General features: G+C 58.7%; 51 protein-coding genes and 1 pseudogene (1 of these 52 running past the window's edge). 24 read left to right on the top strand and 28 right to left on the bottom strand.

What is annotated here, in order from left to right; genetic code table 11:
• Positions 1-1,358 carry the 3' portion of a pyrroloquinoline quinone-dependent dehydrogenase gene (locus JS46_RS21440; protein WP_369799195.1) on the top strand. The gene continues 697 nt to the left of window position 1, outside the view, so only the last 1,358 of its 2,055 coding nucleotides appear in the window; its start codon lies off the left edge, out of view; the stop codon is at positions 1,356-1,358.
• A 78-nt stretch (positions 1,359-1,436) separates the two neighbouring features.
• Here JS46_RS21440 and JS46_RS21435 read toward each other — a convergent pair whose 3' ends face one another.
• The 3 genes from JS46_RS21435 to budA are packed head-to-tail and all read right to left on the bottom strand — an operon-like array spanning position 1,437 to position 4,710.
• Complete coding sequence (locus JS46_RS21435) at positions 1,437-2,210, bottom strand: (S)-acetoin forming diacetyl reductase (RefSeq protein WP_033755672.1); 774 nt, start codon at positions 2,208-2,210, stop codon at positions 1,437-1,439.
• 23 nt (positions 2,211-2,233) lie between these two features.
• Positions 2,234-3,913, bottom strand: coding sequence for an acetolactate synthase AlsS (alsS, locus tag JS46_RS21430; protein WP_033755671.1), 1,680 nt, complete (start codon positions 3,911-3,913; stop codon positions 2,234-2,236).
• Between the two features lie 14 nt (positions 3,914-3,927).
• Positions 3,928-4,710 carry an acetolactate decarboxylase gene (budA, locus tag JS46_RS21425; RefSeq protein ID WP_033755670.1) on the bottom strand — a complete coding sequence of 261 codons (783 nt, stop codon included), beginning with the start codon at positions 4,708-4,710 and terminating at the stop codon, positions 3,928-3,930.
• A 104-nt stretch (positions 4,711-4,814) separates the two neighbouring features.
• Here budA and JS46_RS21420 point away from each other — a divergent pair, with 104 nt between their 5' ends.
• Entirely contained in the window at positions 4,815-5,738 is a 924-nt protein-coding gene (locus JS46_RS21420; RefSeq protein WP_033755669.1) for a LysR family transcriptional regulator, read from the top strand.
• Positions 5,739-5,741: 3 nt separating this feature from the next.
• Here the strand turns inward: JS46_RS21420 and JS46_RS21415 are convergent, their stop codons facing one another.
• The gene (locus JS46_RS21415; protein WP_033755667.1) at positions 5,742-6,605 is read right to left on the bottom strand and encodes an SDR family oxidoreductase; all 864 of its coding nucleotides are present in this window, start codon (positions 6,603-6,605) and stop codon (positions 5,742-5,744) included.
• 108 nt (positions 6,606-6,713) lie between these two features.
• Here JS46_RS21415 and JS46_RS21410 point away from each other — a divergent pair, with 108 nt between their 5' ends.
• Positions 6,714-7,589, top strand: a complete 876-nt coding sequence (locus tag JS46_RS21410) for a LysR family transcriptional regulator (RefSeq protein WP_033755664.1) — start codon at positions 6,714-6,716, stop codon at positions 7,587-7,589.
• Between the two features lie 37 nt (positions 7,590-7,626).
• Here JS46_RS21410 and JS46_RS21405 read toward each other — a convergent pair whose 3' ends face one another.
• Together JS46_RS21405 and JS46_RS21400 are read right to left on the bottom strand one after the other, a co-directional pair.
• A complete protein-coding gene (locus JS46_RS21405; RefSeq protein WP_152560726.1) occupies positions 7,627-8,364 on the bottom strand; it encodes a carboxymuconolactone decarboxylase family protein in 738 nt (245 codons plus the stop codon).
• 22 nt (positions 8,365-8,386) lie between these two features.
• Entirely contained in the window at positions 8,387-8,872 is a 486-nt protein-coding gene (locus tag JS46_RS21400; RefSeq protein WP_033755661.1) for a cupin domain-containing protein, read from the bottom strand.
• A gap of 134 nt (positions 8,873-9,006) precedes the next feature.
• Here JS46_RS21400 and JS46_RS21395 point away from each other — a divergent pair, with 134 nt between their 5' ends.
• Positions 9,007-9,903 (top strand): LysR family transcriptional regulator, encoded by an 897-nt coding sequence (locus JS46_RS21395; RefSeq protein WP_033755660.1) that lies wholly within the window; start codon positions 9,007-9,009, stop codon positions 9,901-9,903.
• Between the two features lie 249 nt (positions 9,904-10,152).
• Here the strand turns inward: JS46_RS21395 and JS46_RS21390 are convergent, their stop codons facing one another.
• Together JS46_RS21390 and oxlT are read right to left on the bottom strand one after the other, a co-directional pair.
• On the bottom strand, positions 10,153-11,184 hold the full coding sequence (locus tag JS46_RS21390) for a tyrosine-type recombinase/integrase (RefSeq protein WP_033755658.1): 1,032 nt from the start codon (positions 11,182-11,184) through the stop codon (positions 10,153-10,155).
• Positions 11,185-11,602: 418 nt separating this feature from the next.
• The gene (gene oxlT / locus JS46_RS21385) at positions 11,603-12,886 is read right to left on the bottom strand and encodes an oxalate/formate MFS antiporter (protein WP_033755656.1); all 1,284 of its coding nucleotides are present in this window, start codon (positions 12,884-12,886) and stop codon (positions 11,603-11,605) included.
• Between the two features lie 443 nt (positions 12,887-13,329).
• On the opposite strand from oxlT, the gene JS46_RS21380 reads away from it, so the two are divergent.
• Entirely contained in the window at positions 13,330-14,415 is a 1,086-nt protein-coding gene (locus tag JS46_RS21380; RefSeq protein ID WP_033755654.1) for an aldo/keto reductase, read from the top strand.
• 151 nt (positions 14,416-14,566) lie between these two features.
• Here JS46_RS21380 and malG read toward each other — a convergent pair whose 3' ends face one another.
• From malG to malE, 3 genes are read right to left on the bottom strand one after another with little or no spacing between them, the layout of a single operon-like run.
• Positions 14,567-15,457 carry a maltose ABC transporter permease MalG gene (gene malG, locus JS46_RS21375; RefSeq protein WP_033755652.1) on the bottom strand — a complete coding sequence of 297 codons (891 nt, stop codon included), beginning with the start codon at positions 15,455-15,457 and terminating at the stop codon, positions 14,567-14,569.
• 9 nt (positions 15,458-15,466) lie between these two features.
• Positions 15,467-16,999 (bottom strand): maltose ABC transporter permease MalF, encoded by a 1,533-nt coding sequence (gene malF / locus JS46_RS21370; RefSeq protein ID WP_033755650.1) that lies wholly within the window; start codon positions 16,997-16,999, stop codon positions 15,467-15,469.
• Positions 17,000-17,058: 59 nt separating this feature from the next.
• Positions 17,059-18,249: a maltose/maltodextrin ABC transporter substrate-binding protein MalE gene (gene malE / locus JS46_RS21365; RefSeq protein ID WP_033755649.1), complete on the bottom strand. Its 1,191-nt coding sequence runs from the start codon at positions 18,247-18,249 to the stop codon at positions 17,059-17,061.
• 362 nt (positions 18,250-18,611) lie between these two features.
• On the opposite strand from malE, the gene malK reads away from it, so the two are divergent.
• The 5 genes from malK (at position 18,612) to JS46_RS21340 (ending at position 22,884) form a co-directional block, all read left to right on the top strand.
• Complete coding sequence (malK, locus tag JS46_RS21360; RefSeq protein ID WP_033755647.1) at positions 18,612-19,721, top strand: maltose/maltodextrin ABC transporter ATP-binding protein MalK; 1,110 nt, start codon at positions 18,612-18,614, stop codon at positions 19,719-19,721.
• Between the two features lie 41 nt (positions 19,722-19,762).
• Entirely contained in the window at positions 19,763-21,064 is a 1,302-nt protein-coding gene (locus tag JS46_RS21355) for a maltoporin (protein ID WP_033755645.1), read from the top strand.
• A 118-nt stretch (positions 21,065-21,182) separates the two neighbouring features.
• Positions 21,183-22,097, top strand: coding sequence for a maltose operon protein MalM (gene malM, locus JS46_RS21350; protein ID WP_033755643.1), 915 nt, complete (start codon positions 21,183-21,185; stop codon positions 22,095-22,097).
• 143 nt (positions 22,098-22,240) lie between these two features.
• Entirely contained in the window at positions 22,241-22,471 is a 231-nt protein-coding gene (vapB, locus tag JS46_RS21345; RefSeq protein WP_033755641.1) for a type II toxin-antitoxin system VapB family antitoxin, read from the top strand.
• A complete protein-coding gene (locus JS46_RS21340) occupies positions 22,468-22,884 on the top strand; it encodes a type II toxin-antitoxin system VapC family toxin (protein ID WP_033755640.1) in 417 nt (138 codons plus the stop codon). The genes vapB and JS46_RS21340 overlap by 4 nt, the downstream gene beginning before the upstream one ends.
• Positions 22,885-22,955: 71 nt before the next feature.
• Here JS46_RS21340 and malQ read toward each other — a convergent pair whose 3' ends face one another.
• Positions 22,956-25,025 (bottom strand): 4-alpha-glucanotransferase, encoded by a 2,070-nt coding sequence (gene malQ / locus JS46_RS21335; RefSeq protein WP_033755639.1) that lies wholly within the window; start codon positions 25,023-25,025, stop codon positions 22,956-22,958.
• A gap of 8 nt (positions 25,026-25,033) precedes the next feature.
• Entirely contained in the window at positions 25,034-27,436 is a 2,403-nt protein-coding gene (malP, locus tag JS46_RS21330; protein WP_033755637.1) for a maltodextrin phosphorylase, read from the bottom strand.
• 281 nt (positions 27,437-27,717) lie between these two features.
• Here malP and malT point away from each other — a divergent pair, with 281 nt between their 5' ends.
• Positions 27,718-30,420 (top strand): HTH-type transcriptional regulator MalT, encoded by a 2,703-nt coding sequence (malT, locus tag JS46_RS21325; RefSeq protein WP_033755635.1) that lies wholly within the window; start codon positions 27,718-27,720, stop codon positions 30,418-30,420.
• Positions 30,421-30,593: 173 nt separating this feature from the next.
• On the opposite strand, the gene JS46_RS21320 is transcribed toward malT, so the two are convergent.
• The gene (locus JS46_RS21320) at positions 30,594-32,024 is read right to left on the bottom strand and encodes a cytosine permease (protein ID WP_033755633.1); all 1,431 of its coding nucleotides are present in this window, start codon (positions 32,022-32,024) and stop codon (positions 30,594-30,596) included.
• A gap of 310 nt (positions 32,025-32,334) precedes the next feature.
• Here JS46_RS21320 and rluF point away from each other — a divergent pair, with 310 nt between their 5' ends.
• The 3 genes from rluF to JS46_RS21305 all read left to right on the top strand — a co-directional run bounded on the left by rluF (position 32,335) and on the right by JS46_RS21305 (position 35,005).
• Positions 32,335-33,210, top strand: coding sequence for a 23S rRNA pseudouridine(2604) synthase RluF (gene rluF / locus JS46_RS21315; RefSeq protein ID WP_033755631.1), 876 nt, complete (start codon positions 32,335-32,337; stop codon positions 33,208-33,210).
• A gap of 409 nt (positions 33,211-33,619) precedes the next feature.
• On the top strand, positions 33,620-34,225 hold the full coding sequence (locus tag JS46_RS21310) for a TetR/AcrR family transcriptional regulator (protein ID WP_033755629.1): 606 nt from the start codon (positions 33,620-33,622) through the stop codon (positions 34,223-34,225).
• A 99-nt stretch (positions 34,226-34,324) separates the two neighbouring features.
• Entirely contained in the window at positions 34,325-35,005 is a 681-nt protein-coding gene (locus tag JS46_RS21305; protein WP_033755628.1) for a type 1 glutamine amidotransferase domain-containing protein, read from the top strand.
• An 85-nt stretch (positions 35,006-35,090) separates the two neighbouring features.
• Here the strand turns inward: JS46_RS21305 and JS46_RS21300 are convergent, their stop codons facing one another.
• Positions 35,091-35,840: a DeoR/GlpR family DNA-binding transcription regulator gene (locus JS46_RS21300; protein WP_033755627.1), complete on the bottom strand. Its 750-nt coding sequence runs from the start codon at positions 35,838-35,840 to the stop codon at positions 35,091-35,093.
• A gap of 81 nt (positions 35,841-35,921) precedes the next feature.
• Between JS46_RS21300 and JS46_RS21295 the strand changes: the two genes are divergently transcribed.
• Together JS46_RS21295 and JS46_RS21290 are read left to right on the top strand one after the other, a co-directional pair.
• Positions 35,922-36,512, top strand: a complete 591-nt coding sequence (locus JS46_RS21295) for an NUDIX domain-containing protein (RefSeq protein ID WP_033755625.1) — start codon at positions 35,922-35,924, stop codon at positions 36,510-36,512.
• Entirely contained in the window at positions 36,509-36,868 is a 360-nt protein-coding gene (locus JS46_RS21290) for an NUDIX hydrolase (RefSeq protein WP_033755623.1), read from the top strand. The genes JS46_RS21295 and JS46_RS21290 overlap by 4 nt, the downstream gene beginning before the upstream one ends.
• Positions 36,869-36,941: 73 nt before the next feature.
• On the opposite strand, the gene JS46_RS21285 is transcribed toward JS46_RS21290, so the two are convergent.
• A complete protein-coding gene (locus JS46_RS21285) occupies positions 36,942-37,868 on the bottom strand; it encodes an Rpn family recombination-promoting nuclease/putative transposase (RefSeq protein WP_033755621.1) in 927 nt (308 codons plus the stop codon).
• A gap of 183 nt (positions 37,869-38,051) precedes the next feature.
• Between JS46_RS21285 and JS46_RS21280 the strand changes: the two genes are divergently transcribed.
• The 4 genes and pseudogenes from JS46_RS21280 (at position 38,052) to JS46_RS21265 (ending at position 41,132) form a co-directional block, all read left to right on the top strand.
• A complete protein-coding gene (locus JS46_RS21280; protein WP_033755619.1) occupies positions 38,052-38,615 on the top strand; it encodes a peroxiredoxin in 564 nt (187 codons plus the stop codon).
• Positions 38,616-38,638: 23 nt separating this feature from the next.
• Positions 38,639-39,877 (top strand): annotated as a pseudogene (locus tag JS46_RS22990) (protein-disulfide reductase DsbD family protein).
• 60 nt (positions 39,878-39,937) lie between these two features.
• A complete protein-coding gene (locus tag JS46_RS21270; RefSeq protein ID WP_033755618.1) occupies positions 39,938-40,492 on the top strand; it encodes a sigma-70 family RNA polymerase sigma factor in 555 nt (184 codons plus the stop codon).
• Entirely contained in the window at positions 40,479-41,132 is a 654-nt protein-coding gene (locus tag JS46_RS21265) for a DUF1109 domain-containing protein (RefSeq protein WP_033755617.1), read from the top strand. The genes JS46_RS21270 and JS46_RS21265 overlap by 14 nt, the downstream gene beginning before the upstream one ends.
• A gap of 23 nt (positions 41,133-41,155) precedes the next feature.
• Here JS46_RS21265 and JS46_RS21260 read toward each other — a convergent pair whose 3' ends face one another.
• Positions 41,156-42,307, bottom strand: a complete 1,152-nt coding sequence (locus tag JS46_RS21260; protein ID WP_033755616.1) for a glycosyltransferase — start codon at positions 42,305-42,307, stop codon at positions 41,156-41,158.
• Positions 42,308-42,750: 443 nt separating this feature from the next.
• Here JS46_RS21260 and JS46_RS21255 point away from each other — a divergent pair, with 443 nt between their 5' ends.
• The 3 genes from JS46_RS21255 (at position 42,751) to JS46_RS21250 (ending at position 44,528) form a co-directional block, all read left to right on the top strand.
• Complete coding sequence (locus tag JS46_RS21255; protein WP_033755614.1) at positions 42,751-43,971, top strand: MFS transporter; 1,221 nt, start codon at positions 42,751-42,753, stop codon at positions 43,969-43,971.
• Complete coding sequence (locus JS46_RS23665; protein WP_071997469.1) at positions 43,971-44,141, top strand: DUF2256 domain-containing protein; 171 nt, start codon at positions 43,971-43,973, stop codon at positions 44,139-44,141. Before JS46_RS21255 ends, JS46_RS23665 begins: the two co-directional genes overlap by 1 nt.
• 162 nt (positions 44,142-44,303) lie before the next feature.
• Complete coding sequence (locus JS46_RS21250; RefSeq protein ID WP_033755612.1) at positions 44,304-44,528, top strand: hypothetical protein; 225 nt, start codon at positions 44,304-44,306, stop codon at positions 44,526-44,528.
• Positions 44,529-44,760: 232 nt separating this feature from the next.
• Here JS46_RS21250 and JS46_RS21245 read toward each other — a convergent pair whose 3' ends face one another.
• From JS46_RS21245 to JS46_RS21195, 11 genes are all read right to left on the bottom strand, one after another.
• The gene (locus tag JS46_RS21245) at positions 44,761-45,771 is read right to left on the bottom strand and encodes a substrate-binding domain-containing protein (protein ID WP_033755610.1); all 1,011 of its coding nucleotides are present in this window, start codon (positions 45,769-45,771) and stop codon (positions 44,761-44,763) included.
• A gap of 29 nt (positions 45,772-45,800) precedes the next feature.
• Positions 45,801-47,210 (bottom strand): sucrose-6-phosphate hydrolase, encoded by a 1,410-nt coding sequence (locus JS46_RS21240; protein ID WP_033755608.1) that lies wholly within the window; start codon positions 47,208-47,210, stop codon positions 45,801-45,803.
• Complete coding sequence (locus JS46_RS21235) at positions 47,210-48,580, bottom strand: sucrose-specific PTS transporter subunit IIBC (RefSeq protein WP_033755606.1); 1,371 nt, start codon at positions 48,578-48,580, stop codon at positions 47,210-47,212. The genes JS46_RS21240 and JS46_RS21235 overlap by 1 nt, the downstream gene beginning before the upstream one ends.
• Before the next feature lie 66 nt (positions 48,581-48,646).
• A complete protein-coding gene (locus JS46_RS21230) occupies positions 48,647-50,173 on the bottom strand; it encodes a carbohydrate porin (RefSeq protein WP_033755604.1) in 1,527 nt (508 codons plus the stop codon).
• Between the two features lie 158 nt (positions 50,174-50,331).
• Positions 50,332-51,258 (bottom strand): aminoimidazole riboside kinase, encoded by a 927-nt coding sequence (locus JS46_RS21225; RefSeq protein ID WP_033755602.1) that lies wholly within the window; start codon positions 51,256-51,258, stop codon positions 50,332-50,334.
• Positions 51,259-51,528: 270 nt separating this feature from the next.
• A complete protein-coding gene (locus JS46_RS21220; RefSeq protein ID WP_033755601.1) occupies positions 51,529-52,266 on the bottom strand; it encodes an anti-sigma factor in 738 nt (245 codons plus the stop codon).
• Positions 52,263-52,772, bottom strand: coding sequence for an RNA polymerase sigma factor (locus tag JS46_RS21215; protein WP_227741457.1), 510 nt, complete (start codon positions 52,770-52,772; stop codon positions 52,263-52,265). Before JS46_RS21215 ends, JS46_RS21220 begins: the two co-directional genes overlap by 4 nt.
• Before the next feature lie 9 nt (positions 52,773-52,781).
• On the bottom strand, positions 52,782-53,321 hold the full coding sequence (locus tag JS46_RS21210) for a cytochrome b (RefSeq protein ID WP_033755600.1): 540 nt from the start codon (positions 53,319-53,321) through the stop codon (positions 52,782-52,784).
• Entirely contained in the window at positions 53,318-54,376 is a 1,059-nt protein-coding gene (locus JS46_RS21205) for a catalase family peroxidase (RefSeq protein ID WP_033755598.1), read from the bottom strand. The genes JS46_RS21210 and JS46_RS21205 overlap by 4 nt, the downstream gene beginning before the upstream one ends.
• 138 nt (positions 54,377-54,514) lie before the next feature.
• The gene (locus JS46_RS21200) at positions 54,515-55,531 is read right to left on the bottom strand and encodes a substrate-binding domain-containing protein (protein WP_033755596.1); all 1,017 of its coding nucleotides are present in this window, start codon (positions 55,529-55,531) and stop codon (positions 54,515-54,517) included.
• Between the two features lie 74 nt (positions 55,532-55,605).
• Positions 55,606-57,105 (bottom strand): PTS transporter subunit EIIC, encoded by a 1,500-nt coding sequence (locus tag JS46_RS21195; RefSeq protein ID WP_033755594.1) that lies wholly within the window; start codon positions 57,103-57,105, stop codon positions 55,606-55,608.
• 495 nt (positions 57,106-57,600) lie between these two features.
• Between JS46_RS21195 and JS46_RS23660 the strand changes: the two genes are divergently transcribed.
• On the top strand, positions 57,601-57,671 hold a 71-nt coding region (locus tag JS46_RS23660; protein ID WP_001568368.1), incomplete at its 3' end, for an IS1 family transposase.

The following is a 57,671-nucleotide window of genomic DNA, read 5'->3' as shown; positions in this document are numbered from 1 at the left end:
ATGCGAAATTTCCGCTGTCGCTGCTGCAGCCGCCCACCGTGGTCGGCAACCATCTGATCGTCGGCTGGGCGGGTAAAGACTGGGCCTATGCCGAAGCGCCTCCGGGTACCGTCTTCTCCATCAATGCCGAAACCGGTCAGCGCGAGTGGACCTTTGACGCCATTCCCGCCGACATCAGAAAGCGCACCGGCACCGCCAACGTCTGGACCCATATGTCCGCCGACGAGGCTAACGGGCTAGTCTATCTGCCGGTCTCTTCGCCTTCGCCTAACTACTGGGGCGGCAACCGCGTCGACGCCATTCCGCTCGGCACCTCAACCACCGCGCTTGATGTGAACACCGGCAAAGTCGTCTGGTCGCGCCAGTGGGTGCATCATGACGTCTGGGATTACGACATCAACTCCGCGCCGACGCTGATGGACATCACGGTCAACGGCAAACCGATCCCGGCGCTTATCCAGGCCACTAAACAGGGCTTCCTGTTCGTCGTGAACCGCCTGACCGGCGAAGATGTCTGGCCGATCGAGGAGCGTCCGGTTCCGCAGGGCGACGGCTCCGTTCAGGGCGAGAAACTTTCGCCTACTCAGCCGTTCCCGACCAAACCGGCGCCTTTGCTCGATCAGTCTAAAAAACCGGAAATCTGGAAGCTGGCCGATATCGTCGGCGCCGGGCAGTGCTCGCGTCTCTGGGATAAGCTGACCTATGAAGGCATGTATACGCCGCCAACCACCAAAGGCGAGGGGGCATTAACCTATCCTGACAGCGCCGGCGGCGTGCAGTGGGGCGGTGTCGCCTTCGATCCGCAGAATCAGATTGCGGTGGTGAACACCTCGCACATCGTGCAGTACGTCAAGCTCTACAGCCGTGAAGAGTACAATAAGGCGGATAAAGACTCCGGTAATGAGAGCGGATTCGCGCCGCAGGAGGGCGCGCCTTACGGGATGCGCCTGAACGTGGCGAATAACTGGCTCGGCATGCCGTGCTGGCAGCCGCCGTTTGGCGAGATCGTGGCGCTGGATATGCACACCGGCGACGTGAAATGGCGACGTCCGGTTGGCGCGTCTCAGCAGTACGGGTTCTTTATGCCGGAAAGCTGGGGCTCGCCCACTATCGGCGGCCCGGCGGTCACCGCAGGCGGCGTCATCTTTATCGGCGCCTCGATGGACGCGAAAGTCCGCGCTTACTCGCTGGCGAGCGGAGAGGAGCTTTGGTCCGATCAGGTTGAAGCGCCAGCCGTGGCAAACCCCTCGGTGTATGAATACAAAGGACGCCAGTATGTCGCCTTTGTCGCCGGCGGCAACACCATACTGAAAGATCAGGTCGGCGACCAGGTCGTGGTCTACGCGCTGCCTAAATAACCCTGCTGATAAGTTCTGAATCGAGAGCAAAGCGATTTGCTCTCGTTCAGAACGTAAAGAAGGCAGGCGACGCGGACGTTAGTTAAACACCATACCGCCGTCGATTAATAAGGACTGCCCGGTCATATAGTCGGAGTCGGGACCCGCCAGGAAAGAGACGCAGGCGGCGACATCTTCCGGCTCGGACAGTCTCCCCAGCGTAATGCGTTTAGCAAATTCCCGCGTGCCGTATCCCGCCGGCTCTCCCGCCGCCTCCGATATCTGCTTGTCGATCGCTTCCCACATCGGCGTTTTTACAATGCCGGGACAGAACGCGTTGACCGTAATGCCCGCAGCAGCCAAATCTTTAGCCGCCGTTTGCGTCAGCCCGCGCACCGCGAACTTGCTGGAGCTATACACGGCCAGCTCTGGGTTGCCGACGTGGCCCGCCTGAGAACAGGCGTTGATAATTTTCCCGCCGTGGCTTTCCGCGGCGAAGGCCTGGATTGCCGCCTGCATGCCCCAGATAACGCCCTTCACGTTGACGTTATACACCTTATCGATCACCTCTTCGGTGATATCGGCGATCGGCGTAGAGGGCGCGACGCCGGCATTGTTCACAATGACGTCGAAGCCGCCCAGCGCGCGTCTCGCCTCCTCGACCGCCGCAAAGACGCGATCGCGCCGGGCGACATCGACCTGCAGCGCAACCGCCTTGCCGCCGGCGCGGGTAATCGTCCCCGCAACCTGCTGCGCGGTGTCGGCATTATAATCGGCGACCGCCACGGCAAAGCCGTCTTTCGCCAGGCGTAATGCGATCGCCGCGCCGATGCCCTGACCGGCGCCGGTAACAAAAGCCACTTTATTTTTCATAACGCTATCCTTTTAAGGTTAGATCAGAGCAGCTGGCTGAGATGAAGCTGTCCCATCAGCAGCGGGTTGTCGCTGTAGTCGACGGGAAGGGCAACCACAGCCGGCCCGTTCACATCCATCGCTTTGCGCAGCGTCGGCTCCAGCTCTGCCGCGCTGTTTACCGCAAACCCGGCCGCGCCGAAGGCTTCGGCATAGGCTTTAAAGTCGACCGGGCCGAAGTTGACGCCGGAGAGGCGCTGGTACTTTTTCTCCTCCTGGATGGCGACCATGTTGTAGGCGTTATCGACCCAGATAATGTGCAGAATGTTGGCCTTCAGCCTGACGGCGGTTTCCAGCTCCATGCTCGACTGCAAAAATCCGCCGTCGCCTGAGACCGACACCACTTTGCGCGACGGATCCACCAGCCAGGCGCCGATAGCCCACGGCAGCGCGACGCCCATCGTCTGCTGCCCGTTGGAAATCATGATTTGACGCGCGCGGAAGCTGTAAAGATAACGGGCGATCCAGATATGAAAGCTGCCCATGTCGACGGTCAGGCTGACGTCGTTGTTGATGATGTCCTGCATGGCGCGCACGATGCGCAGCGGATGCAGCGCGAACTGATCCAGGCTGGCGCCCTGCATCGCCAGCAGCTGCCGTTGCTGGCGGCGATCCTCCAGCACGGCGGCGGCCGCCTCGCTGAGCTGCAGCGGCGAGGCGATGCGCGCGGCGATTTTACGCACGGTCTGGGCGATATCACCCACCAGCTCGGCGTCAGGCAGGTAGAGATTGTCAGCCTCCGCCGGCAGCACATCGATATGCACCAGCATCGCTTTTCCGCTGTTCCACATCGCGGGCTCATACTCAACCGGGCTGTAGCCGATGGTGATGATCAAATCGGCCTGCTGCAGCAGACGATCGCCCGCCTGGTTGTTAAACAGGCCGATACGTCCGGCGAAGCGCGAAAAGTGCTCCTGACGCACCGCGCCGGCCGCCTGATAGGTGCTGGTGACGGGAATGCGGCTTTTGCTCAGCAGCTCGTGGATCGCCTCGCTGTTCTCTGGCTGGCTCGCCATCAGGCCCAGCAGGATCACCGGATTTTTGGCCCGGGCGATTTCGCGGCTGACCGCCTCGACCAGCGAATCGGGCGCGGCGCCCAGCGTGACGCGTCCCTTGTGCTGCAGCGGCGTGCCTGACACCGGCTGGTCGACGATATCCTGCGGCAGGCTGATAAAGGCGCCGCCGCCGCGGCCGTTCTCAGCATGGCGAAAAGCGTTGGACACGCATTCGGCCAGCGCAGAGGCGTCGGTAACCTCGACGGCGAATTTCGTCACCGGACGAAACATCGACACGGTATCCATGCTCTGATGAACCTGCTTGGCGCTGTCGGAACGCTTTACCGCGCCGCCAATCGCCACCACCGGATCGCCTTCGCTGGTGGCGGTAGCCATGCCGGTCACGAGGTTCGAGCAGCCCGGCCCCGAGGTGACCAGCGCCACGCCGGCGCTGCCGGTCAGCCTGCCGACCGCGGCCGCCATAAAGGCGGCATTCGCCTCATGCCTCACCGGGATCAGCTGAATAGGGGAATCCACCAGTGAATCGAACACCTTGTCGATTTTGGCGCCGGGAATGCCGAACACATGGTTGACGCCCTGCGCTTCAAGCTGCGCCACCACGAGATCGGCGCCGCTGTTCCAGAGCACGTTGGTTTTTAGCGTTTTCATCATCACCTCAGTTGTTAGCTTTCGACAGCCCGAATGGCTTCATCCAGATCCTGCGGGTTCAGATCCGCCTGCAGAAAATCGCGGTCCTGCGGCAGATCGATCACCAGCTGGCTGATGGCGCCGAACGTCAGCTCTCCTCTCTCCAGCACATAATCGAGGATGTGGCCGCCGCCCTGGCGATCGCCGGTAATAAAGTGCTCGTGGTAGCCTGCGACGTTGATGCCCTGCATATACTGCGGCGTGCGGAAGCCAATCAGTTCGCCCTCCGCCTCGCGAAAGTCGAAGGTGGGCTGATTGCCGAGCACTTCAGGCATGGTGCGATAGGGACGACACTGGCAGGGCACGGTGCGCGTCTGTACGGCATGAAAGCGGCCACTGATGCGCAGCGCGCAGAACTGGTTATCTGAGGTGATTTTGCTGTCGATAACGCGGTGCACATCGTCACGCGTGGCGGTTTCAGCGAAGCGGTGCTGGTATTCAGGTTTGAAAAATGTCATTACCGCAAAAGGCGTTTTCTGATCGGGCCTGGCAGGACGGGCGCTGCCGTCGGAGCGGAGCTGATACACCTCGCTGTCAAAAGCGATCAGCTCGCCGTCGAGCTGATTAAAAGTGCCCAGACCAAAATCGCCTTTGCGCAGCAGATCCGCAACCGTGGTCGATCCGTCGTAAACCCCGTTAAGAAGCGCGCTCATCAGCGAGGTCTGATAGATAACTTTTTCTGGTGATTTTTCCGCAAGTTTGCCAAGGGTTTCCTTGAGCTGATCCTCACATGAACAATCAGATACAATATTACACATATGGTGCCTCACAAACCCATAGTTAAGCCGTGTTAATATCATGTTGGGCCAGTTGGCTCGCAGAATCCAATAGCGAAACCTGTTAACTTTGAGACGTTTTTGATATGGAACTTCGGCATCTACGTTATTTCGTTGCTGTGGCCGAGACGCTGCACTTTACCCGCGCAGCGGAAATGCTGGGCATTTCTCAGCCGCCGCTAAGTCAGCAAATCCAGCGTCTGGAACATGAGATTGGCACGCCGTTGCTGAAGCGCTTAACGCGTGGGGTCGAGCTGACCGAGGCGGGCAGCGCGTTTCTGCCTGATGCAATACAGATTGTGCAACAGGCCGATAATGCGCTGGAGAAGGCGCGCGGCGTGGCGCGAGGCATCAGCGGGCAGATGTCGCTGGGCTTCGCCAGTTCGGTGGCGTTTGGTCAGCCGGTATTCGATTTGATCCGGCGTTTCAAGGCGCGCTATCCCGCCATCACCCTGACCACGCGGGAGGAGAACATGGCGCTGCTGATGCAGGATTTACAGGAAGGACTGCTCGACGCGGCGTTTATTCGCCTGCCCTGCGAAAGCAGCAAAGCCTTTAATCTGAAGGTGATCGCCACCGAGAGAATGCTCGTCGCCTTGCCCGCTGGCCACGCGCTTGGCCATCAGCGAAGCGTGGCGCTGTCGCAGCTGGCGGACGAAACGCTGATTATCTTCCCGCGCGACGTCTCCCCAAGCCTGTATGAACTTATCGTCAGCACCTGTCTGCGCGCGGGCTTTTCCACGGCGCGATTTCAGCAGGCGCCGCAGATCGCCTCCTCTCTCGGCATGGTGGGCGCCAACTGCGGCATCGCGCTGGTGCCGGCCTCTATGTGCTGCGTCAATAACCCGCAGATTGTGTTTTGCGAGATCGAGAACAACACGCTTTATACGGATATCGCCTTTGCCTGGCGACGCAGCAGCACGGCCAGAACGGTATCGCACCTGCTCAGGCTGATTAACGATGCTGAGCAGGCCGCGTCGGGCGAGCCCTCTCCGCCCGACGGCGAGTGATCTTCAGCCCGCCAGCGCCGCCGCGAAGTCGCGGTACGAATGCAGCGGACGGCCCAGCAGCGCCACCAGCCGCTCACGATCGCCAGTCTGCGGGATCATGCCGTCGCTGACGTAGCGCTCGGCCATCAGACGCATTTCATAGGCCATCCATCTCGGCATAAATCCCGCCATGTTCGCTTCAAACGCGGCAGGATCGTCGCCGCCGTAGTTAACCGGTCGCCCGAGCGCCTCAGCCCATACCGCAGCGGCCTGAGGTCCGGTAAGGGTATCGGGTCCGACGATATTGATGGTTTCGACCGGCAGTTTGCCGGGAGCCCGGTCGCGTCGTATCAGTTCGATAGCGGCCACCTCGGCAATATCGCGCACATCGACCATCGCCAGCCCGACGTTTCCGATCGGCATCGGATAAACGCCGTGGTTGAAGATGACCTCTTTAACCATCGCGTCGTTATCGATGTAATAGGTCGGCCGCAGGATGGTGGCGCTAAAATTCATCGCCGCGAGCATCTGCTCCGCGCCGTACTTAACGGCAAAATGGGGAACGTTTACCGCTTTATCCGCCTCGAACACCGAAAGATAGACGATCCGTTCAACGCCGCATTCGCGGGCGACGTTCAGGGTAATGATGGCCTGCGTAAACTCATCGGCCGTGACGGCGTTCAGCAGGAAAAGCGTGCTAACGCCTGAGAAGGCGGCGCGCAGGGCGTCGAGATCGAGCAGCTCGCCTTTAACCGCCTCGACGCCTGGCCCAAAGCCGGCAGCGTCAGGGTTACGCGTCAGTACGCGAACAGCAGCGCCGCGGCTGATAAGCTGGGCGACGACATGGCGGCCGACACGGCCGGTGGCGCCGGTAACAAGAATAGTCATGATGTTTACTCCGTGATGTCAGGTGGGTGTAAACAGAGATTAGGGTGTTTTGTTTAATGGCGGAAGACGCTATTCTCGAGACTCTTTGTTCCATAAATGAGACAGCGTATGGATCTTAACGCCTTAACAGATTTTCACCTTATCGCCGCCTCGGGCGGGTTCGGCGCCGCCAGCCGCGCCAGCGGGCGTTCAAAGGCAACACTGTCGCGGCGGCTGGCCGATCTTGAAGAAACGCTTGGCGTCCGCCTTATTGAGCGCGGCAACCGTCGGCTTGAAATTACCGAGGCAGGTAAACTTCTGCTGGCCAGAACGGCCGGGGCCATGCGCGAAATCAGCGAAGCTGTCGTTATGACGCAGGAGGGCGCGACCCGTCCCAGAGGATGCCTGCGTATTGCAGCACCGCTGCTGTTTTCACAGGTGGCGCTGGGCCAGCTCACAGCCCGATTCCGCACGCGTTATCCCGACGTCCGGATTGAGTCCGTGGCAGAGGACAGGCTCAGCAATCTGGTTGAGGAGCACTTCGACGTGGCAATTCGCATTAATCCCCCACCGGACAGCGCGCTGGTGGGCAGATGCTTTGCCAGAGACAAGCTCATGCTGGTCGCCGCTCCCGGGTTTGAGATGCCGCTCAGCGATGGCGGCCGCCCGCTCCCGGTTGCTGCGGTCGTAATGCCCACGCACCGGGAAGGCGAAATCTGGTCGCTGGATAACGGGCGACGCTGCCTGGTCCCGCAGCCGGTGGCGCAGTTCTCTTCCCTGCTGGCCGTGCGTGACGCCGTAACGGCAGGCGCCGGCGCGGCGATGCTGCCCCAGTCGATTGTCAGTAATCTGCTGGAAAAAGGCGCGCTGATCGCATGGGGAGAGGCTAACGAGACGACAGAGCTGTGGGTGCTGCACACCTCTCGCCGCCTGCAGAGCCCAAAAGTCAGCGCCTTCGTGGCATTCATCTGCGAGCAATATCCCGGCGGCTGGTTTACAGCCTGAACCCGCGGGTTTAACCGGCGGGTTCAGGTGCATGCCGTTATTGTGCGCTGCCCGACTCCAGCGCACGCTGCAGCCGTTGCGCCGTGTTTTGCTCGCCCCGGCTCTCAAACAGCGGCACCAGTTCGGCCAGCTGCGCATCCGTCAGCCCTACGTTCCGGCTGATATTCAGGTGCGCTTTTAGCTGGGACTCCACGCCGGTCATGGCTGCCAGCGCGCCTACGGTCGCCAGCTCCCGGCGTTTCCAGTCGAGGTTGTCGCGGCTGAAAATATCGCCGAAAAGATGAACCTTCAGATAGCTATCAATGGCTGGCGCGAAATCGAAAAGCGCGCCTTTGACCGGGCCGCCAGCGAGCGTGGTCTGGTTCTGCGTGCCGACCGCCAGCATCTCTTCAGGCTTCGGCAGCGGCCCTGGCGTGTTGCCCTCCGCATCGTTTTTACCCTGCTCACGACGCGCCTCAACGACTTTCATCAGCTCAGCCAGCGCATTCAGGCTACGGGGAAAACCGGCGTAGGCGTAAAGCTGGACCAGGATCTCACGACAGTCGCTGATGGTGAGACCGGCATCCAGCCCCTGGTGCAGCGCAGCGTTCAGTGCGGGTATGTCGCCCGTCGCAGCGCTGGCGGCAATCGCCACCGTCTGCTTCTGCGGCGCGGTAAGAGGATGTTGCTGCTGGGTCAGCATGGTTCTGTTCCTTATCGAAGTGGGACTGGAAGCTTCTTCGGCAGCGCCGCTGGAGCAAAACAGCGCGACGCAGAGCGCCAGCAGGCTCCCCATGCGCCGCCGAATCGTTATGCCGTCAAGATTTATCATGAAACGCATACTGCTCGTCGCTGACGTGCTCCATCCAGTCAACCGCTATGCCTTCCTGCGCCTCGGCAATGGCGATATGCGACATGCTGTTCTGCGGCGCAGCGCCATGCCAGTGCTTCACGCCCGCCGGGATCCAGACGATATCGCCAGGCCTGATCTCGCGCGCCGGACCGTCCCATTCCTGAACAAGGCCGAGCCCTGAGGTGACAATAAGCGTCTGGCCGAGGGGATGGGTATGCCACGCCGTACGGGCGGAAGGCTCAAACGTCACGGTCGCGCCGCCCACGCGCGCCGGATCGCCTCCCTGAAACGGCGAGTCAATGCGCACCGTTCCGGTGAAATAGTCTGGCGATCCCGGTACCGAGGGTTTTTCTCCACTTTGCATGATGGTAATCACAGGTGTCTTCTCCTTTGAGTAAGCAGCTGAACAGGCCAGTGCGAGGGACATCGCAGCAGCGGCAAGGGTCTTCATACGGCTCCGGTTCTCAGTACAGGGAGCAACGTCAGGCGCCAGCCCCGCTGGTGGATAGTGAGTTCAGTGTAGGCTCCGTAAGATTGTTTGATAAGATGGTCAAATGTGAATGCGTATGTGCAGAATATTCAACAATGGTCCCTGAAAATCTCAACGACCTGCGCGCCTTTCTTCATGTGGCGCGTGAGAAAAACTTCACCCGAGCGGCCGCGCAGCTCGGCATGTCGCGCTCTGGATTGAGCCATGCGATTACGGCGCTGGAGGCGCGCCTTGGCGTCAGACTGCTGACGCGCACCACGCGCAGCGTCTCCCTTACCGAAGCTGGCGCGCGGCTCTATAACATGCTGCTGCCGATGCTGCGCGAACTCGACAGCGAACTTGCCTCGCTTCGCGCGCTGGGTAAAAAACCGGCAGGCACCGTGCGCATAACCGCGCACGATCACGCCATCGAGTCCGTGCTCTGGCCGCGACTGCGGCCGCTGCTGAAGCGCTATCCCGAGATGCAGATCGAATTAAGCGTGGACTATGCGCTGACCGATATCGTGGCGCAGCAGTTTGATGCCGGGGTGCGGGTCGGCAACGTGGTCGATAAGGATATGATCGCCGTCAGGATCGGCCCTGACTTTTATATGGCGGTAGTCGCCTCGCCAGATTATCTGCAGGATAAAACGGTGCCGGAAACGCCCGCTGAGCTGACGACGCATCAGTGCATCAATCTGCGGCTGCCGACACGCGGCGGGATCTACGCCTGGGATTTTGAAAAAGCGGGCAAAGCGTTATCGGTGCGGGTGCAGGGACAAACCGTTTTTAACACGACCGGGTTGATGCTGCAGGCGGCGCTGGATGGGCTGGGGCTCGCTTATGTTCCGCTGGATCTGGCGCAGCACTATATCGAAAGGGGAAAATTAGTGCCGGTTCTGCAGGCGTGGTGGCCGCTTTTTCCGGGATACCATCTTTACTACGCCAGCCGCCGTCAAATGATGCCTGCGCTGACTGAAGTGATTAACGCGTTGCGCTACAAGGAGGCCTGAGGTTCATAAAGCGTGCGAATAAGCGAATTTAGCTGAACCATCATGGAAAAAAACGGTCAAAGTCTGTTGGCTGCACACCTCCAGATATGACATTAACGCATGGCTAAACAACAGGGGGATAACCTGATGTATTTGCGTGTTAATTCAGCGCTAAAATCGGCCTGTTTCCTGCAATACTGTACCGTTCAGCGCATCTTTTCCCGGAGTTTCACACAGGCTGTCCACTTTTTCTGTGGATAACTTAGCGGCTTACTCTTCACTGTTTTCCATCAGATCAACCATTGCGCCTTTGTGCGCTTCCACATAGCGGATATAGCGCATCAGCGTTTCCGGTTTTTTCCAGGTCCCTTCCTGCATGATTTGCGGAACAGAATAGCCTTTGCGCGCCAGATCCTGCGCGGCACCCACGCGTGCGCTGTGGCCGCTCCAGCGGCGATAGCGATTTTTGTTCGGCTTCACGGTCGTGGTATGCCCGGCAGCCTCCCACGCGCGGGTGAAAATACTTTTCAGCGCGGGCGTGCTCATGGGTTCGTCGGTCACGATCATCACTTTTCCTGAGCGGTGCACCGGCGCAAAGAGATAGGCATCGGGTTCATTAATCAGTCCGGATGCCATAATCCACTTTGTCAGCACCGCTGACGACTTCGACCCCAGCGCTTTCACCAGGCTGCCGGTGTCCAGAATGGTTTTGGTCCAGGAACCTTCCAGGATGATGCGGCCATCTTCGGCGCGCATTACGTCGCCAACGCGAAAGCGCGCCACTTCACTGATACGCATTAAGGTACTGTACGCCACATGGAGAAAGGCGAGATCGCGCAGGTGACGCAGGCTCGCATTTTCTGACCATGCTGCTTCCACCTTTTGCAGATCGCTTAGCCGGAAAGGAACCGCCTGGCCGGTGCGCTCGCCGGAGACCACCGCCACGCGATTGATCTTTTTTACCGCACGCGAGACCAGCGGCGAGGTCGATGGCGGCACCAGCCCAGCGTTACGGTGTAACATCGTGATCAGCGACTGATGCGTGCCGATAGTCGATGACGCGCGCCCGATAGACTGCAAATAGCTCAGGTAGTCGCGCAGATCTTCAGGCGACATAGGAAGCAGCAGGCGATTGTTGGCCAATGCCCAGCGGTGACAGACGCGCATTACGCTCATTAGCTGTCGCCAGGTATTGGGCGCAAACGCATCTTTATCCTGTACGAACTCGCGCAGGCGTTGCGCAAGGTCGTCATCCGACTGAGAAAGCGGGAGCAGGGCGTGTGAGGTGATTAATCCATCCATATCTGTTCAATTTGTCCGCAATTCAGCTGGGGATCGCGCTACGTGAATTCTGAAAAAAAAGCAGGGGTAAACTGCTGCAGATTTTGCGTAGCGTTGTCATTTTAAGGCACATTGGTTGCCTTTTTTAATGTCCGGACATCGTTTTAAAGAGGAAGACGGAGGGCAAATAGCGCTTTCACTCAGGATTCAGACCGGATCCGCATGATAGCGGGTTTAGGAAGGGATGTCGCTGGGTTTGTATAAGTCTTATTATATGAAGTTAGAAATTTAGCTCACCCATGATGGATAGTGAGCAGGAGGCACAGGCAGAATCAATATTCAACTATGCTGACAGTTTCAAATAAAAACCAATTCAATTAGAGGCCTAAAATTGCAGATTCAATAACAAATACTGAACCTGCAACTCACCGGCTTTAAATCAGGCTTTGGCTAAAAATCGCGCCCGCCAGGGCTTAAGTACCCATATGGCAAGTAAAGCACAGGCAATGTCCAGAGTAATGGCGCTACCAAATACTATGCTCCAGTTATGCGTATGCTGATAAAGCAATGCCGCTACGGGACCACCGAATATAGAACCAATACCCTGAGAAATATAGAGCCAACCGTAATTCTCCGTAGCGAAGCGAGTGCCAAAGGTGTCCGTTAAGGTTGCCGGGAATAAAGAAAATATCTCTCCCCAGCCAAAGAAAACTACGCCGGAAAGTAAAACAAATAACACAGGATCACTTTTACATAACAGCCACAACGTCATAGCAATGCCTTCAAGACCAAAAGCAAAAAACATCATTTTTTCACGACCAATACGATCGGAAATGTAACCACAAAAGGGTCGTGTAAGGCCATTCATCAAGCGGTCTATGGTCATGGCCAAGGGTAAAGCCGCCATCCCCAAAATTGTTATTGAAGTGATGCCAAAGTCTTCAGCAAATATAGCCATCTGTGACGTAACCATAAGTCCTGATGTAGACATCATGGTCATCATGATAAACATCAGCCAGAATATGGGCTGCCGTAGCATTTCTTTTGAGCTGAAACTTTTGGGAGCGTCAGCTGATCGCTGCCCTGCGCGCGATTCAATACTATCTTTTGGCATCCTTAGCCCCTGGCTGGCAATAAATCCAACGGATGCCATCATAATGCCAAACTGCCAAAACGTCTTTTCCAGTCCTGCTGTAGCGAGCGAGGCGGTGACGGGAAAGGTTGTTAAAATGGCCCCCATTCCATAACCTGCTGCCACCATGCCCGTTGCAAATCCTCTTTTTTCAGGGAACCAGCGAACCATTAATCCGACCACACCGATATAAACGATGCCCGTGCCAAGACCACCAATTACTCCATAATAAAGGTAGAGTTCAAAAAGCGAGTCAAGCCGTGAGACGAGCATCCAGCTAATACCGGCCATCAGCGTCCCGATGGTGATAAGCACGCGCGGGCCAAAACGGTCAATTAATTTTCCCTGAAGCGGGGAGAAAAACGTCTGAAGGATGATTAAAAGTGAAAAGGTGATCTGAATTTCTGCCAGTGGCGCGTGTAATTTTTCCATCAAAGGTCGGGTAAAAAGCGCCCAGACATATTGCGGGCTGGAGATTGAAATCATACACACCAACCCCAAAAAGAGTTGCGCCCATTTCTTTCTGTAGTGGGAAACCTCTACCTCTGATAATACTGAACTTGACATCATCACACTCCGGCTTAAACGCATTTTACTTTTTAAAGCATTTACCGTGCCATGCCTGATCAGAACGCTAATATCGCTGTTTTATAGAAATTTAATATACATGAGGAAGATTCTTGCCCTAAAATGTGGCGTCTCGCATCAAAAATGTGCGAGTGAATATATTTATAGCATTACCAGGGCTCATCTCCCCAAACAAACTGTTACGCAAAGTGATGGTTTACATGTTTATCTATTTTTTGCGCGAAAATATTGCGCATTTTAGCTAGCAGATCGTGATTTATTTTTTTTACAAATACCTTACTTCAGTTTTAATGTAGTTGTTACAAGGAAAAAATAAATTGCACCTTTGCTGACTTGCTTTTGAACAATTTGCACCCCTCCCAATCCTCTCCTACGCTTTCCCCCCTGAACACACAAAACCCATTGCGACTACGATCGCCTTTTTAAGCTGTAAAGGAGGAAAGTAAATGCAATACCGTAAACTGGGCCACTCGGGCCTGCTGGTCTCGAAATTCGTGCTGGGCACGGTGCCGTTCGGCGGCAAAGCGGGATTTGAAAAAACCGGCAACGTTAACGCCAGCGAAGCGCGCCGCTTTATCGATATCGCGCTGGATCACGGCGTTAATATGATCGACACCGCCGATCTCTATTCGATGGGCGGCGCGGAAGAGGTGGTCGGCGAAGCGCTCGGCGATAAACGTGACAAGGTCATTCTGGCGAGCAAAGCGCGCAGCCCGCTGGGCGATGGCCCGAATGAGAGCGGCGCCAGCCGTTACCATCTCGTCAAAGCGTGCGAAGCGAGCCTGCGCCGCCTGAAAACCGACCACATCGACCTTTATCAGATCCATAACTGGGATGGCGTCACCTCGGTTGAAGAGACGCTGCGCGCGCTGGAAGATCTGGTGAAAAGCGGCAAAATCCGCTACTTCGGCACCTTCAACTACACCGCCTGGCAGATGATGAAGACGTTAGGCTGCGCCAGCGAACAGCAGCTGCTCAAGCCCGTCAGCCAGCAAATCTACTACACGCCAGAATCGCGCGAAGCGGAGTTCGAGCTGCTGCCGATGGCGATTGACCAGCAGATCGGCACGCTGATCTGGGGGCCGCTGGGCGAAGGCCTGCTGACCGGCGCGGTCAGCCGTCACGGCAAAGCGCCGGAATCCACGCGTCAGGGCAGCGGCTGGCCGGAACCCTACGTCCACGATATGGAGCACGCCTATAACGTGATCGAGGTGCTGGAGCAGGTCGGCAAAGAGATTAACGCCTCTATCGCGCAGGTCTGCCTGGCCTGGCTGGCGGAGCGTCCCGGCGTCAGCGCGCTGATCGTCGGCAACCGCAGCGAAACGCATCTGCGTGAAAACCTCAATGCCTTCGAGCTCACCCTGAGCAATGAGCAGCGCCAGCGCATTGAACGCGTGACGCGTCCGGCGCCGCGCTATCCCTACTGGCACCGCTTCACCAGCGGCATGGACCGTATCGATCCGGCAGAGCAACCCTTCCTGGATGAGTACCGTCAGACCCTCGACGAACGTAAAGATCAGGCGCAGAAATAAGCCGCACGCTGGCCGCGCGATGTGGCCAGCCTTTATTTTTATGCCGTAAGCACCTCTTTCAGCACAAATAAAAACGGCGGCCCTAAGGCCGCCAAAAACCCTCAATTATGGTTAGTATTGAGGAAGCAGTGGCACTGCAATGATGAAGAGATTAGCCCTTAACGCCGCCCGCCGTCAGGCCGCTGACCAGCCAGCGCTGCGCCAGCAGAAACACCAGCGTGATCGGGATGGCGGAGAGCACGGCGGCGGCGGCGAAGTCGCCCCACAGATAGTTCTGCGGGTTGAGATACTGCTGCATCCCCACCGCCAGGGTGTAGCTGTTGACGTCCCGCAGCAGCAGCGAAGCAACCGGCACTTCCGTTACCGCGGCGATAAACGCCAGAATAAACACCACCGCCAGAATCGGTACTGAGAGCGGCAAGAGCACCAGTCGGAACGCCTGCCACGGCGTCGCGCCGTCCAGCGCGGCCGCCTCTTCAAGCGAGCCGTCGATGGTTTCGAAATAGCCTTTAATCGTCCAGACGTGCAGCGCGATACCGCCCAGGTAGGCGAAAATCACGCCGCCGTGCGTATTCAACCCCAGGAAAGGCAGATACTGCCCCAGCCGATCGAATAAAGCATAAAGCGCCACCAGCGAAAGCACAGCCGGGAACATCTGAAAAATCAGCATCCCTTTCAACAGGCTGGCGCGTCCGGCGAAGCGCATGCGAGCAAAAGCATAGGCGCAGGTGGTGGAAAGCGCCACTATGCCGAGCGCGCTGATGCTGGCGATCTTCACCGAGTTCCACAGCCACAGCAGCACCGGAAAGGGCGGCGGCGTGACGCGGCCGTCGGCATGGGTCACGCTGAAGCCCAGCGCCAGCCGCCAGTGCTCCCAGGAGATCTGCTCCGGGATCAGGCTGCCGGTGGCGAAGTTGCCCGCGCGCAGCGAGATCGCCACCACCATCAGCAGCGGGAAAAGAATCGCGGCGATAAACGCCAGCAGCAGCAGATGGGTCAGCAGCAGACGCAGCTTCTGCGATTTAGGTTGTACCATAGCCATAACGCCTCCTTAGTCGAACTTCATCCGCACGGCTTTCAGGTTAATCACCGCCAGCGCGCCCACCAGCAGGAAGATCAGGGTGGCGATCGCCGCCGCCAGACCAAAGTCCTGTCCGCCGCCCCCCTCGAAGGCGATGCGCCACGTATAGTTCACCAGCAGATCGGTATAGCCCGCCGGCGTGGTGGTGCCAAGGCGATCGGGGCCGCCGTTGGTCAGCAGCTGCACCAGCACGAAGTTGTTAAAGTTAAAGGCGAAGCTGGCGATCATCAGCGGCATCAGCGGCTTCAGCAGCAGCGGCAGGGTAATCAGAAAGAAATTCTGCATCGGCCCCGCGCCATCCATCGCCGAGGCTTCGTAGAGATCGTCTGGAATCGCCTTCAGCAGCCCCATGCAGAGGATCATCATATAGGGATAGCCCAGCCAGGTATTGACGATAACCAGCATGGCGCGCGCCAGCAGTGGGTCGCTGAACCAGGCGGGCTGCAGGCCGAACAGGGCGTTGAGCAGCACGTTGATCTCGCCGAAGCTCTGGTTAAACAGCCCCTTGAAAATCAGTATCGAAATAAAGGCCGGTACGGCGTAGGGCAGGATCAGCATCACGCGATAAATCGCTTTGCCTTTCAGCGCCTCCCACTGCACCAGACAGGCGAGCACCATGCCGACGGCGACGGTCAGCGCCACGGTCAGCAGCGAGAAGAGCAGCGTCCAGCCGAAAATCGCCAGGAAGGGCTTCTGGATGCCTTCGTCGGTGAAGACGCGCACAAAGTTCTTCCAGCCTGCGCCAACCGTAAAGCCCGGGCTGAGCTGCTCGCTGCCCCAGCTGCCGTCGGCGTTGACGCGCTGGAAGAAGCCGGTTTGATCGTTCGCCTGATAGATCTCGCCGCTCTGCTGATTTTTCAGCCGCTGGTCGGCGGTGAGCTGATAGAGCGGCCGCGTGCCGGAGAACTGCCGCAGCGAACTCATCACCAGTTCGCGACCGTCCGGCAGCCTGGCGCGGAGTTGACTGAGCGCCTGCCGGTTGCCGGTGACGACCTTCAGCGTCGCGCGCTGGCCCGCCGGCGGCGCGGCAGGGGTCATGCTGAGCTGCTGTTCGCCGCCAAAAGCGAACAGCGGCGAGACATAGCTCTCGCTGTCAGCGGAGAGCACCAGCTGCCAGCGATCGCCCGCAGGATAGAGCGCGAAGTTCATTCCCGCGCCGTCCTGATACTGACGGCTCAGCAACACCTGCTGCGCGCGCGCCTGGGTGAGCTGGTTGGTGCTGCTGTAGTTGGTAAAGGCGATCGCCACGGTACAGGCGAGGGGAAAGAGCACAAACAGCGCCATCCCGGCGAGACCGGGATAAACGTAGCGCCAGGCGTAGGCGCGCCGGTTAGCGTAGATCCAGATGCCCGCCGCGCTGACGATCAGCGTCAGCAGCGCAAACAGATATTCGCCCTGCGCATACATCAGCACCAGAAGGTAGCCGACCAGCAGACAGCAGATCCCGACGAGAACGCGCTTCAGCAGCTGGCCCGCGCCTCCTGTTTTCGGTTTTCCTGACATGATTCGGTGTTCCTTAACAACCAGTGGTAAGCCGGCGCGAACCGGCTTTGGGAGAGGCGTTACTTGTTCAGGCGCGCCTGCGCGTCTTTCAGTGCGGCATCGACGCTCTGACGTCCGCTCAGGGCGTTAAGCGTGGCGGTGCGCATCGCATACCAGAAGGCCGCCATCTGCGGGATATTCGGCATGATGTCGCCGCTACGCGCGTTGTTCATGGTAGCGGCGATGCGCTCGTCTTTTTCCAGCGCCTGCTGGAACGACTTCAGCGTGACTGCGCCCAGCGGTTTGTCTTTATTCACCGCGTCCAGACCGGCATCGGTCAGCAGGTAGTTCTCAAGGAACTCTTTCGCCAGCTCTTTATTCGGGCTGGCGGCGTTGATGCCCGCGCTCAGCACGCCGACGAAGGTTTTCGACGGTTTGCCGTTCAGGGTCGGCAGCAGCGTGACGCCGTAGTTGATGCCGCTCTTGTCGATATTGCTCCAGGCCCAGGGACCGTTAATGGTCATCGCGGTCTGGCCTTTATTGAACGCCGCTTCGGCGATAGAGTAGTCGGTGTCGGCGTTGAGGGTTTTGGCTTTAACCTGATCGACCAGGAACTGCATGCCCGCTTTCGCGCCGGCGTTATCTACGCCGGTATCTTTGACGTCGTAGCCGCTGTCGCTCTTTTTAAAGGCGTAAGCGCCGCCTGCAGCCAGCAGCGGCCAGGTGAAGTAGGGTTCCTGCAGGTTGAACATAATGGCGCTCTTGCCTTTGGCGCGCAGCTGTTTGTCGACGGCCGCCATCTCTTCCCAGCTTTTCGGCGGGTTAGGCAGCAGGTCTTTGTTGTAGATCAGCGACAGCGATTCCACTGACACCGGGTAGCCGATCAGCTTGCCGTTAAAGCGCACCGCGTCCCAGGTAAAAGGAAAGAGCTTCTCCTGGAAGCTTTTATCCGGCGAGATCTCCGCCAGCAGCCCCGACTGGGCATAGCCGCCGAAGCGGTCGTGCGCCCAGAAGATAATGTCCGGGCCGTCGCCGGTGGCGGCCACCTGCGGATATTTCTCTTCCATTTTATCCGGATGCTCGACCGTGACTTTAATGCCGGTATCCTGCTCGAACTTCTTACCCACTTCGGCCAGCCCGTTATAGCCTTTATCGCCGTTGATCCAGATAACCAGTTTTCCCTCTTCGATCTTCGCGATTGCCGAGGCCGAAAACAGCATGGCCGTAAGGGCGGAAAGGGCAAAAATGCGTGCGCCGGTTTTCATTGTCATAACTCCATCCTGTTAGCGGAAACGGAAATCGTTTTCCCGCACATTGTGACCATCCGCCGCTGCTTCTCATCCTCCCGCGCTCTACGCCTGCCGACGCTAAGCCGTGATCTCCGTTGCAAAACCGGGCGGTTATCACGGTCTGGCGCACACTCCGGTCGCCGCGACTCTGCGCAGTCGATCACAAAAAACCGCGCGCCGCTGCCGTTACAGGGAGAGGCGCGGCGATCTCCTCCTCCTCTCTCATCCCCCAGCTAAAGCGCCTGCGGCGGAGGATGCGCGCGCCCGGAACCTTTCCCATAGTGGACGCCGGAGTCTGCCTGCGGCGATGCAGGCAAGAATGAGCAAGCGGAGAGGAAAGCATCATGGCGAGCGTCGCGTTACGCAATGTCACCAAGGCCTGGGGCGACACCCTGGTCTCGAAGGACATCAATCTGGAAATCGGCGAAGGAGAGTTTGTGGTGTTCGTCGGCCCGTCGGGCTGCGGCAAATCCACGCTGCTGCGCATGATCGCCGGTCTGGAGACCATTACCCGCGGCGAGCTGCTGATCGGCGGCCAGCGAATGAACGAGGTGCCGCCCGCCGAGCGCGGCATCGGCATGGTGTTTCAGTCCTATGCCCTCTATCCGCACCTGTCGGTGGCGGAAAATATGTCTTTCGGCCTGAAGCTGGCGGGCGTCAGGCGTGACGAGATCCAGCATCGCGTTAATCAGGTGGCGGAAGTGCTGCAGCTGGCGCATCTGCTCGACCGTCGGCCCAAAGCGCTCTCCGGCGGTCAGCGCCAGCGCGTGGCGATCGGCCGTACGCTGGTCGCCGAGCCGCGCGTCTTTTTACTCGACGAGCCGCTCTCCAACCTGGACGCCGCGCTGCGCGTGCAGATGCGCATCGAGATTTCGCGCCTGCACAAGCGCCTGAAGCGCACCATGATTTACGTCACCCACGATCAGATCGAGGCGATGACGCTGGCGGACAAGATCGTGGTGCTGGATGCCGGGCGCATCGCCCAGGTCGGCAGGCCGCTGGAGCTCTATCACTATCCCGCTAACCGCTTCGTCGCCGGATTTATCGGCTCGCCGCGCATGAATTTCCTGCCCGTTAAAGTGACCGCCACCGCTATCGATCAGGTGCAGGTCCGCCTGCCTAACGATCAGCGCATCTGGCTACCGGTCGAGAGCGCAGGCGTCCAGGTGGGCAGCAATATGTCGTTAGGCATCCGACCTGAACACCTGCTCTCCAGCGATATCGCCGACGTCACGCTCGAGGGCGAGGTGCAGGTGGTCGAGCAGCTCGGCAACGAAACGCAAATCCATATCCAGATCCCCGCTATCCGTCAAAACCTGGTTTACCGCCAGGAGGACGTCGTGCTGGTAGAAGAGGGCGCCCTGATGGGCATTGGCCTGCCACCGGAGCGCTGTCACCTGTTCCGCGAGGACGGGAGCGCCTGTCGCAGGCTGCATCAGGAGCCTGGTGTTTAGCCCTGCAAAACAATAAAAGCAATGATCTCAGGAGATAGAAAATGATAACTCTGCGCAAACTTCCCGTCGCTATCGCCATCGCGGCGGGCACGATCTCTGCCTCGTCGATGGCGGTCGACTTTACCGGCTACGCCCGTTCCGGCATCGGCTGGACCGGCAGCGGCGGCGAACAGCAGTGCTTTCAGGCTACCGGCGCGCAAAGCAAATACCGTCTGGGCAACGAATGCGAAACCTACGCCGAACTGAAGCTGGGCCAGGAAGTGTGGAAAGAGGGCGACAAAAGCTTCTACTTCGACACCAACGTCGCCTATTCAGTGGCGCAACAGAATGACTGGGAGGCGACATCCCCCGCCTTCCGCGAGGCGAACGTCAAAGGCAAGAACCTGATCGACGCGCTGCCGGGCTCCACTATCTGGGCCGGTAAGCGCTTCTACCAGCGTCACGACGTGCATATGATCGACTTCTACTACTGGGATATCTCCGGCCCGGGCGCCGGTCTGGAAGATGTAGATCTCGGCTTCGGCAAGCTCTCTTTCGCGGCGACGCGCTCCTCAGAGGCGGGCGGCTCCTATACCTTCTCCAGCGATCGCATCCGCGATTACGCCACCAGCACCGCCAACGACGTCTTCGACGTGCGCCTGGCCGGACTGGAAACCAACCCGGACGGCGTGCTGGAGCTGGGTGTCGATTATGGCCGCGCCAACGCGCGCGACGGCTACCGTATCGAAGACGGCGCGTCGAAAGATGGCTGGATGTTCACGGCGGAGCATACCCAGAGCATGCTCAAGGGCTACAACAAATTCGTGCTGCAGTACGCCACCGATGCGCTCACCTCGCAGGGCAAAGGGCTGCCGCAGGGCACCAACATCAACAACAACGGCAGCATGTACCGCGTCCTCGATCACGGCGCCATCTCGCTCGCCGACCGCTGGGACCTGATGTACGTGGCGATGTACCAGAACACCGATCTGGACAACAACCGCGGCACCGAGTGGTACACCGTCGGCGTGCGCCCGATGTACAAATGGACGCCGATCATGAGCACGCTGCTGGAAGTGGGCTACGACAACGTGAAGTCGCAGCAGGTCAGCGAACGCAACGGCCAGTACAAAATCACCCTCGCTCAGCAGTGGCAGGCGGGCGACAGCATCTGGTCGCGCCCGGCGCTGCGCCTGTTCGCTACCTATGCCAAATGGGATGAGAAGTGGGGCTACAGCAAAGATGCCTCCGGCGATCTGACCTCGCTGGCTTCCGCAGACAGCACCGGCAACGGGCTCTTCACCAACAGCCGCGGCGACAACGATGAGTGGAGCTTCGGCGCGCAGATGGAAATCTGGTGGTAAACCCTACCGACCTGTAACGCAAACGGCCGCCGTGCGTTCAGCGCACGGCGCTTTCTGAGCAGCCGCGGCCATTGCCTGGCTTCAGCGGCTGTCCGACAGCCTGTTGAGAATATAAAAAATGAAAAAGAAAACGCTTACCGCACTCTGTCTGAGCGTCGCGCTGCTGACGAGCCTCGCCCTGCCAGCGCATGCTGAAATTAACCTGGTGCCGCAGGATCTCTCCGCCGCGCCGACGATCCCGACCGCGAGCCTGCAGCGACTGAGCTGGCAGCCCGTCGACACCTCGCGCCCGCAGAGCATCTCGCTGTCGCAGAGCGGCACGCAGCTTGACGTCAGCGGCATCACCGGTCCGGTCGCCGCGTTTAGCCTGCCTGCCAGCCAGGGCGAGCTGACGGTGACGCTGAGCAGCGAAGTGTCGCACAATCAGGTATTCGCCCCCAATGTGCTGGTGCTCGACGAGAATCTGCGTCCCGCCGCCTGGTTCCCGAGCCGCTTTTTTACCTATCAACAGCCGGGCGTGATGAGCGCCGACCGCCTGGAAGGGGTGATGAAGCTGACGCCGGCGCTGGGCCAGCAAAAAATCTATCTGCTGGTATTCACCACCGCGCAGGATCTCGGCCAGACCACCACGCTGGTGGATCCGGCGAAAGCCTACGCCAGAGGCACCGGCCATGCGGTGCCCGATATTCCCGATCCGGTCGCGCGTCACGGCGTGGACGGCAAAATAAAGCTGAAAGTCTCCACCAGCTCCGCCTCCTCGATTCTGGTCGGCCCGCTGTTCGGCTCCTCAGGTCCGGCGCCGGTTACGGTCGGCAGCACCCAGCCGGTTGCGCAGGCGGCGGCACGCACCGCGCCCGCCGCGCCGTCGGCGCCGCTGGTGGACGATACCGAAAGTTACTTTAATCAGAGCATCCGTCAGGCGGTGGATCAGGGCAATATCGATAAAGCCCTCAAGCTGCTGGACGAGGCGGAACGCCTGGGTTCGACGTCGGCGCGCAAAACCTTTATCAGCAGTGTTAAAGGCAAGGGGTGATGCTGCCCCGACAGTGCTGAGTTGCCCCACCTGGTGCGCTACGGCGCACCTTTTTTTATGGAAAAATAACGTATGAAGGGCGGTTATACATCACGCCTTCCCCGGCATATTCTTGGCATATGTAAGGATGGGAGGACAAAAAAATGCGTACGGTATCGATATTCAAAAACGGTAATAAGCGGGCGATTCGCCTGCCGCGCGATCTCGATTTCGACGGCGTAAACGAACTGGAGATTATTCGCGAAGGCGACTCTCTGATCCTGCGACCAGTCAAGCCGAGCTGGGGGTCATTTCGCGAGCAAGAAAAGGCTGACGCCGATTTTATGACGGAGCGTGCAGACGTTTTCAGCGATGAAGGGCGATTTGAGCTGTGATTAAAACCTATATGCTCGATACAAATATCTGCTCTTTTATTATGCGGGAACATCCGGAAGCCGTACTCATGCGGCTGGAGCAAGCTGTGCTGCGTCGTCATCGAATTGTTGTGTCGGCGATAACCTATGCGGAAATGCGGTTTGGCGCTGTTGGCAAGAAAGCGTCGCCTCGCCATGTACAGCTGGTTGAAGCGTTCTGCGCGCGCCTGGATGCCATTCTGGCCTGGGATCGCCATGCAGTGGACGCAACTACAGAAATCAAGCGTGCGCTGACCGCTATTGGCAGGCTCATTGGTCCGAATGATACCGCCATTGCCGGGCACGCTATTGCGGCTGACGCCATGCTTGTTACCCATAACGTCAAGGAATTTGAGCGCGTGTCAGGGCTTGTTTTTGAAGACTGGAGCAAATGATCGCCTGACGGTGATGGAAATAGCGCAGTCCATAATCGTCAGCCCGCGCGCGGCGGGCTAACGTCTCTCTTCTATTTCATCCCCTTTCTGCCGCGATCCACCGCCGCCAGCAGCGCATCGACCGCCGGATCGCTGAACATCTCCTCCAGCGTCGCGCTGAGCTTGCGCCGCCAGTTAGGCCAGGCGTCGACGGTGCCGGGCACGTTTACCGGCGTCGTCATATCCAGCCACTCTTCCGGCTGCAGGCCGAGCAGGGCGCTTTGCGTGTCGGCCAGATAGCCCAGAATCGCCTGGCTGAGCGCGCGAGTCATACGCGCGCCGCCCCGCTGAAAGCGCCGGCGCGGGGGCAGCGCGCCGCTGCGCAGCAGGGTCTGCAACAGCGCTTTCCTTGCCGCCTGCCTGTCGCGATACAGCCCCGCTAGGACATCCTTATCGGGATAGAGGCCCAGCTTGCTGCCCAGACGAAGATCGTCGCTGCGCCACCAGCCGCGCAGCGTCGGCATATCGTGGGTGGTGGCGACCGCCATCGCCTGGCGCGGCCACTGCCCCGGCGCGCGGAACGCCTGCTTCGACGCCTGCTCGAAATAGAGCACCTTGTAGGAGTAGACGCCCGCGTCCCGCAGTTTGTCGACGATCGCCGCCGGCACGGTGCCTAAATCCTCGCCGATCACCATACAGCGGTGGCGCTGACTCTCCAGCGCCAGAATTGCCAGCAGCGCGTCCACCGGATAGTGCACATAGGCGCCTTCCGCCGCGCTTTCGCCCTGCGGGATCCACCAGAGGCGCAGCAGCGCCATCACATGATCGATACGCAGCGCGCCGCAATCCTGCATGCTGGCGCGCAACAGGGTGATCCAGGGCTCAAACGCGCGCGCGGCCATCACCTGCGGATCCATCGGCGGCAGCCCCCAGTTTTGCCCCAGCGGACCGAGAATATCGGGCGGCGCGCCGACGCTTGCTTCAAGACAGTAAAGCTCCCGCTCGCGCCAGGTTTCCGCGCCGTCGCGCGCCACGCCTACCGCCAGATCGCGGTACAGGCCGATCGCCATCTCATGCTGCCGACAGCGCTGCCAGCACGCCGCGAACTGCCGGGCCGCCAGCCACTGCAGCCAGAGATAAAAGCGCACCTCATCGCTCTGCTCAATGCGAAATGCCAGCACGGCGGCGCTGTCGGGATGCTGAAAGGCGTCCGGCCAGCTTTGCCAGCCGTGACTGTCACCATCCTGCTTACGTTGCTCGGCATGCAGGGCGTCAAACAGGCCCTGGCAGAGCAGGCTGTCGCCGCCCGCCTCGACAAAATCCTCAAACGCCGCCGCCTCCGCGTCATCCGCGTCGCGCAGTCGAAACGCCTGCCAGGCCAGCCGTAAGCCCTCCAGCTTCAGGCGCGTCACGGCAGGGTAATCTACCCATTCCGCGCGGCGCGCCGCCTGCAATGCCTGCTGGGTCGCCTCAAGACACCACCAGGCCCGCGCCGCCTCGCTCTGCTGAAAGTCCGGCACCGCGTTGACGTCGATGTAGAGAATATTGAGCCAGCGGCGCGACGAAGGACTGTACGGGCTGGCGCTCTCTGGCTCGGCGGGAAACAGGGCGTGCAGGGGATTCAGCCCGACAAAGGCGCCGCCGCGGCGCGCCGTCTCGTCGATCATCTGCCGCAGATCGCCAAAGTCGCCGATGCCCCAGTTATGTGCCGATCGCAGCGTATAGAGCTGGATGCAGCTGCCCCACAGCGATTCGCCCGCCAGCAGCGCGGGCGGCTCATAGCAGCGCGGCGGCGCGACGATAACGCAGCAGCCGTAGCGCTGCGCCTCATGCTCCAGCGTCAGCTGGTGGTAGCCGTCCGGCAACGGCGGCAGCGTCAGGGTTTCGCCCGCCGCGCAGCGGCCTGACCAGCACGCGCCCCCTTCGCTGGTCAGCTGCCAGCTGGCCGCGCTGAGAAGCACCGGCGAGAGCGTCAGCGGCTCGCCCTGGCGGAAGATGGCCGCAGGCGGCAGCGGAGACGCGCCCGCGTTCTGAGGCTGCATCAGCCCCAGCAGACGCTCGCGGGTCAGCGTGGAGACCTGCTGCGGCCGGCCGTGGGCATCAATGTAATCGGGCGCAATCAGGCCGTCTGCGGCGCGATCGAGATGATTTTTCGGTTTCATGGCGTTCCTCAGCGCGCGGCCTGCCAGATACGTTGCTGATAATCGCGGATGGCGCGGTCGGCGCTGAACATGCCGCAGCGCGCGGTGTTCAGGATCGCGGCGCGCGTCCAGGCGTCCGGATCGGCCCACAGCGCTTCGACCTGCTGCTGGGCGTTGAGATAGTGGCGGAAATCGGCCAGCACCAGGTAGGGATCGCCGCCCGTCGGGCCCAGGCTGCGCACCAGCGCGTCGAAGGCCGTCGTGTCACCGTCGCTAAAGGTGCCGTCCTCCAGCGCGGTCAGCGCCCGATCCAGCTGCGGATCTTTTTTGCGCCAGGTCGCCGGCGCGTAGCCCGCCTGCTTCAGCGCAGTCACCTGCTCGACGGTATGGCCGAAAATAAAGATATTCTCCTCGCCGACCTGCTGGGCGATCTCCACGTTCGCGCCGTCCAGGGTGCCAATCGTCAGCGCGCCGTTAAGCGCCAGCTTCATGTTGCCGGTTCCGGAAGCCTCTTTGCCCGCCGTCGAGATCTGCTCGGAGAGATCGGCGGCAGGAATGAGCCGCTCCGCCACCGAGACGTTATAGTCGGGAATAAACACGATTTTAAGGCGGTCGCCGACGCGCGGATCGGCGTTAACCACGGCCGCCACCTTGTTAATGGCGTAAATGATATTTTTCGCCAGCGCGTAGCCCGGCGCCGCTTTGGCGCCGAACAGCATCACGCGCGGCGTCAGATTCGCCTGCGGATCGCTGACCAGCGTTTGCCACAGGGCGATGATATGCAGCAGCATCAGATGCTGGCGCTTATATTCGTGGAGGCGCTTGATCTGCACGTCGAACAAGGCGTCAGGCTGAACGCGGATGCCGGTCTTTTCGGCGATCCAGCGCGTTAACGCCGCCTTGTTCTGCTGCTTGATGGCGCGATACTCCGCGCGAAACGCGGCGTCGTCCGCCAGCGGCGCCAGGTCGCTGAGCGCATCCAGATCGTTAACCCAGGGGCGCGACAGCGTATTGTCGATCAGCGTGGCCAGCGCCGGATTGCACTGCTGGATCCAGCGACGCGGCGTAATGCCGTTAGTGACGTTGTGAAACTTCTCCGGCCACAGCGCGTGGTATTCCGGGAAGAGATCCTGTACCACCAGCCGGGAGTGCAGCGCCGCCACGCCGTTGACCGCAAAACCGCTGACCACGCAGAGGTTAGCCATGCGCAGCTGCTGATTGTGCACCACCGCCAGCTTCGCCCAGATCGCCTCATTGCCGGGCCAGCGCGCCTCGACCTCTTTTTTGAGCTGCGCGTTCAGCGTATTGATAATCATCATATGGCGCGGCAGCAGCGCGCGTACCAGACGCAGGTTCCAGCACTCCAGCGCCTCCGGCATCAGCGTATGGTTGGTGTAGGCGAAGGTGCGCTGCGTAATGCGCCACGCCCGATCCCAGGAGAGCTGATGCTCGTCGATCAGCAGGCGCAGCAGCTCCGGGATCGCCAGCGTTGGATGGGTATCGTTGAGCTGGATCACTTCATAGTCGGGCAGCGTCTCGATGGCGCGGCCAGCCTGATGGTGACGACGCAGGATGTCGGCCAGCGTGCAGGCGCACTGAAAATATTGCTGCATCAGGCGCAGCTTTTTCCCGGCCTGGTGATTGTCGTTGGGGTAGAGCACCTTCGTCAGCTTCTCCGCATCGATGCCCTGCTGTTCGGCGCGCAGGAAATCGCCGTCGTTGAAGCGCTGCAGGTTGAACGGACGCGCGTGTTTCGCCTGCCAGAGGCGCAGCGGCTGGGTGACGCCGTTGCCATAGCCGACGACGGGCAGATCCCAGGCCTCGCCCTGCAGCAGGAAAGCGGGCTCCCAGCGCGGGCGCCCCTCTTCCGTCACCACCTTGCCGCCCAGACCGACCTGCACGGTCAGCGCGGCGTTGTGACGAAACCAGGGATAGCGGTCGCGTCCCCAGTCGTCAGGCTGTTCATGCTGCGCGCCTTCGATAAAACGCTGGCGAAACAGGCCATATTGATAGTTCAGGCCGTAGCCGATGGCGGGCTGGCCGGTGGTGGCCATCGCGTCGAGAAAACAGGCCGCCAGCCGTCCCAGGCCGCCGTTGCCGAGCGCCGGATCGGTCTCGCGCTCCAGCACGTCGCTCAGGGCGATGTCCCAGGCGGCGAGCGCGTCGGCGACCGCCTGATACCAGCCCAGGTTGAGCAGGTTATTTCCCGTCAGCCGGCCGGTGAGAAACTCCATGGAGAGATAGTTAACGTGGCGCTGCGACCCGGATGCGGGCTGCGCAGGCAGTTCGGCCAGTAGTTCGGCCAGCGCGCCGCTCAGCGCCTGCCACCACTGCTGTTGCGTCATCTCCTGCGCGTCGCGCAGGCCGAAGCGTTGCCACTGCCGCGTGAGTGCGGCGGTAAAGCGGGCGTGATCGAAGGGTTGCGAATTCATGTCGTGTGCTTCCTGTCAGAACGAAAAGGGATTGCCTGCCAGTTTGCCTGCCGCCTTTCGGGCGCTCCTCCTCCTGCATGAAATTCAGCAGGGAGGATAACGAGGGCGGAGAGGCCAGGGTAAATCTGAAAGCGGCGCAGGAGTGTGATTGCACTCGCTTTTGTTAAGCCTGCCTTACAGGTTCGCTTGCATTCAGCTAACGGATCAGTGAACGTGTATGAAGATTAATTACGAAGCGTAAAAAAATGATGCGCTGAACGTTAATGGAGAAGCGTGCGCCCATGTTAATTCCCTCGAAGCTCAGTCGTCCCGTACGCCTTGAAAGCACCGTCACGCGCGATCGCCTGCTGCAAAAGCTGGGCGCAGCGGGCAATTACCGGCTGGTGTTGATTACCAGCCCTGCGGGCTACGGCAAAACCACGCTGGTCTCGCAGTGGGCGGCGGATAGAAAGGATCTGGGCTGGTATTCATTAGACGAGGGCGACAATCAGCCGGAGCGCTTCGCCGACTATCTTATCGCGGCGCTGCAGCAGGCGACGCAGGGCGGCTGCAGCCGCAGCGAAACGCTGGCGCAGAAGCGGCAGTACGTCAACCTCAACGCGCTTTTCGCGCAGCTGTTTATCGAGCTGGCCGACTGGCGGCAGCCGCTGTGGCTGATCGTGGATGACTATCACCACATCGCCAACCCCGCCATTCATGAGGCGATGCGCTTTTTCCTGCGCCATCAGCCCGACAACCTGACGCTGGTCGTGCTGTCGCGCAATCTGCCGCAGCTCGGCATCGCCAATCTGCGCGTGCGCGAACAGCTGCTGGAGCTGGGCAGCCAGCAGCTGGCGTTTACCCATCACGAGGCGAAACAGTTTTTTGACTGTCGCCTGAGCGCGCCGCTCGCCTCTGAAGAGAGCGGGCGCCTGTGCGACGACGTGGCGGGCTGGGCGACGGCGCTTCAGCTGATCGCTATCTCCGCGCGTCAGGGCGCCGGCTCGGCGCAGAACTCCGCGCGGCGGCTCTCCGGCATCAACGCCAGCCACCTTGCCGACTATCTGGTGGAGGAGGTGCTGGACAATATCGACGACGCGACGCGTCATTTCCTGCTGAAAACCGCGCTGCTACGCTCGATGAATGACGCGCTGGTCGCCTGCGTGACCGGCGAGGCGAATGGGCGCATGCGGCTGGAGGAGATTGAGCGGCGAGGGCTCTTCCTGCAGCGTATGGATGATTCGGGCCAGTGGTTCAGCTATCACCCGCTGTTTGGATCGTTTTTGCGCCAGCGTTGTCAGTGGGAGCTGGCAGCCGAGCTGCCCGCGGTGCATCGCGCAGCCGCGCAAAGCTGGATGGCGCAGGGATTCCCCGGCGAAGCGATCCATCATGCGCTCGCCTCAGGCGACGTCGAGATGCTGCGCAACGTGCTGCTGGCGCACGCCTGGACGCTGTTCAACCAGAGCGAGCTGGCGCTGCTGGAGAACTCGCTGAGCGCGCTTCCCTGGGCGACGCTGGTGAATAATCCACGCCTGGTGCTGCTACAGGCCTGGCTGATGCAGAGCCAGCATCGCTTTTCCGAGGTTAACCGCCTGCTGGCGAAGTTCGAGCAGGCGTGCAGCTGCGAGATCGACGCCGCGCTTCAGGGCGAATTCAACGCCGTGCGTGCGCAGGTGGCGATCAACGACGGCAACACCGAAGAGGCGGAGCAGCTTGCCCGCCTGGCGCTGGAAGCCCTGCCGGAAAGCCGCCGCTACAGCCGCATCGTCGCCACCTCGGTGCATGGCGAAGTGATGCACTGCAAAGGCGAGCTGGCGAGTTCGCTGGCGCTGATGCGCCAGACCGAGCAGATGGCGCGCCGCGATGAAACCTGGCACTACGCGCTCTGGAGCCTGATCCAGCAAAGCGAAATTCTTTTCGCGCAGGGATTTCTGCAGGCCGCCTGGGAGATTCAGGAGAAAGCGTTCGTGCTGGTTGGCGAGCAGCATCTGGCGCAGTTTCCGCTGCACGAGTTTCTGCTGCGCATTCGCGCCCAGCTGATGTGGGCGTGGGGCCGGCTGGATGAGGCGGAGCAGGCGGCGCGCGAAGGTATGAAAGTGTTGAAGGGCTACCCGCCGCAGCAGCAGATCCAGTGTCTGGGCCTGCTGGTGCAGTGCTCGCTGGCGCGCGGCAATCTGGATAACGCGCGCAGCTACCTGAACCGTCTGGAGAATCTGCTCAACAACGGCAGCCTGCACAGCGACTGGATCGCTAACGCCGACAAGGTGAGGGTGATCTACTGGCAGATGACGGGCGACGTGCAGAGCGCCAGCCACTGGATGCGGCACACCGCGAAGCCCGCCTTCGCCAATAACCACTTCCTGCAGGGGCAGTGGCGCAATATCGCGCGGGCGCAGATCCTGCAGGGCGATCTCAGCCAGGCGGAAGTGGTGCTGGAAGAGCTCAACGAAAACGCGCGCGCGCTGCGTCTGATGAGCGATATGAACCGCAACCTGCTGCTGCTCAATCAGATCTACTGGCAGACCGGACGCAAAGCCGAAGCGCAGCGCGCGCTCATCGAGGCGCTGAAGCTGGCGCGCGGCACCGGCTTTATCAGCCATTTCGTGATCGAAGGCGAGATCATGGCGCAGCAGCTGCGCCAGCTTATCCAGCTTAACGCGCTGGAAGAGCTGGATAATCATCGCGCGCGCCGTATCCTGAATGAAATTAACAAATACCATCGCCATAAGTTCGCCCATTTCGACGAGGGATTCGTCAGCCGACTGCTGAATCATCCCGACGTGCCGGAGCTGATCCGCACCAGCCCGCTGACGCAGCGCGAATGGCAGGTGCTGGGCCTGATCTACTCCGGCTACAGCAACGACCAGATCGCCGGGGAGCTGGATGTGGCCGCCACCACCATTAAAACCCATATCCGCAACCTCTATCAGAAGCTGGGCGTCTCGCATCGCGCCGAGGCGATGCATCAGGCGCAGTCGATGCTGAAGCTGATGGGATATGTGTGAAGTTGCCCGCCCTGTGCTCGAGCGCGATAGCCTCATGAAAATGTCCGGTATTTCCGGAAAGGGTCTGGCACAAATCCGCCACTGAGGCTCTTTCCCGCCAGCCTGCGGCCAGAAATGCCCCCCTCACAGCCCCCCCCTTTTTTACGGCTGTGAGAGGGGCACACCGCTTTTACTCACTGTACCGGATAGCGCGTCGCGCTCAGCGCACCGCGGCGGTCGAAACGCCGCATCCCCAGCCACAGCAGCGCCGTAGCGAACCAGCCGATAACCCACGAGACGTCATTCCCGGCGAAAATCCAGGTCAGCGAGCCGTGGTGCAGCGGATTATCGATAAAGGGCAGCTGGATCAGCACGCCGATAAAATAGGTGGCGATGCCCGGCCAGTTCCAGCGGCCGTAGCGCCCGTCCGGCTGCGACAGCGCGGGAATGTCGATATGGCCTTTGGTAATAAGGTAAAAATCGGTCAGGCTGATGGCGCTCCAGGGCACGAAAAAGGCCAGCAGGAACAGCAGAAAGTGGGTGAACGATTTAAGAAAAGCGGGCTCACTGATCAGCGCGATACCGCAGGAGATCGCCACCATCAGCACCACGAACCCAATCCGTCCGCCCCGGCTCAGGGAGGTTTGCCGGCTGAAGCCGGAGACGATGGTGGTCAGCGACATAAAGCTGCCGTAGGCGTTCAGCGTGGTAAAGGTGATCTTGCCGAAGCAAATGGCAAAATAGATCACCATCGCCATGGTGGCGCTGCTGCCTAAGCCAACGATATAGCCCACCTCATTGCCGGAGAAGGCGCTGCCCGCGATAGCCGCGACGATAACGCCCAGCGTCATCGACGCCTGGGTGCCGAACACGGTACCGAAGAACACCGCGCTGAACAGACGTTTCGCGGAGACCTCCTGCGGCAGGTAGCGCGAATAGTCGGAGACATAGGGGCAAAACGCGATCTGCCATGACGAGGAGAGAGAGACGGCGAGTAAAAAGGTTGAGAAAGCGAAGTGGCGATTCTGCCAGAGCGGCGCTAAATCGTGGGTCGAGAGCAGCGTGACGAACAGATAGAAGAACGCCAGCACGCCGATGACGCTGGCTACTTTGCCCAGCTTATGAATAACGCGATATCCCAGCACCGCAATCACGATAATGATCAGGCTGAACAGGATCATCCCGGCGGCGTTATCAATATGCAGCAGCTTCGCCATCGCCTGACCGGCCAGCACCGTGCCGCTGGCGGAGAAGCCGATATACATAATGCATACCAGCACCAGCGGGATCACCGCGCCGAAGACGCCGAACTGAATGCGGCTGGTGATCATCTGCGGCAGGCCCAGTCGCGGTCCCTGCACGGCGTGCAGCGCCATCACCGCCGCGCCGATGATCTGACCCACGAGCAGGCCGATAATCGACCAGACCACATCGCCGCCCAGCACCACGGCGAGCGCGCCTGTGACGATAGCCGTAATTTGCAGATTGCCGCCGAACCATAGCGTGAACTGGCTGAACGGATGTCCGTGACGTTCGCGGTGAGGAATAAAATCGATCGATCGGGTTTCAGAAAGCCGCCGGCTCTCGCCGTCTGAACGCGCTGATGCAGGAAGTTCCGCTGACATAGGTTCCTCGCCAGGTTGAAGTGTTAATTATTATCTGCCCTTTGTTAACCGTTGCGATGCTACATGTATATACATGTACGGATGTTGTCATGCCGTTTTAAAAGTTACAAGGCGGCGGGTCATTGGAAATTGTGATGGCGCTGGCAAGCCTGGCATGACGAACAGAGAGAAAAGCGCGCAAGAATATGCTACATAAGCGCAGTCTGCCGCCGCGATAAAAACAGCAGATGAGAAGAACGGGCTAACCTGCAGTAAGCGCAGGATTTACCCGCAAGATTATTGTATAGTCCGCGCTTTTTGGAGGTTTCCCTTGCTTAACGCATCCACGCGCCTGAACAAATACATCAGCGAGAGCGGAATCTGTTCGCGCCGCGACGCCGATCGCTACATCGAACAGGGCAACGTGTTTATCAACGGCAAACGCGCTGCCGTCGGCGCGCAGGTCTTTCCGGGTGACAGCGTCAAGGTAAACGGCCAGCTGATTGAGCCCCGCAGCGAAGAAGATCTGGTGTTGATCGCTCTGAACAAGCCGGTCGGTATCATCACCACTATGGAAGAGGGCGAACGCGACAACATTCGCGACTTCGTTAACCACAGCGAGCGCATCTTTCCTATCGGCCGACTGGATAAAGATTCCCAGGGGCTGATCTTCCTCACCAACAATGGCGATCTGGTGAATAAAATCCTGCGCGCGGGCAATAACCACGAGAAAGAGTATGTGGTCACCGTTGATAAGCCGATCACCGACGACTTTATCGCCGGTATGGGCGCAGGCGTGCCGATGCTCGGCACCGTCACTAAAAAATGCAAAGTGGTGAAAGAGTCCACGTTTGTCTTCCGCATTACGCTGGTGCAGGGCCTGAACCGTCAGATCCGCCGCATGTGTAAGCATTTTGGCTTTGAGGTCACGAAGCTGGAGCGCACGCGCATTATGAACGTCAGCCTGAAGGGCATTCCGCTGGGCGAATGGCGCGACCTTACCGACGACGAGCTGGCGGAGCTGTTTAAGCTAATCGAAAACTCCTCTTCGGAAGAGAAGCCCGCAAAGAAAAAGACGCCCGCGAAAAGCAGCGCGGTGAAAAAGCCGGTTATCAGCAGCGCGCCGAAGAAAAGCGAGAAGAGCGACGACCGCGCGGGCAACCGCAAACGCTTTGTCCAGCCAGGACGCAAGAAGAAGGGGCGTTAACGCCCGGGCCATAACGGCGGCAGCGCGTTGATAAGCGGTTCAGGCGATATCGACGCGCTGCCAGTCGGGCTGGACGTCGGCGATCTCAATGCCTGAAAAAGCGCTCTCCGCGAGCGCATTGCAGTCCAGATGAAGATACACCGGCCGTCCAGCACCAGCCGGTCGAGGCGAATCCCGCTTCCCGGCCCGGAGAACCGCAGGTCAGCCGGCGCCGGGTATCGCCAGATCGTTGTGATCGCCGGCGCCGCCCTGGCAAACCGTTACGGCTATTTTCTTTTCATCATGCTGCTTCTTTTATCCCGTTGATTAGAAAGCTTTTTAACGCTTTAGCATAATCCATGATAAAGTAGACGCAAAAAAATCGCGCCCGCGTCTAGACGACCGGTCTAATAAAGGCTATTTTGAATTCATGAACACAGTCGCTCACAAGCACAGAGAAGACATCCGCGAACATATCCTGGACACCGGCCAGCGCATTATGGCCAGCAAAGGATACTCGGCTGTCGGTCTCAACGAAATTCTGACGGAAGCAGGCGTGCCGAAAGGCTCGTTCTATCACTACTTCGGTTCGAAAGATGCCTTTGGCGTCGCTATGCTGGAAAGTTACTTTGACGACTATCTGGCGAATATGGACGAGACCCTGAGCCAGCCCAACTGCACGATGCAGCAAAGGCTGATGCACTACTGGCAGCAGTGGCAGGATACGCAATCTTTTCAGGACTGTCAGGGCAAATGCCTGGCCGTCAAGCTGGGCGCCGAAGTGGCCGATCTCTCGGAAGCGATGCGCCATACGCTGGAAAAGGGCACCGCCGGCATCGTGGCGCGCCTGACGGACGCCATTGAGGCGGGCGTAGCGGAAGGGTCGCTGCGCACTGAAGAGAAGCCGGCCGTGGTGGCGGAAACTCTCTATCAGCTCTGGCTCGGCGCCAGCGTGATGGTCAAGATTGTACGCAACAAGCGGCCGTTTGCATCAGCCATGGCGCTGACGCAGCAAATGCTTAACGCTGCCTCCTGACGGGGCGGCAAAAAAGGTCGGCAACGACTTTTTTTATCAGCAAAATCTAGACGACTGGTCTACTATTTAAATGGCAACTTCATTAAGCGGAGAACAGACATGAAAGTATTAATGGTTTTGACCTCGCACGATCGGCTGGGCGACACCGGACGTAAAACGGGTTTCTGGCTGGAAGAGCTGGCCGCGCCTTACTACGCCTTTAAAGACGCCGGCGCCGAAATTACCCTGGCCTCGCCGCAAGGCGGCAACCCGCCGCTGGATCCGAAAAGCAATGAGCCTGATTTCCAGACCGAGCTGACCCATCGCTTCGAGGCGGATGAAGAAGCCAAAGCGCAGCTGGCGTCAACGGTACGCCTGGAGAGCGTTTCCGCCTCCGACTTCGATACGGTGTTCTACCCAGGCGGCCACGGCCCGTTATGGGATCTGGCGGAAGATCAGCACTCCATCGCCCTGATAGAAAGCTTTATTGCCGCTCAAAAACCGGTTGCGCTGGTTTGTCATGCGCCGGGCGTGCTGCGCCATGTGAAAACCGCAGAGGGGCGTCCGCTGGTCGAAGGTAAAAAAGTGACCGGCTTCGCTAACAGCGAAGAAGAGGGCGTCGGCCTGACCAACATCGTGCCTTTCCTGGTAGAGGATGAGCTGATCGCCAAAGGCGGCCTCTATTCCAAAGGCGAAGACTGGGGCTCCTGGGTAGTGCAGGACGGCCTGCTAATCACCGGACAGAACCCGGGCTCATCGGCGGCAACGGCGGCGCAGCTGCTGAAAGCGCTAGCGAAGTAATCGCTTATTCTGCGGCGGCGCACCTTCGCCCCGACGAGGGTGCGCCGGTCGTCTCCTCGCCGTATTCGCCCCAGATGCATCGCCTTTAAATCACTGTAATCTGCTTTTGCGCCAGCAGCCTCTTCATCTCCGCATCCGGCTCGCCGTCGACCACCAGCGTGCTGGCCAGCGTCAAATCGCCGATGGCAAACGCCGAGGCCGAATTCATCTTCTCCTGCGATACCATTACCACGGTTTCCGAGGCGCGCGCCGCCAGCGCCCGTTTAATTCCCGCCTCTTCATAGTCGCCGGTGGTCAATCCTGCGTTCTTATGAACGCCCGTGACGCCCATAAAAAAAAGATCGGCATTGATGCGTGCGATAGCCTCCAGCACCGCTGCACCTACCGCCACGACAGAGTGACGATAGAGCAGTCCGCCAAGCATAATCACCTCGACCTGAGGAGAGTCGACCAGCGCCACGGCAACGCTCGGGCTGTGGGTGACGGCGGTAAACGCCAGATCCGCAGGCAGCTGCCGCACCATCGCTTCGGTGGTGGTGCCGCCGTCGATAATCACGACCTGACCGGGCTGGATAAGTCTGACTGCTTTTTGCGCGATAAGCTGCTTGGAGCCGGTATGCACGTTTTTGCGTGTTTCAAAAGGGGCCACCGCTGCAGATACCGGCAGCGCGCCGCCGTGTACGCGCTGCAGCAATCCTTCCGCCGCCAGCTCGCGAAGATCGCGCCGTATAGAGTCCTCTGAGACGCTAAAGCGCTGGCTCAGCTCGCTGGACATCACCTGTTTTTCCTCGGCGAGTATCGCCAGGATCTGCTGCTTGCGCTGTGAACTCAGCATAAAGAAACGCCTTTGTTTTTTCTTGATGTTGCACGATTATGCATGGTAGCGTGTTTTTTGTCACCTTCCTGAGGAGAAAACATGCAGCCGAACATACGTCACCTGCGCGAGCAGGTGTTATCCGATAACTGGTACACGCTGAAGAAATATACCTTTGAGCAGCAGCGCGCCGATGGCAGCTGGCAAGAGCAGAGCCGTGAAGCCTACGATCGCGGCAACGGCGCGGTCATTCTGCTTTACAACCGCGCGCGTAAAAGCGTGGTGCTGACCCGCCAGTTTCGCCTGCCGGTCTATATCAACGGCCATAGCGGCTATTTAATCGAGGCGGCGGCTGGCCTGCTCGACAACGCCTCGCCCGAAGCGCGCATCCTCGCGGAGGCGGAAGAGGAGACCGGCTTCCGGGTCACGCATGCGGAGAAGGTGCTGGAGGCTTATATGAGCCCCGGATCCGTTACGGAAAAGCTCTACTTTTTCATCGCCGAATACCATGACGACGATCGGCGCGGCAAGGGCGGCGGGCTGGCGGAAGAGGGCGAGGATATCGAAGTGCTGGAGTGGCCTTTCGCCCGCGCGCTGGCGGCGATCCGCAGCGGCGAGATTGAAGATGCCAAGACCATCATCTTGCTGCAGCACCTGGCGCTCAGCGCCGTTTTCGAGGGGGACAGCCAATGATGATTTTGATCGCGGGCCCGGTTCGCAGCGGCACGAACGGCGATCCGGCGTTGATCGATGCCAACCTGGCGAAGATGAACCGCATGGCGCTGGAGGTTTATCAGCGCGGACATACGCCGGTGATCGGCGAGTGGCTAGCGCTGCCGCTCGCGGCGGCCGCAGGATCGGCCCACATCGGCGACGAGATCAGCGAGAGATTTCTCTATCCGGTCGCGCATCGCTTAATCGCCTGCTGCGACGCCATTTTGCGCATGCCGGGCGCGTCGCAGGGCGCCGACAATGACGTGCGCCTTGGCCAATCCCTCGGCCTGACGATCTTCACCTCGCCAGAAAGCCTGCCTGTCATCAAGCCGTAGTAAACAGAGCGAAGCGGGTGACAGCTTAGCCGCCGGAAGGCGCGGCGGCTAAGCGTAATGAGTCAGGCAGGACTTAGTGGCGGATCTGCTGCAGATCTTCTTCGGACAGGCCCGTCACTTTCATCACTGAAGGCACGTCCATACCGTTTTTCAGCAAGTTTCGGGCGATATTGAGGCTGGCTTCACGCTCGCCAAGCTGGCGGCCTTGTTCCAGCCCTTGTTCCAGTCCTTTTTTCAGGCCTATCTGCTCAAGCTGTTGTGCAAGGGTCATCAGTTCATCCTCATGCTGCGGCACGCGCTGTGCCAGTTCACGAATCATCGCTTTCGCGTCCGGCGTTTCGCCGGCCTGAAGCATATAGTTTACCAGCGCCATCACCTGCTGTCCGGTCATAAATTCCGTCAGCATTAGCGTGGCCAGCTGATCGAGCAGTCCTCGAAGATCGCGCTGGCGAATATGCTTTTGCAGCAGGGTCAGGGCCGCCATGCTGCGGTGCTGCATAATCTCTTCATCCGGGATCACGGTCACGTCCACCAGCGGAAAATGTCCGCTATAGAGCGCCGCGGCCCGCTCACGTTCGCTAAACGAATCGAGCCAGTTCATCGAGTAAGGATAAGGGCTGCGCTTGCCCTGGTAAAAAAGTACCGGGATCACCAGCGGCAGGGTTTTATGCCCGGCATCAAGATGACGCTGCATCGCCGCCACGGCATAGCGCATCAGCCGAAACGCCATATGCTTATCCGGCGAGCTCTGATGCTCAATCAGGACGTGCACATAGCCATCCCCGCCGCCGGTTTTCAGCGAGTAAAGCACGTCGCTGTAGTAAGGACGCAGGTCATCCTCGACGAAACTGCCGGATTCCAGCTTCAGCGTCGAGAGATCGCAGATCGCCAGCAGCGCGGGCGGCAGATGCAGCGCCATGAAGTCGCGCGCCGTCTCAGGGTGCGAGAGAAAGGTTTTGAACACCGCGTCGTGCGGGGTCGGCGTACTGTTTTTATGCATCCCGATTCGCCTCATGCGGTCTGAAATCCGTTCGGCGCATAGTATCACAAGGTATCCGCGCCGGTTCAGGAATCGCCCTGCCGCAAAAATATTTTCCGGCAGCGAAACTTTTCCGCAGCGGCTGACGAACCTCTGATTACATCCTCCAGGCATGTCGCCTGATTACCCACGGAGAAGAATGAGATGCCGATGAAAAACAACCTGAAAACGCTGGCGGCCGCCACGCTTCTCGCCCTGAGCCTGCCTGTCGCCTCGGCGTTCGCCGCGCTGCAGGTCGGCGACAAGGCGCCCGATTTCACACTCGACGCGGCGCTGGCCGGTAAAGCGACCACCTTCTCTTTGCAGCAGGCGCTGCAGAAAGGGCCGGTAGTGCTCTATTTCTTTCCGGCGGCCTTCAGCGCGGGCTGCACGCTGGAAGCGCACGATTTCGCCGAGGCGACTGACGAATTCAACAAGCAGGGCGCGACGGTCATTGGCGTGACCGCGGGCAATACCGACCAGATTGCGAAATTCTCGCAGCTCGAGTGCCGCGATAAATTCACCGTTGCGGCCGATCCCGGCGCCAAAGTGGCGGCGGAATACAAAAGCACTATGGATTTTAAAGGGAAAACTTTTTCCGATCGCACCTCTTACGTGATCGCCCCGGACGGCAAAATTCTGCTCAGCTATACCGACAAAAATCCGGATGCGCATATCCAGAAGGCGATGGACGCGGTGAAAAAATATCGTCAGGCCAATCCTGCCTGACCCCTGAACCAGGTGAAATTATCATGCTGACAGCTATCGCCGCCGCGTTTCTCGACGGCCTGATACTCAATCTTATGCCGTGCGTATTCCCGGTGATTTCGCTGAAGGCGCTGAGTTTGATCCGCCATCACGACAAACCGGCGCACGCCCGCGCCGAGGGGCTGGCGTTTTTACTGGGCGTGGTCGTGACGATGCTGGCGCTGGTGGGGGTACTGCTGCTGGCGCGAGCGGGCGGCGCCTCGGTCGGCTGGGGCTTTCAGCTACAGTCGCCGATGGTCATCGCGCTGCTGATTCTGGTGATGCTGGCCTCGGCGCTTAATCTCTTCGGCGTGTTTGAAATTGGGCTTTCCCTGCAGCGGGCAGGCGAGGTGGGCGGCAATCGTGGCGGCTTAGTGGGGTCGGCGTTCACCGGCGCGCTCGCTATCGTCGTGGCGACCCCGTGCAGCGCGCCCTTTATGGCCAGCGCCGTCGGCTATGCGCTGACGCAGCCGCCCGCCGTCAGCCTGGTGATTTTTATCGCGCTGGCGCTCGGATTCGCCGCGCCCTTTACCCTGATCGCCTTCTTCCCGGTACTGGCGCGCGTGCTGCCGGCACCCGGCGCCTGGATGATGACGCTGAAACACGGGCTGGCTTTCCCGATGCTGGGCGCCGTTGGCTGGCTGATTTGGGTGCTGGAACGCCAGGCGGGTTCGGCGGCGCTGGCGGCGATCCTCGGCTGCTGCCTGCTGCTCAGTTTTGCCGCCTGGCTATATGGCATGGCGCAGAAACGCCGTATGATGGGACGTCGCCACTGGGCGCTGCATCTGACGACGGCGGTTTTCCTGCTGTTGCTGGTGCCGCCGCTGATCAATCTGAAAAGCGTTGCCGCGCCTGAAGAGAACGTCGGGAGCGCCGTGGCGGCGGCGGCCGTCGCCTGGTCGCCGCAGAACGTGGATGCGATTAAAGGCCAGGGCAAGCCGGTACTGGTGAACTTTACCGCCTCCTAGTGCATCACCTGCCAGGTTAACGACCGCACCTCTTTGTCGACTCAGGCGGTGAAAGCGGCGATGGCGCGCACCGACACCATCTATATGGTCGCGGACTCCACGAAATATAATCCGGACGTCGAGCAGGCGCTCAGCGATTTCGGGCGAGGCGGGCTGCCGCTCTATGTGGTTTATCCGGCAAACGGCGGAAAACCGCTGGTGCTGCCGCAGGTCCTGACGCCGGGCATCGTTATTTCGGCGCTTGAGCAGGCCGCTGAAAGCGGAAAGAAAACGTGAACGGGTGAATATTGATTAACCTCTTAGCCGGGCGGATGGTTCAGCCTTTAAGCGCGGGCGATGCCCGCCACTGACGCGCGCGCTCAGCACTGGCCTCTCTTAATGGCCCGCGCGCAGGCTGGCGATAAAGCCGCCTATAACCAGCTTCTGAAAGCGATGGTGCCCGCCATCCGTGCCCTGGTGCGCAAAAAAATCGCCGACGACGCGCTGGTTGAAGATGTGATTCAGGAGACGCTGCTGGCGATACATCGGGTGCGCCACACTTACGATCCGCGCCGTCCCCTGCTGCCCTGGGTGGCGGCTATCGCTTCGGCAAGGGCGATCGACGCCCTGCGTCAGCGTGGCCGCCAGCATGAAGTGCAGGACGAGGACGTCCTTCACCGCCTGACGACGGAAACGAACGAGGCCGATGCAGGCGAGGACGCGCTAAACGACTGTTTAGGCGCGCTGCCGGCACGTCAGCGACAGATCGTCGAGTCCGTTCACCTGCGCGAACAGAGCCTGGCCCAGGCGGCGGCTGAGGCCAATCTTTCGCTTTCTGCGGTCAAATCGCTTTTGCACCGCGCAATGCTCAACCTGCGTAAATCTGGAAGTGGCAAGCATGAGAAATCATGACCAACTTATCGAACAGCTCAGCGCGTCAGCGCAGCCGGTCAGACGCATCTGGCCAACGGCATGGCGCGTAACTGGCTGGATCGCGGCGGCGCTGCCCTGCGGCGCGCTCGGCAGCTGGGCGCTGCACAGCCGCTACACCGACTGGTCGCAGCCTGGCGCGCCGCTGGCGATAGCGGCCTTGCTGTTGTCTTTTATGCTGGGCGTCGGCGCTATCGCCGGAGCCTTTACCCTTAGCCTGGCGGGACGGAAGCCGCCCGCGCTGCGTTACCTTCTTTTGCCGGCGCTGGCGTGGCTGGCGCTCAATCTCGGCAACATGACCGCCGCGCAGGTGCCCGCTGGCGCAGGACGCTTTGGCGAGGGCATTCACTGCTATCTCTTTATGCTGTGCGCGGGCCTGCCGATGATGGCGATCTCGGTGTTCAGCCTCTATCGTACCCGCTCGCTCTTTCCGGCAAAAAGTCTGGCGCTGGCGGGATGCGGCATCGCTTTTATGTCGTCGATGCTGCTGTCGCTCTGCCACGACACGCAGCTGCATATGATCGATTTTTTAATGCATCTAGCAGCGGGCCTGACGCTGGTTGCGCTCACGGTGGCGACCGGACGTCGCTGGGTCCGTCTGGAAGGCGACGCGCGAATCTGACTCTCGCGGCCCTGCTGCTTGCATCAACGCGCCAGCGCATAAATTGCGTCGAGGCTCTCTTTAAAACGCGCCGGATTATGGTGCGTCTCTATTCGCCGCAGGGCGTTTTGAGAACGGGAGAGAACAGACGCGCGGTCCGCCAGGATCGCCAGCACTTGCGCTTTCAGCTGGGCCACCATCAGACGCCTCAGCGCTATTTTATCCCCAACGGACGCCACGGTGAGTTCAAACATCGCGTTCAGAGGACAGGCGAGGGTCCAGCCCGCGGCGTCTGGATTTATTTCAGGCAGCGCGCGCACGTTGGTGGTGATAACGGGACAGCCGCACGCCTGCATTTCCAGAACGGAAAAGCCATAGGTATCTTGCCAGCTAGGCAGCAGCCCGACATGGGCGCGCTTAAATAACGCGATGAGCTCGCTGTTGGGTCTGGACGTAGCATGAGTAAAAATATTATATCGCGTTAGCGATTGTTCAATTTTACTGTAAAAAGCGGCTTCATCCTGATATTTGCCATGAGCGATGTTATACCTATTGTTAAGATCGCCTGTTATATTCACCTCGACGGTATCGGCATTAATTACCCCTTCTTCGGCCAGCTCGCTAAAAGCGAGCACCACCTCGGCGCCGCCTTTGCGATAAAATTCATTACCAACAAAGGTAAAAATTAGCTTTTTGTCAGGCGTATCGCGCGGCCCGTCATAAAGCACCGGCTGCGGGGGATGCAGCTTATGCATTTTAGGGATGATGGCTGCCGCCTCGTCAGGAAAGGCTTCCAGCAGTTTTAGCTGAATCTGCCTTGCGGCTTCAGACATCGCCACGATCGCCACACACTGCGGCGCGGCGACCAGCCTGAGCGCTTTCTTTAGCGCGGGATTGGCGAGTTTGGGCACGCCCGGCACCGGCAGAACGCGTGGCAGCTCGGTTTCAAAGGTGGCGATCCAGCGCTGCCGGGTCTGAGCCACCTCGTTAAACAGATGGATGACCTGGGTGTCCGCCGGCATAAGGAAACGGAAAGGCCAGAAGATAAAGACCTTATTAGCACGCGCCAGCTTCTGTCTTATTTTATTGATGTAAAGCCATATATTTTTATAACGAAAATCAAGGTAGGTGTACTGCTCGTTAACGATAATGTTTCTTTTTTCCGGGTAGCCGCGCCCGCTCACTATTATTTTCATATAAGCCCCTGATAAAATTCCGGAAGCAACAGGTGACACGCTGAAAAAGCACGCTCAGGTGAAGTGATTATATAATCAACATCTTTTTAATTCCGCCACCGAGTAAAGCAAAGCATAATTATAGGAACATTCCCTTTTTCATTTAATTTATTTAATATTTATTCCTTCGCTCTCGCCTTATCTCTATTTATTATCAGCTAATCCGGTTTGAGCATTTGTCTTTTTTGGTTACACCGGGACGCTATTTATTACTTCTTTACTTAATGCAAACTGATTTATTTATCAGTTAATTTTTTTTATGCGTTATAGACGCGGGTGACAGGGTAGCAGGGCGTTTAGCTGGCCAGTCACCCCTGTTTTTTACGCAACCTCGCTTTCCGTGCCAGGCTTAAACGAAGCGGGGTTTATCCCCGATAATCGTAAACTTATTAACGAGGATGTGTATGACGCTGCGATCGCTTCAGGCGCTCTGTCTGGTAAATTTTTTTATGGCGGACGTGCGGGACGGACTGGGCCCGTTTTTGGGCATCTTCCTCACCGAACATCACTGGCGAGCGGATGATATCGGCTGGGTGATGTCTGCCGGCGGTCTGGCGGGCCTGTTCGCCACGCTTCCCGCCGGACTGATAACGGATGCGACACGCCATAAGCGCCTGCAGCTGATTGTCGGCTCGCTGGTCATTACCGTGTCGACGCTGCTGCTCTGGTATTTTCCCGATTCATGGGTAACGCTTTTTTCGCAGATCCTCACCGGCCTTGCAGCAGCGTTTATCGCGCCCGTGCTGACCGGCATCACGCTTGGCCTGACCGGGCCAGAGGGATTCAGCCGCCAGATGGGCCATAACGAAGCCTTTAACCACGGCGGCAATATGACCGCGGCCATTATCGCCGGGATTTCCGTCGCCTGGTGGGGAACAGGCGCCGTCTTCGTTTTGATGACCGCCATGGCGCTCTGCGCGGCGCTTTCCGTTTTAGCTATCCGGCATGAAGATATCGATCATCGCCTTGCGCGCGGATTAAGCGGCGATGACCACCGGCTTGCGGTGCCCAGGCTTTCGGTAATTCTGCGCAACCCCGCCATTATCATCACCGGATTGACGCTGCTGCTGTTCCATCTCAGCAATGCCGCGCTGCTGCCCATGCTGAGCATGCGTGCCGCCGCCGCCCATGACGGGACGATGCCTGCCGGCGTTTATGCAGCCGCCACCGTGGTGATTTCGCAGTGCGTGATGATCCCGGTAGCCCTGTTTGCCGCCAGCCGCGCGCAAAAGTCGGGCTATTCACTACTGATTACGGCGGCGCTGCTGGTATTGCCGCTGCGCGCTGCTATCGCCTCTGCCTGGCCTGGCGCCCTGGGGATGATCCCGGTTCAGATACTGGATGGCCTGGCGGCCGGACTGCTGGGCGTGGCGGTGCCGGGCTATATTGTTAACGTGCTGGCGGGAAGCGGACATACCAATGCAGGGCAGGGCGCGATTATGCTGATGCAAGGGGCGGGCGCCGCGATGAGTCCGGCGCTGGCGGGCACCATTGCCGCGCGTTACTCCTACAGCACGGCATTCGCGGCGCTGGGCGTTATCGCTCTGACGGCGCTCGCGCTCTGGTGGGTGGGCGGTCGGTTCGAGCGAAGAAGCGATAATGCTGAATTTGAGAGAGGCAAATAATGCGCGTTTTTAAGGGAAACAAACAATCGCTGCCGGTACGCTATTGTAAAAACTGCAAGAAGCCGATGACCTGGCGTAAAAAATGGGAAAAGTGCTGGGATCAGGTGCAGTACTGCTCCGAACGCTGTCGCCGGGAAGCAAAGCGCGGCGCCGACGCTAACCAGGCGTGATGCCGAGAAGCGCAATGGGTGCTCTTCACATAAACATGCAACGATTCCTCAACAGAATGACAACGGTAGTCGTATTACCCTCTACGGGCCTAACATTGCGACTATGCTCATCGGGCTGCTTATCGGCAATGTGCTGTTAATTCTTATGAGGATAGCGTTCAAATGCGTAAACTGTCGTGTTTAGTGATTACCCTGGGCCTGCTGATGTCGGTCGCCTCCCAGGCTGAGGCGAAGGGCTGCCTCAAAGGCGCAGCGGTCGGCGGCGCGGCCGGGCATATCAAAGATCATGCCGTCGCCGGCGCGGCGGCGGGCTGCGCCGTAGGCCATCATATGGCCCATAAAAAAGAGAAAAAGGACGCGGAAAAGAATCAACAGCAGGCGCAGTAAGCTGGGTTTCAGGGCTGCCCGGGCGGCCCTGAGTTCGCCGTGCAGGTGAGGCTGTAAGATCTGAACGGCGCTGTGAGCTATCAGGCGCAGTAAAATAGCGGGTAGCACGGGTTTTGCATAAAGTAGGGTAGCGGACAGAACATCGAGGCGGTATGAATATCGCGATCACATTTAACATAATTATGATTATACGAATCATGATCCAGTGTACACACAAACGGCAAGCCTCAGATTAATGTTTACCACGTAATTTAACGGTTGCCGGTAATACCGTTTGCTGGTTGGTAGGTTCTTCGCCGCCAATCATCGCAGTCAACAGAGTGAAACATTCTTGGGCCAGTCTGGGAACATCTTGCTCAATAGTATCAATCGCGACAGAGAGCGAGTCATAGAGATAGTGATCGTCGAAGCTGGCCATGCGCATATCGCTACTGAGCAAATGGTGCTGGCTCATATAGCGCAAAACGCCTTCCATCAGCCCGCAGGCGGCAGTGAATATCGCTTTAGGAGGACGGCCCAGTCTGGCACAAAGCGCTGCAAACATTTCGTAACCGCTGCTGGGGTGATAAGTACCATGAATGATCCACTCCGGACGAGGCGTGACGCCTGCACGTTCCAGTCCCGCCATAAAGCCCGCAAGACGGTCTCTGGTAGGAGAAAGGCGCGACTGCCCACCCAAAAAATAAATCTCGTCGGGATTAGCGCGCGCCATCCTTTCAACCAGGTCAGAGGTAGGCGTCACAGAGTCGGTGATCACCAGCGGCAGCCTGGTATCGCTCATGTAGCGGTCAAACAGCACCACCGGCAGTTGTTCGCTCAGCTTCACATAGTCGCTGTCGCTGAGCATGCTTGATGCCACAATTAATCCATCTACCTGACGCGCCACAAGGTTATCCACGACCACCCGCTCCTGCCCGGCATTTTCATCCGTACAGGAGATGAGCAATTGTAAACCCGCCTCGCGGCAGAGATTTTCCAGGGCATGAGAGAAAACTGCGAAACCATAATTAGTGATCTCAGGCACCACCAGACCCAGCGTATGGCTGCGATTCTCACGTAACAGGCGCGCATGGATACTCGCCTGGTAGTGATGTTCACGCGCCAGCGTTAGTACTCTTTCGCGCGTCTCTTTCGCTACGCGCAACTCTTTGCCCCGGCCATTCAGTACCAGGCTGGCGGTTGCTTTAGATACGCCTGCCAACGCGGCGATATCGGCAATGGTAACGCGTCTGGTTTTTTTCACATCAATGCGACATTTAATGAAACAATGACTTATTCTACCATGAGGTGACGCAACGGCCAGTAGCGGGCATTCACTTCTTCGTCGCCGATCAGCGTGAGTTGCGCGTGATGCGCCGGAAAATAGCGGCTGCTCATCACGCCTTCACCCTCATTGATAAAAATTTCAACGCTGGAGTGATCGCATAATATATGCAGCTCAGTAACCGCTCCACGCCAGTAGCGATAGTGCCATTCGCCGCTCACCAAACTGCGCCGGGCGAGACGCAATCCTTCTCCATGCCAGTCCAGATACAAAGTTTCAGCAAAATTCAGCGTAATACCGCCCGACCCCGTAAGCACCAGTTCCAGCCGCTGCGCTGCTAACACCGGGGCGCCGCTTGCCCGACCGTAATAACGGTGTTCGTCGCCGCGCAATGCCTGCAATTCAGCGACCGGTCGCTGCAGAAGACGGCCATCACGCGCGTCAAGTTCGCGCACGCAAGTCATCTGGTGGAGCCAGGATTGCGCAATTGTTGGCTGGTACATCTCTTCGCCGTCCGGCACGCCCATCCAGCCAATCAACAGCCGCCGTCCGTCGGCGGTAAGCGTGGTTTGCGGGGCGTAGAACTCAAAGCCAGCATCAAGCTCGTGAAAGGGTCCATGAGCGAAGTCGGCGGTGTCGTAATTAAAATTGCCAGCGAGCCAGGCACTGGCATGTGCGTTGAGAAAGCGCTGCTCTTCATGTGCAATGCCCTGCGGGCAGCAAATCAGGAAAGTCGTCTCCCCAAGAGTAAACAAATCTGGGCATTCCCACATATAGCCAGCGTCGCCCAGCCCGTTCAGACCGCTGCCGGCAATCTCGCCTAAAGGGTGCCAGTGATGCAAATCTGCAGAGCGCAGCAGCAGCACCTTGCCCTGCTTATGGCTGTCTTGTGCCCCGAGCACCATGTACCACTGATCGCCATGCCGCCATACTTTTGGGTCGCGAACATGTCCGGTATATCCCTCCGGCAGCGCGATAACCGGCCCCAGCTTATCGAAACAGCCCGCCTCATTTTGGACGGCCAGACATTGCCAGGCGGTGCGCGATCCGTCGTCAAATTTCACGTTGCCGGTGTAGATCAGCGTCAACACGCCGTTATCATCCACGGCGCTGCCAGAGTAGCAGCCGCTGCGGTCAAAGGCTTCATCAGGCATCAGCGCAATCGGCTCATGCTGCCAGTGGAGCAGATCGGTGGAACTCCAGTGTCCCCAGCATTTAAATTTGTGTTCACAGCCCAACGCATTCCACTGATAGAAGAGATGATAGCGACCAGCGAAATTGATAAAGCCATTGGGATCGTTAAGCAGCCCCGTTACCGGCGCAAGGTGCCAGCCAGGATAGTGGGGATCGCTGAGTGCCTTCGGCTGACCACGCATCACTGCGTTAAGAATTTGGGGTAACAGTGTGGTCGAGCCCATTAGTCTGCATCCGTTTGGTATTTGAGCAAATAAGAGAGAATAAACGCAGCGCTAAATGCGATCACCATGCCAGTCGCATAATTGAGCAGTGAGCTTGCCTGCACGATCGCCATGCCAGGAATACCGGTCAGGCCTACTGCGGTCATTGAAACATGCATTGATACCACCCAGGCCCCGCCTAACGCGCCGCCGACCATTCCGGCAATGAACGGCTTCATAAAGCGCAGATTAATACCAAAAATAGCCGCTTCCGTAATGCCGAGCAGTGCGGAGAAGCCGGATGGCAGCGAAATCGCCTTGATTTTGACATTTTTGGTTTTGAACCAGACCGCCAGACAGGCGCCGCCCTGCGCCACATTCGCCATTGCCCAGATCGGCAGCAGGAAATTAACGCCAATCGACGGATTGCCAAGCAGCCCTGCCTCTATGGCATGGAAGCTGTGATGCACGCCGGTAATAACAATCACCGAGTACAGGCCGCCGAAGAGTAATCCAGCCAGCCAGCCCGCATGAGCAATGAGTGTGCTGAGCACAAATGAAATGCCGTCACCGAGCATACGGCCTGCCGGACCGATAATAAGTAGCGCAATGAAGCCGGAAATGATTACCGTCAGGAACGGCGTGAGGATCAGATCAAGTGCATCCGGAATCACCCGGCGCAGCTGTTTCTCCAGAATACTCATAAACCACACCGCCAGCAGTACCGGGAATACGGTGCCCTGATAGCCGATCATCGCCACTTCTATGCCGAAGAAGTTCATTGTGTGGTATCCGGCCGCTACGCCCCAGGCATTTGTCAGCGCAGGGTGTGTCAGAATGCCGCCCAGCGTGGCGCCGAGGAACGGGTTACCGCCAAATTCTCGCGCAGCGGTGAAGCCAATCAGGACTGGCAGAATGATGAATGCCGCCGAGCTGCACATATCCAGCATGATATAGAGCGCATTGTCAGGGTTTACCCAGCCGTAAGTTTTTACCATTCCCAGCAGTCCCATCAGCAGGCCGGATGCAACGATGGCCGGAATGATTGGGACAAATATATTCGACAGCAGACGCGCGATGCGCTGGAAGGGGTGGAGCTTGCGCGCGGCGATATCAGCCGCTTCTGACTTACTGGCTTCACTAATGCCGGCTTCGCGAATAAAGGCAGCGTAGACTTTATTAACCACGCCGGTGCCAAAGATCACCTGCAATTGTCCCGCATTGCGAAAACATCCTTTAACGCCCTCAATTTTTCCAATTGCGGCGGTATCCGCTTTGGCATCATCCACCAGCACCAGGCGCAAGCGCGTTGCACAGTGCGCCGCGCTGGCAATATTTTCTCGGCCTCCTAGCAACGGCAGCAGCGCGCGCGAGATGTTCACAAAATCCATAATGACCTCAGTTTTTCATTTTAATGCCAACAAAAGGGAACAGGGCCCCCGTGGGGGGCCGCAATATCAGAACCAGGTTTCCATCTGTACGCCGACATTCCACTCACCACCGGCCTTAAAGCCGCTGCTGCCAAAGGCATCATCTGTGGCGTAGTTATCCAGGCGGTGATCCCAGTCCATCCAGCTGGCGAACAGGCGGATTTCAGGACGTTTTAGAAATTCCCCGACGTCGCTCGCCTTCAGCGTCGGCGCCATGGTTAATTTGTAGAAGTTGCCGCTAACGGCGTTGCGGTTGTTGTAGCCTGCAGGACGCAGATCCATATACTGCCAGGAGCCTTCATACTGCATCTCGAAATTCTGGGTAATTTCCTGAATCAGACGCAGGTTAGCGGTAACCCATTTATAGCTGTCGCTTTTGACGTAACGGTCTTTACTGCTTTGCGCCAGTAGCGCCGGTGCGACATGCCAGCCCTCGCCGAGCGGCGTCATGCCATAACTGGCCAGACGCCAGGTATCAGCTTCCGGCAGCAATGCGCCATCGGCACCGATGGTTTTCACCTCAGCGCCTAAGCCGTGACCATAGAGCAGAGCGGTTTTCGATGACCCTTCACGCAGGCCATAGAAGCTATCGCTGTGTAGTCCGATTAGCGCATGCACACCGTTGTTCGCTGCATCGTTTTTAACGCGATTGCCGTCAATATCGGTGCGCTCATTATTATCTTTAGCGCGCATGCCGCTCACCATCAGCTGCAGCGGCCCTACAAAATTATTCAGAGACAGAATGTAATTCTGTGCGGTGTTGTCATTATTCTCGATATCACCGAAGGTACGACCGTAAATCGCCAGGTTGCTGCGCGCTTCGTCGCTCCACTTGACGTCATAGATGCCTGCGCCGGTGCCAGCAAGAAACACCACGTCAGAATCAATCCAGTGAATATCGAAGTTATCGCGATCAAAGCGCTTACCAGCCCAGACGGTACTGTCTTTGAACGCACCAGTGAACGTGGGCAACTGTCCAAGTTCCACGAAAGCCTGACGCAGGTTGAGATCGCTGCTGGCGGCACTCCAGTCATTGTAGGTTCGCTGACCGTCGGCCAGCATCGCCTTGAACCTGGTCGTCGCGCCGTTAGCGAGGATTTGCTTATGTTCGAGATTAAGCTCAACGTAGGTATCGGGTTCGTTGCCGAGTCGGCCAACGTGACCGCCGGTTTCTCCTGCCGGCGTGACGGTCGGGCCGCCCTGCGTTTTTGCTGCGGAGCTATTCATCAGCAGCCCTGAACGCGCGTAGCCATGGAATTCAAATCCATCTGTATTATTCCTGCTACTCTGTTCTGGTTTCTCGGCGCGCGGTTCTCTCTGTTCGTTCACGATCTGGGGCTGCTGTTGCTGCTGTTGCGCGGCAGTCAGCTTCTGTGCCTGATTCTCAGCAGCCAGCGCGCGGTATTCCGCAGCACTGGCCCGCTGTTCAGCTGCAGCCAGGCGTTTTTCCATTGCCGCGAGACGCGCTTCAATACTTTCCATGGAGTTAGCCGCCCAGGCGGGGCCAGAACTCAATAATGTGCCGAGGCTAAGCGCTAAAAGACGTTTTTTCACTGGTTTGCATCCCTGAGGTAAGGCCATCATCAATAAAACGTTATTGCTAAACCGATTTAGGTCAGCATCATAGTTGTGCTGATTTTGAAAGCGCAACGGAATTTGCTAAACCGGTTTAGTTGATGTGAGGCATGTCTCAAAACAGGGAGTAAAAGCGATTACTGACTGAGGTGATCCTGCAGTTGCGGGTAATCAGGCAAAGCTGTCATTGCCCCTTTGGCTGTTGTCGCAAGCGCGCCGCATGCCTGTGCGCACTGCAGACGTGCCGCCAGTTGCGCAGCATCAGCAGGAAGCCCGTTCTGCGCAAGTCCCCATAACAGCCCTGCGACAAAGGCATCGCCAGCACCGGTTGTATCGATGCTGAGTACGGGCTTCGCCGGATAGTGAACAAGCCCGTCGTTATACCAGGCCCATACGCCTGCGCTACCCTGAGTGACCAACAGTAATCTGATCGCAAAATGCTTCGCCAGCTCCTCGATAGCGGCTTCAACGTCGGCGCAATCCGCTATCCATATCAGCTCTTCCTCGGAAAGCTTCACAACATCTGCCAGTTGAAGTGCCTGCCTGATACAGCGATGGAGTTCAGCTTTATCCTGCCAAAGATCGAGTCGAATATTGGGGTCAAAACTGACATAGCCGCCTGCGTCACGCACTGATTTCATTGCCTGTAAGGTGGTGCTTCTAGAGGGTTCCTGAAGCAGTGCAATTGAGCAACAGTGTAACCAGTCGTGAGGGATAAACTGAGGAAGATCATGGCGTTCCAGAAATAAGTCCGCGCCTGGGCGAACCATAAATGTGAAGGTACGTTCACCCTCGGCGTCCAGGGCTACTACCACGGTTGAAGTGCGGTGCGTCTTATCCATCAACATGCAGGAGACATCCACATTTTCCCTCTCAAGCACTTGTCGCAAAAAGCGTCCGAAAGGATCGTCTCCCACACGGCCAATAAATCGACTGTTTCCTCCAAGCCGGGCGATTCCCACCGCCACGTTAGCCGGCGCGCCTCCAGGACATTGCAGGAGACGCCCGTCCTCTTCAGGAAGCAAATCAACCACCGCATCACCTAAACACCAGATTCGATTCATCAGTAAACTCCAGTAAAAAGCTAAACCGATTTAGCTATGTGGCGATAGTATGCATTAAGGATTTGGACATTGTCACGGCTGTTAATAATGCCAGGCAGCAGGTAAAGGCAGATAACAGATTTGGATGGCGCTCTTACAAAGGATGCCCGGTTCCATGATAGTGTCCCCAGCCCCTTCTCCGGCTCAAACAACCGGGATAAAGAGAGAGCCGGGCATGTTGGCGTAGCGGTTATGATTTAGCTGACGTTATTGTCGATGGGCTTCCTGATATCACCCCGTTACTTCTGAGAGCGCTTTACGCACGTCGCCGGTCGCCGCCGCATCAAGCGGCGTGACCAGGGCATAATTGTAATGCTCATCACTCCAGTACTGCGCCATCACATTCTCGGCTTTGCGCTCGCCGTGCGGCAGCTTAACCGGACTGAGCGGCCGGATATACCAGGCGAGGCGGGTGCCGTGCGCATCCTGATACATCACCAGCGCCGCCGGGCCCTGCGCCGTTGCTATCAGGCGCGCGCCGAGCGGTTTAAAGCCATACTGCTCCAGATTAGGCGGCAAATTGCCGTTGATAAAATAGCGCCCGACCCAGCTCGCCAGCTCGTTTTGCTGGCTGGCGACCACGTCCATCGGCGTCAGCGTCGCATTGCCGAACAGCTTATAGGCCTGCACCGCATCTTCCATCGGCAAATGACCGGCCATTTGCGAATCTTTCAGCTGCCAGCCGGTAAAGCCGCCGACGCTAAGGGATAGAACCAATACGCAGGCAAGCGCCAGCTTTCGCTGCCGCTGCTGCCGCGCACGGCGGCGAAAAGCGTGCGGCTCGGGCGTTTCCAGCGTCTGCTTTTGCTGGTGCATCGCCTGCCGCAAAAGCTGCATCTCATAACGCATCTCCGCCACGCGTCCGGCAGCCTGAGGATCCTCCGCCAGATACCGCTCGACGCGTCGTGCGGTAGCGTCATCCGCTTCGCCATCTATCCAGGCGTGCAGATCCTCTTCGTCGGGTTTCATTTCAGTCTCCTTAGGGGTAACGGCTTGACCTTGCCTTCTAATTTCTCATGCAGCAGTTTTCGCGCCCGGGAGAGACGCGACATCACCGTTCCCAGCGGGATATCCAGCGTCTCGGCCGCCTCTTTATAGCTCAGCCCCTCCACGCTCACCAGCAGCAGTATGGCGCGATAATCGGTCGGCAACGTCGCGAACAACGCCAGCGTATCGTCTGCAATCGCCATCGACTCCGTAGAGCTACTCAACGCCTCCTCGCCGGTAAAAAAGGCGAGAAGCGTTCGATAGCGCTTCCGCCGCCGTTCGCCGTCGATAAACTGCCGATAAAGAATGGCAAACAGCCAGGCGCGCAGGCTCTGCTCATCCCGGCTCTGCGGCGTTCGCGTCAATGCCTTGATTAAACAGCTTTGCACTAAATCATCAGCGCTGTGCGGGCTGCGGGTCAGCCACAGCGCGAAGCGTTGCAGATGCGGCATCACGTCCCGGATCTCTTCGTCAGTCAGCTGCGACACAGGCTTTCCTCAGCGTTTGCGGGTTCCCGCCATACTGTTAAACACACCGTCGCGCAGTACCAGCGCATGCAGTAACGCCGCCGCCAGATGCGCCATGATGGTCAGGAAGAGCAACAGCGCGACGATGGAATGCAGCGGACGCAACAGCGCGTACCAGTCGTTATTCACCGGCACGATGGCCGGCAATACGAATCCGCCGCCGAGGGTCACCGGATAGCCCGCCGCCGAAAGCATCGCCCAGCCAATCAGCGGCTGAGCCAGCATCATTGCATACAGCGCCCAGTGCGACAGGTGCGCCAGGGCGCGCTGCCAGGCGGGAATCGAGCCGGGCAGCGGCGGAATGGCGGTATAAAAGCGCAGCCACAGCCGAACCACCACCAGCACGAATATCATCAGGCCCAGCGGCTTGTGAATCGCCACCAGCAGGCCGTGCAGCGAGGAGACGGTCGACACCATCGCCACACCGATAAATAACATAGTCATTATCGCCAGCGCCATTAGCCAGTGCACCAGACGCAGCGCGGGATGAAAATAGGTTACCTGTTTCATAATGGATGACCTGCCTGTTCAGACTGTTCGCGGGTGCGCTGGTTATAGGATTTGGCATAGGCCGCGGAGCGCGCATTCAGTAAGGGATCGTCGGAGGCGGCGATGCCATCGGGCAGAATCAGCGGATCGTAATTGATATCGTTGCACGGGCCCTGCTGCTGAGGCAGCGAACGGGTCACCACCAGCGTCCCGGCATTAATGGTCTGGCGATCGGCAGGCCAGACTTTCGATGCGTCGTTACCCGCATCGCCCGCGCCAGCCAGGGTTACCATCAGATCCCATTTCAGCGGCCCGTTCGCCAGACGCTGCGCAAGATCCTTTTGCAGGAAATCTTTGTCGGTTTTCCCTTCCGCGGTCTCTGGCTGACGGGGCGTTTGCGCCACCATACTCCAGCGCACCAGATGCGCAGCGCTGGATTTGTCGATAAAACGGAAGGCATTCAGGCTGTTGAAGCTGTCGCTGCTCCAGCTGGACGAGGGCACGTACCCTTTTATCCAGGCGAGGAAAGGTTTGATTTCCGGATGCTGAAGCACAAAGGCTTTCATTCTGGCCGGATCTGGTTTGCCGGTAGCCGGATCGGGTCGCGAAGCGACCTGCTGATCGTAGAACCCCTGCACGGTGGCAACCGGAAAGAACGGGATCGCATTCATGCCGGTACGCCACTGCTGTCCGTCCGCCTGTTGAAACAGCAGCGCCATACTGCGCACCGGAACGGCATAATCGGGCGCCCCGGGGTTGCCGCCGGCGATGGCAAAGCGCCCCGTTACCGGCGTCGTCGCGCCCTGCGCGAACAGCGGCGCGCGCGAGAAGACGCTGGCGTTGCCGGTTGCCCTAAACTCGCCGATGATGCAGACCCCTTTGGCGTGATTGCGCCGATACCCAGGATGTTCGCCGCCGGACTGCTGCAATGCCGTAACCAGCTTATCGGCGGAGAGACGCTGCGGCGCCAGCCAGCCGCCGGCCCATAAAAAGACGATGATCAGCGCCAGCGGAACCATGCCGACCAGCGCGAGGCGCGCGACTTTCTGGCCGGTGGAAAGTGAAGAGTTCGTCATAGGATAGGATCGCCTGTTTGCAAAGAGCGCATAAGACGAACCAGCGACAGCTTTATTCCCGAGGCATAAGATTTTTTTTCGGCTGCGGGGAAACCGCTCAGGCTGTCGGTGACGACGTGGAAAACAAGCGGAGCGGCGTCATGCAGACTCGCGCACGACAAGTTCGCCGCTCAGCAAGATGCGCTGCCTGGGCAAACCAGGATCCCGGATGTTGCTGACAATCAGCTCTACCGCCTGCCGTCCGGTTTCCTCGCTCGCGGATGAGACGTAGGTCAAGGAGGGAGACGTAAGATTGACCTGCAGCATATCCTCAAAGCCGACCAGTGCGACCTGCTGCGTCAGGAAGAGATCCTTGCCTAAAGTGCGCCCGACCTGCTGAATGCCGTTAAGACAGCCAATCAGCGCCGTCGACGAATGACAGAGCAGTGCGGTAAGGGTGTTGTTTTTTTCCAGCAGGTGGCGCGTCGCCAGACTCGCCGCAAAGGTATCGTCGCTGCAGGCAGGCGCGAGCTCGTCCTTGTGCGCAATACCGTTTTGCAGCAGGCTGGCCCGCAGCCCCTGCAGACGCTGCGTGCGCAGCAGCGAATCCGCTTCGCCGCCGATATAGCCGATATTACGATGGCCGCGATCCAGCAGATAGCGCGTCGCCAGCGCCGCAGCCTGTCGATTGTCGCGCATTACCAGATTGCACGTTTCGCTGATTAGCGTCTGCGAGACCACCACGAACGGTAAGGGGCAGTGTCGCAGCCGCTCCGGCACGGTGGGATTAACGGTGTCGGACGTCAGGTAGATAATGCCTGCGACGCCCTGCTGTTTAAACGAGAGCAGGCAGCGTTCCAGGCTCGCCTCGTCATCGTGCGGCTGACCGAGAAACAGCATAAATCCCTTTTTCTCGAGCTCTTTAACCACGCTCGCCATCACCTTAACGGTATAGCTGTCGCTGAAGTCGCAGAGGATAAGCCCTATCAGATTAGAGGTGCTGGCGCGCAGGTTGGCGGCGGCGACGTTATGCACGTACCCCAGCCGCTGGATAGCGGCCTGAACCTTCTCGATAGTCGCATCGGAAATCTTGCCTTTCTGCCGTAAAACCAGCGAAACGGTAGAGACCGATACGCTAGCCTCTTTAGCCACATCGATGATGCTGACTTTTTTCAAACCTGCTCCTGATAACAATCCGATCCATTATTCCAGCGCGCGCTCCCGCCGAAGCCGGAGAGCGCCGCTGCCTGCTATTTGGCCATCATGGTCGACATCGTCTGCGCGATAAACTGCGCACGGGCGCCGAAAATAACCTGAATGCCCGTATCACCGACAAAGACCACTCCGCGCGCGCCGACGCCGTTAAGGCCATCCTTATCGACCAGTTCGCTTTTCACTACCTCAAGCCGCAAACGGGTGATGCAGGATCCGACAGTATTGATATTTTGCGCCCCGCCAAGCAAGCCGATAATTTCGGTCGCAATCTCGTTATCCGATTTATCGTTCATATTGGCCGTCACAAGGGTGCGGCCTGGCGTTTTGATATCAAAGCGGCGGATAACATAGCGGAACGTAAAGTAGTAAATCAGTCCCATCGGCACGCCGATGATCACGGCGTTGAGGAAGTGGGTCTGATAACCGTTGAACGAGGGCAGAATGCCGAATGAGAGGTAGTCGATAAATCCGGCGGAAAATGATTTAGCGATATGCGCATGCATCAGATACATCATCATGTAGGCCAGCCCCGCCATGATGGCGTTAAACACGTAGAGGATCGGCGCGACAAAGATAAAGGTGAACTCAACCGGTTCGGTTATCCCCGTCAGGAAGCAGGTGAGCGCGGCGGAGAAGAGGATCCCGGCGGCGATTTTTTTATTGGCCGTTTGCGCTTCGTGATACATCGCCAGGCAGGCGGCAGGCAAAGCAAAGAGCATCAGCGGGAACTCGCCCTGCATGAACTTGCCGGCGTTCTGATAGGAGTCGCTGCTGAAGGATTTAACGCCCTCTTCCAGCATCTTAAACCAGATCGTCTGGTCGCCGTGGATCACCTGGCCGGCGTGCGTGGTGTAGTCGCCGAACGAATACCAGAAAGAGGGATACCAGATATGATGGAGCCCGAGCGGAATCAACGCGCGCTCCACTAACCCGAAAATAAAGGTGGAGGCCGCCTGATTATCGCCGTTCACCACCACAGAAAGCGCATCGATGCCCGACTGGATATGCTGCCAGATATAGGGCAGCAGCAGCCCCATCAGAAAGGATAAGCAGGCCGTAGCGATGGCGACGAAGCGCTTGCCCGAAAAGAAGCCGAGGAACTCAGGCAGCTGCAGCGTGTGAAAGCGGTTATAGCACCAGGCGGCCAGGATGCCGCAGAGCAGACCGCCAAACACCCCCATTTGCAGCGTGGGTATGCCGACCACCATCGCATATTTTCCTCCTTGCGACGCCATCTCCGGGGTAATGCCCATTACCGTGCCGATAGTGATATTGGTAATAAAAACCGAGACGGCGGCGGAGAGCGCCGCAATGCCCGACTCAGACGCCAGCCCGACGGCGGAGCCGATGGCGAACAGCATCGGCAGGTTGTCGAAGATGACGCCGCCGGCGTTCATCATCAGCGGCAGATGGAATTTGTCACCGAATGCCAGCAGCAGACCAGCGGCTGGCAACAGCGAGATAGGCAGCATAAGCGCGCGGCCGATCATCGATAGTTTGGATAACGACTTTATCAATCCTGAGAACAGACTCATGCTGCTTTCCCCGATTTAAGACCCTGGATGACACTTTTTAAGTGCTGTTATAAGTGGTAGAACGTTCTACTAGAACGTTCTACTCATCATTCGAGAAGCCTGTTCAACAGGCAACTGATATTTGGCCTTCAGCCAGAGGATTTACTGATATTTTTGAAGTGGATCGTAAAAGCTGGGCTGCGTACCTGAACGCGCCCGCTTTTTGAGCCAGAGAGTGAAGAGCACGTGCCGAAGGAATGCCTGAGGTCATCGTCACCCCATGAACGGGATGGAAAGAGGCAGTGTGAGTCGCTTAGCAGGGTGATACAGCGCATAAATACGCTCTGCTAATCAGGGCTCGCCGGTATTGATGAAGCAGAAAAGGCGAATTTTTCCTGTTCACTGCGAACACTTATAAAAAAGCGCGATTTCATTCAACAATGTGAACAACGCTCATTCTGGGTGATGCTGCCAACTTACTGATTTAGTGTATGATGGTGTTTTTGAGGTGCTCCAGTGGCTTCTGTTTCTATCAGCTGTCCCTCCTGTTCAGCTACTGACGGGGTGGTGCGTAACGGCAAAAGCAC

Origin of the sequence: Pantoea sp. NGS-ED-1003, from assembly GCF_000738765.1 — a bacterium.
GTDB classification, from domain to species: Bacteria; Pseudomonadota; Gammaproteobacteria; order Enterobacterales; family Enterobacteriaceae; genus Pantoea; species Pantoea septica.
Note: the sequence above shows the minus strand (reverse complement) of the source record. Positions and strands in the feature narration are given on the sequence as shown.

Bases quoted from the DNA above. Each gene is read 5' to 3' on its own strand.
- JS46_RS21435 (WP_033755672.1), bottom strand. From the start codon at position 2,210: ATGAAAAATAAAGTGGCTTTTGTTACCGGCGCCGGTCAGGGCATCGGC.
- alsS (WP_033755671.1), bottom strand. From the start codon at position 3,913: ATGAAAACGCTAAAAACCAACGTGCTCTGGAACAGCGGCGCCGATCTC.
- budA (WP_033755670.1), bottom strand. From the start codon at position 4,710: ATGTGTAATATTGTATCTGATTGTTCATGTGAGGATCAGCTCAAGGAA.
- JS46_RS21420 (WP_033755669.1), top strand. From the start codon at position 4,815: ATGGAACTTCGGCATCTACGTTATTTCGTTGCTGTGGCCGAGACGCTG.
- JS46_RS21415 (WP_033755667.1), bottom strand. From the start codon at position 6,605: ATGACTATTCTTGTTACCGGCGCCACCGGCCGTGTCGGCCGCCATGTC.
- JS46_RS21410 (WP_033755664.1), top strand. From the start codon at position 6,714: ATGGATCTTAACGCCTTAACAGATTTTCACCTTATCGCCGCCTCGGGC.
- JS46_RS21405 (WP_152560726.1), bottom strand. From the start codon at position 8,364: ATGGGGAGCCTGCTGGCGCTCTGCGTCGCGCTGTTTTGCTCCAGCGGC.
- JS46_RS21400 (WP_033755661.1), bottom strand. From the start codon at position 8,872: ATGAAGACCCTTGCCGCTGCTGCGATGTCCCTCGCACTGGCCTGTTCA.
- JS46_RS21395 (WP_033755660.1), top strand. From the start codon at position 9,007: ATGGTCCCTGAAAATCTCAACGACCTGCGCGCCTTTCTTCATGTGGCG.
- JS46_RS21390 (WP_033755658.1), bottom strand. From the start codon at position 11,184: ATGGATGGATTAATCACCTCACACGCCCTGCTCCCGCTTTCTCAGTCG.
- oxlT (WP_033755656.1), bottom strand. From the start codon at position 12,886: ATGCGTTTAAGCCGGAGTGTGATGATGTCAAGTTCAGTATTATCAGAG.
- JS46_RS21380 (WP_033755654.1), top strand. From the start codon at position 13,330: ATGCAATACCGTAAACTGGGCCACTCGGGCCTGCTGGTCTCGAAATTC.
- malG (WP_033755652.1), bottom strand. From the start codon at position 15,457: ATGGCTATGGTACAACCTAAATCGCAGAAGCTGCGTCTGCTGCTGACC.
- malF (WP_033755650.1), bottom strand. From the start codon at position 16,999: ATGTCAGGAAAACCGAAAACAGGAGGCGCGGGCCAGCTGCTGAAGCGC.
- malE (WP_033755649.1), bottom strand. From the start codon at position 18,249: ATGACAATGAAAACCGGCGCACGCATTTTTGCCCTTTCCGCCCTTACG.
- malK (WP_033755647.1), top strand. From the start codon at position 18,612: ATGGCGAGCGTCGCGTTACGCAATGTCACCAAGGCCTGGGGCGACACC.
- JS46_RS21355 (WP_033755645.1), top strand. From the start codon at position 19,763: ATGATAACTCTGCGCAAACTTCCCGTCGCTATCGCCATCGCGGCGGGC.
- malM (WP_033755643.1), top strand. From the start codon at position 21,183: ATGAAAAAGAAAACGCTTACCGCACTCTGTCTGAGCGTCGCGCTGCTG.
- vapB (WP_033755641.1), top strand. From the start codon at position 22,241: ATGCGTACGGTATCGATATTCAAAAACGGTAATAAGCGGGCGATTCGC.
- malQ (WP_033755639.1), bottom strand. From the start codon at position 25,025: ATGAAACCGAAAAATCATCTCGATCGCGCCGCAGACGGCCTGATTGCG.
- malP (WP_033755637.1), bottom strand. From the start codon at position 27,436: ATGAATTCGCAACCCTTCGATCACGCCCGCTTTACCGCCGCACTCACG.
- malT (WP_033755635.1), top strand. From the start codon at position 27,718: ATGTTAATTCCCTCGAAGCTCAGTCGTCCCGTACGCCTTGAAAGCACC.
- JS46_RS21320 (WP_033755633.1), bottom strand. From the start codon at position 32,024: ATGTCAGCGGAACTTCCTGCATCAGCGCGTTCAGACGGCGAGAGCCGG.
- JS46_RS21310 (WP_033755629.1), top strand. From the start codon at position 33,620: ATGAACACAGTCGCTCACAAGCACAGAGAAGACATCCGCGAACATATC.
- JS46_RS21305 (WP_033755628.1), top strand. From the start codon at position 34,325: ATGAAAGTATTAATGGTTTTGACCTCGCACGATCGGCTGGGCGACACC.
- JS46_RS21300 (WP_033755627.1), bottom strand. From the start codon at position 35,840: ATGCTGAGTTCACAGCGCAAGCAGCAGATCCTGGCGATACTCGCCGAG.
- JS46_RS21295 (WP_033755625.1), top strand. From the start codon at position 35,922: ATGCAGCCGAACATACGTCACCTGCGCGAGCAGGTGTTATCCGATAAC.
- JS46_RS21290 (WP_033755623.1), top strand. From the start codon at position 36,509: ATGATGATTTTGATCGCGGGCCCGGTTCGCAGCGGCACGAACGGCGAT.
- JS46_RS21285 (WP_033755621.1), bottom strand. From the start codon at position 37,868: ATGCATAAAAACAGTACGCCGACCCCGCACGACGCGGTGTTCAAAACC.
- JS46_RS21280 (WP_033755619.1), top strand. From the start codon at position 38,052: ATGCCGATGAAAAACAACCTGAAAACGCTGGCGGCCGCCACGCTTCTC.
- JS46_RS21270 (WP_033755618.1), top strand. From the start codon at position 39,938: ATGCCCGCCACTGACGCGCGCGCTCAGCACTGGCCTCTCTTAATGGCC.
- JS46_RS21265 (WP_033755617.1), top strand. From the start codon at position 40,479: ATGAGAAATCATGACCAACTTATCGAACAGCTCAGCGCGTCAGCGCAG.
- JS46_RS21260 (WP_033755616.1), bottom strand. From the start codon at position 42,307: ATGAAAATAATAGTGAGCGGGCGCGGCTACCCGGAAAAAAGAAACATT.
- JS46_RS21255 (WP_033755614.1), top strand. From the start codon at position 42,751: ATGACGCTGCGATCGCTTCAGGCGCTCTGTCTGGTAAATTTTTTTATG.
- JS46_RS23665 (WP_071997469.1), top strand. From the start codon at position 43,971: ATGCGCGTTTTTAAGGGAAACAAACAATCGCTGCCGGTACGCTATTGT.
- JS46_RS21250 (WP_033755612.1), top strand. From the start codon at position 44,304: ATGCGTAAACTGTCGTGTTTAGTGATTACCCTGGGCCTGCTGATGTCG.
- JS46_RS21240 (WP_033755608.1), bottom strand. From the start codon at position 47,210: ATGGGCTCGACCACACTGTTACCCCAAATTCTTAACGCAGTGATGCGT.
- JS46_RS21235 (WP_033755606.1), bottom strand. From the start codon at position 48,580: ATGGATTTTGTGAACATCTCGCGCGCGCTGCTGCCGTTGCTAGGAGGC.
- JS46_RS21225 (WP_033755602.1), bottom strand. From the start codon at position 51,258: ATGAATCGAATCTGGTGTTTAGGTGATGCGGTGGTTGATTTGCTTCCT.
- JS46_RS21220 (WP_033755601.1), bottom strand. From the start codon at position 52,266: ATGAAACCCGACGAAGAGGATCTGCACGCCTGGATAGATGGCGAAGCG.
- JS46_RS21210 (WP_033755600.1), bottom strand. From the start codon at position 53,321: ATGAAACAGGTAACCTATTTTCATCCCGCGCTGCGTCTGGTGCACTGG.
- JS46_RS21205 (WP_033755598.1), bottom strand. From the start codon at position 54,376: ATGACGAACTCTTCACTTTCCACCGGCCAGAAAGTCGCGCGCCTCGCG.
- JS46_RS21195 (WP_033755594.1), bottom strand. From the start codon at position 57,105: ATGAGTCTGTTCTCAGGATTGATAAAGTCGTTATCCAAACTATCGATG.